Annotated in this window: 55 protein-coding genes (2 of these 55 cut by a window edge); 16 read left to right on the forward strand and 39 right to left on the reverse strand. The window is 44.4% G+C overall.

All coding sequences use genetic code 11. The features are described from left to right. The 6 genes in view from MF542_RS13270 to phoB are tightly spaced (at most 46 nt apart) and all read left to right on the forward strand, a layout consistent with a single transcriptional unit that may run on beyond the window. On the forward strand, positions 1-442 hold the 3' end of the coding sequence (locus MF542_RS13270) for a PstS family phosphate ABC transporter substrate-binding protein (protein ID WP_247020247.1). It extends 638 nt beyond the left edge of the window; only the last 442 of its 1,080 coding nucleotides appear in the window; the start codon falls outside the window, past its left edge; its stop codon occupies positions 440-442. A gap of 46 nt (positions 443-488) precedes the next feature. After that, entirely contained in the window at positions 489-1,868 is a 1,380-nt protein-coding gene (gene pstC, locus MF542_RS13275) for a phosphate ABC transporter permease subunit PstC (protein ID WP_247020248.1), read from the forward strand. Positions 1,869-1,870: 2 nt separating this feature from the next. Beyond that, complete coding sequence (pstA, locus tag MF542_RS13280) at positions 1,871-3,187, forward strand: phosphate ABC transporter permease PstA (protein ID WP_247020251.1); 1,317 nt, start codon at positions 1,871-1,873, stop codon at positions 3,185-3,187. A gap of 13 nt (positions 3,188-3,200) precedes the next feature. After that, on the forward strand, positions 3,201-3,989 hold the full coding sequence (gene pstB, locus MF542_RS13285; protein WP_247020253.1) for a phosphate ABC transporter ATP-binding protein PstB: 789 nt from the start codon (positions 3,201-3,203) through the stop codon (positions 3,987-3,989). A 12-nt stretch (positions 3,990-4,001) separates the two neighbouring features. After that, positions 4,002-4,709 carry a phosphate signaling complex protein PhoU gene (gene phoU, locus MF542_RS13290; RefSeq protein ID WP_247020255.1) on the forward strand — a complete coding sequence of 236 codons (708 nt, stop codon included), beginning with the start codon at positions 4,002-4,004 and terminating at the stop codon, positions 4,707-4,709. Between the two features lie 32 nt (positions 4,710-4,741). Beyond that, complete coding sequence (gene phoB / locus MF542_RS13295) at positions 4,742-5,431, forward strand: phosphate regulon transcriptional regulator PhoB (protein WP_247020258.1); 690 nt, start codon at positions 4,742-4,744, stop codon at positions 5,429-5,431. 2 nt (positions 5,432-5,433) lie between these two features. Here the strand turns inward: phoB and MF542_RS13300 are convergent, their stop codons facing one another. The 16 genes from MF542_RS13300 to MF542_RS13375 all read right to left on the reverse strand — a co-directional run bounded on the left by MF542_RS13300 (position 5,434) and on the right by MF542_RS13375 (position 25,638). Continuing rightward, positions 5,434-7,323 (reverse strand): XrtA/PEP-CTERM system amidotransferase, encoded by a 1,890-nt coding sequence (locus MF542_RS13300; protein ID WP_247020259.1) that lies wholly within the window; start codon positions 7,321-7,323, stop codon positions 5,434-5,436. Beyond that, the gene (gene xrtA / locus MF542_RS13305) at positions 7,311-8,822 is read right to left on the reverse strand and encodes an exosortase A (protein ID WP_247020261.1); all 1,512 of its coding nucleotides are present in this window, start codon (positions 8,820-8,822) and stop codon (positions 7,311-7,313) included. The genes MF542_RS13300 and xrtA overlap by 13 nt, the downstream gene beginning before the upstream one ends. Continuing rightward, positions 8,812-10,011 (reverse strand): TIGR03087 family PEP-CTERM/XrtA system glycosyltransferase, encoded by a 1,200-nt coding sequence (locus MF542_RS13310; protein ID WP_247020263.1) that lies wholly within the window; start codon positions 10,009-10,011, stop codon positions 8,812-8,814. The genes xrtA and MF542_RS13310 overlap by 11 nt, the downstream gene beginning before the upstream one ends. 3 nt (positions 10,012-10,014) lie before the next feature. Then, the gene (locus MF542_RS13315; protein ID WP_247020265.1) at positions 10,015-11,052 is read right to left on the reverse strand and encodes a FemAB family XrtA/PEP-CTERM system-associated protein; all 1,038 of its coding nucleotides are present in this window, start codon (positions 11,050-11,052) and stop codon (positions 10,015-10,017) included. Positions 11,053-11,054: 2 nt separating this feature from the next. Continuing rightward, on the reverse strand, positions 11,055-11,963 hold the full coding sequence (locus MF542_RS13320; RefSeq protein WP_247020266.1) for an XrtA system polysaccharide deacetylase: 909 nt from the start codon (positions 11,961-11,963) through the stop codon (positions 11,055-11,057). Further along, complete coding sequence (locus tag MF542_RS13325) at positions 11,953-13,005, reverse strand: XrtA/PEP-CTERM system-associated ATPase (RefSeq protein ID WP_247020268.1); 1,053 nt, start codon at positions 13,003-13,005, stop codon at positions 11,953-11,955. The genes MF542_RS13320 and MF542_RS13325 overlap by 11 nt, the downstream gene beginning before the upstream one ends. A gap of 6 nt (positions 13,006-13,011) precedes the next feature. Next, on the reverse strand, positions 13,012-14,421 hold the full coding sequence (locus MF542_RS13330; RefSeq protein ID WP_247020270.1) for a TIGR03016 family PEP-CTERM system-associated outer membrane protein: 1,410 nt from the start codon (positions 14,419-14,421) through the stop codon (positions 13,012-13,014). 74 nt (positions 14,422-14,495) lie between these two features. Next, a complete protein-coding gene (locus tag MF542_RS13335; protein WP_247020272.1) occupies positions 14,496-15,599 on the reverse strand; it encodes an XrtA-associated tyrosine autokinase in 1,104 nt (367 codons plus the stop codon). Positions 15,600-15,616: 17 nt separating this feature from the next. Continuing rightward, entirely contained in the window at positions 15,617-17,242 is a 1,626-nt protein-coding gene (locus MF542_RS13340) for an XrtA system polysaccharide chain length determinant (RefSeq protein ID WP_247020274.1), read from the reverse strand. A gap of 45 nt (positions 17,243-17,287) precedes the next feature. Beyond that, positions 17,288-17,920 (reverse strand): XrtA/PEP-CTERM system exopolysaccharide export protein, encoded by a 633-nt coding sequence (locus MF542_RS13345; RefSeq protein ID WP_247020276.1) that lies wholly within the window; start codon positions 17,918-17,920, stop codon positions 17,288-17,290. A gap of 117 nt (positions 17,921-18,037) precedes the next feature. After that, on the reverse strand, positions 18,038-18,193 hold the full coding sequence (locus MF542_RS13350; protein WP_247020278.1) for a hypothetical protein: 156 nt from the start codon (positions 18,191-18,193) through the stop codon (positions 18,038-18,040). Between the two features lie 11 nt (positions 18,194-18,204). Beyond that, on the reverse strand, positions 18,205-19,212 hold the full coding sequence (gene galE / locus MF542_RS13355) for a UDP-glucose 4-epimerase GalE (RefSeq protein ID WP_247020280.1): 1,008 nt from the start codon (positions 19,210-19,212) through the stop codon (positions 18,205-18,207). Then, a complete protein-coding gene (locus MF542_RS13360) occupies positions 19,196-20,449 on the reverse strand; it encodes a glycosyltransferase (RefSeq protein ID WP_247020282.1) in 1,254 nt (417 codons plus the stop codon). Before MF542_RS13360 ends, galE begins: the two co-directional genes overlap by 17 nt. Next, on the reverse strand, positions 20,403-23,213 hold the full coding sequence (gene prsT, locus MF542_RS13365) for an XrtA/PEP-CTERM system TPR-repeat protein PrsT (protein ID WP_247020284.1): 2,811 nt from the start codon (positions 23,211-23,213) through the stop codon (positions 20,403-20,405). Before prsT ends, MF542_RS13360 begins: the two co-directional genes overlap by 47 nt. 19 nt (positions 23,214-23,232) lie before the next feature. After that, positions 23,233-24,621, reverse strand: coding sequence for a TIGR03013 family XrtA/PEP-CTERM system glycosyltransferase (locus tag MF542_RS13370; protein WP_281501697.1), 1,389 nt, complete (start codon positions 24,619-24,621; stop codon positions 23,233-23,235). Between the two features lie 108 nt (positions 24,622-24,729). Then, a complete protein-coding gene (locus tag MF542_RS13375; RefSeq protein ID WP_247020288.1) occupies positions 24,730-25,638 on the reverse strand; it encodes a nicotinate-nucleotide--dimethylbenzimidazole phosphoribosyltransferase in 909 nt (302 codons plus the stop codon). Positions 25,639-25,799: 161 nt separating this feature from the next. Here MF542_RS13375 and MF542_RS13380 point away from each other — a divergent pair, with 161 nt between their 5' ends. After that, positions 25,800-28,094, forward strand: coding sequence for a hypothetical protein (locus MF542_RS13380; RefSeq protein WP_247020290.1), 2,295 nt, complete (start codon positions 25,800-25,802; stop codon positions 28,092-28,094). Between the two features lie 76 nt (positions 28,095-28,170). Here MF542_RS13380 and MF542_RS13385 read toward each other — a convergent pair whose 3' ends face one another. The 15 genes from MF542_RS13385 to MF542_RS13455 form a co-directional block, all read right to left on the reverse strand. Next, positions 28,171-28,572 (reverse strand): helix-turn-helix domain-containing protein, encoded by a 402-nt coding sequence (locus MF542_RS13385; RefSeq protein WP_247020291.1) that lies wholly within the window; start codon positions 28,570-28,572, stop codon positions 28,171-28,173. A gap of 254 nt (positions 28,573-28,826) precedes the next feature. After that, positions 28,827-31,409, reverse strand: coding sequence for an aminopeptidase N (pepN, locus tag MF542_RS13390; protein ID WP_247020293.1), 2,583 nt, complete (start codon positions 31,407-31,409; stop codon positions 28,827-28,829). A 46-nt stretch (positions 31,410-31,455) separates the two neighbouring features. Then, a complete protein-coding gene (locus MF542_RS13395; protein WP_247020295.1) occupies positions 31,456-31,947 on the reverse strand; it encodes an Lrp/AsnC family transcriptional regulator in 492 nt (163 codons plus the stop codon). A gap of 109 nt (positions 31,948-32,056) precedes the next feature. Further along, complete coding sequence (locus tag MF542_RS13400; protein ID WP_247020297.1) at positions 32,057-32,728, reverse strand: DoxX family protein; 672 nt, start codon at positions 32,726-32,728, stop codon at positions 32,057-32,059. Between the two features lie 13 nt (positions 32,729-32,741). Beyond that, on the reverse strand, positions 32,742-33,437 hold the full coding sequence (locus tag MF542_RS13405; protein WP_247020299.1) for an HvfC/BufC N-terminal domain-containing protein: 696 nt from the start codon (positions 33,435-33,437) through the stop codon (positions 32,742-32,744). Further along, positions 33,430-34,311, reverse strand: a complete 882-nt coding sequence (gene bufB, locus MF542_RS13410) for an MNIO family bufferin maturase (RefSeq protein WP_247020301.1) — start codon at positions 34,309-34,311, stop codon at positions 33,430-33,432. Before bufB ends, MF542_RS13405 begins: the two co-directional genes overlap by 8 nt. 33 nt (positions 34,312-34,344) lie before the next feature. Further along, a complete protein-coding gene (locus MF542_RS13415) occupies positions 34,345-34,623 on the reverse strand; it encodes a BufA1 family periplasmic bufferin-type metallophore (RefSeq protein ID WP_247020303.1) in 279 nt (92 codons plus the stop codon). 184 nt (positions 34,624-34,807) lie between these two features. Continuing rightward, positions 34,808-37,831: a tetratricopeptide repeat protein gene (locus MF542_RS13420; RefSeq protein WP_247020306.1), complete on the reverse strand. Its 3,024-nt coding sequence runs from the start codon at positions 37,829-37,831 to the stop codon at positions 34,808-34,810. Beyond that, the gene (locus MF542_RS13425) at positions 37,818-38,522 is read right to left on the reverse strand and encodes an OmpA/MotB family protein (RefSeq protein ID WP_247020307.1); all 705 of its coding nucleotides are present in this window, start codon (positions 38,520-38,522) and stop codon (positions 37,818-37,820) included. The genes MF542_RS13420 and MF542_RS13425 overlap by 14 nt, the downstream gene beginning before the upstream one ends. Further along, on the reverse strand, positions 38,519-39,208 hold the full coding sequence (locus MF542_RS13430) for a hypothetical protein (RefSeq protein ID WP_247020309.1): 690 nt from the start codon (positions 39,206-39,208) through the stop codon (positions 38,519-38,521). The genes MF542_RS13425 and MF542_RS13430 overlap by 4 nt, the downstream gene beginning before the upstream one ends. A gap of 19 nt (positions 39,209-39,227) precedes the next feature. Next, the gene (locus MF542_RS13435) at positions 39,228-39,878 is read right to left on the reverse strand and encodes a protein phosphatase CheZ (RefSeq protein ID WP_247020311.1); all 651 of its coding nucleotides are present in this window, start codon (positions 39,876-39,878) and stop codon (positions 39,228-39,230) included. Between the two features lie 34 nt (positions 39,879-39,912). Then, the gene (locus tag MF542_RS13440) at positions 39,913-40,578 is read right to left on the reverse strand and encodes a MotE family protein (protein WP_247020313.1); all 666 of its coding nucleotides are present in this window, start codon (positions 40,576-40,578) and stop codon (positions 39,913-39,915) included. 21 nt (positions 40,579-40,599) lie between these two features. Then, the gene (locus tag MF542_RS13445) at positions 40,600-41,016 is read right to left on the reverse strand and encodes a DUF6468 domain-containing protein (RefSeq protein WP_247020315.1); all 417 of its coding nucleotides are present in this window, start codon (positions 41,014-41,016) and stop codon (positions 40,600-40,602) included. An 11-nt stretch (positions 41,017-41,027) separates the two neighbouring features. After that, entirely contained in the window at positions 41,028-42,179 is a 1,152-nt protein-coding gene (gene fliM, locus MF542_RS13450) for a flagellar motor switch protein FliM (protein ID WP_247020317.1), read from the reverse strand. A 35-nt stretch (positions 42,180-42,214) separates the two neighbouring features. Then, a complete protein-coding gene (locus MF542_RS13455; protein ID WP_247020319.1) occupies positions 42,215-42,796 on the reverse strand; it encodes a flagellar basal body-associated FliL family protein in 582 nt (193 codons plus the stop codon). A 305-nt stretch (positions 42,797-43,101) separates the two neighbouring features. Between MF542_RS13455 and MF542_RS13460 the strand changes: the two genes are divergently transcribed. The 4 genes from MF542_RS13460 to MF542_RS13475 are packed head-to-tail and all read left to right on the forward strand — an operon-like array spanning position 43,102 to position 46,458. Next, entirely contained in the window at positions 43,102-43,848 is a 747-nt protein-coding gene (locus MF542_RS13460) for a flagellar hook basal-body protein (protein ID WP_247020321.1), read from the forward strand. Positions 43,849-43,879: 31 nt separating this feature from the next. Beyond that, a complete protein-coding gene (flgG, locus tag MF542_RS13465) occupies positions 43,880-44,665 on the forward strand; it encodes a flagellar basal-body rod protein FlgG (protein ID WP_247020323.1) in 786 nt (261 codons plus the stop codon). A gap of 13 nt (positions 44,666-44,678) precedes the next feature. Beyond that, the gene (flgA, locus tag MF542_RS13470; RefSeq protein ID WP_247020326.1) at positions 44,679-45,644 is read left to right on the forward strand and encodes a flagellar basal body P-ring formation chaperone FlgA; all 966 of its coding nucleotides are present in this window, start codon (positions 44,679-44,681) and stop codon (positions 45,642-45,644) included. 10 nt (positions 45,645-45,654) lie between these two features. Then, positions 45,655-46,458: a flagellar basal body L-ring protein FlgH gene (locus tag MF542_RS13475; protein ID WP_247020328.1), complete on the forward strand. Its 804-nt coding sequence runs from the start codon at positions 45,655-45,657 to the stop codon at positions 46,456-46,458. A 151-nt stretch (positions 46,459-46,609) separates the two neighbouring features. Here MF542_RS13475 and dksA read toward each other — a convergent pair whose 3' ends face one another. Further along, entirely contained in the window at positions 46,610-47,029 is a 420-nt protein-coding gene (gene dksA / locus MF542_RS13480; RefSeq protein ID WP_343264891.1) for an RNA polymerase-binding protein DksA, read from the reverse strand. A 173-nt stretch (positions 47,030-47,202) separates the two neighbouring features. Beyond that, positions 47,203-47,622 (reverse strand): flagellar assembly protein FliX, encoded by a 420-nt coding sequence (locus MF542_RS13485; RefSeq protein WP_247020332.1) that lies wholly within the window; start codon positions 47,620-47,622, stop codon positions 47,203-47,205. Positions 47,623-47,825: 203 nt separating this feature from the next. On the opposite strand from MF542_RS13485, the gene MF542_RS13490 reads away from it, so the two are divergent. The 5 genes from MF542_RS13490 (at position 47,826) to MF542_RS13510 (ending at position 51,194) form a co-directional block, all read left to right on the forward strand. Then, positions 47,826-48,950: a flagellar basal body P-ring protein FlgI gene (locus MF542_RS13490; protein WP_247020334.1), complete on the forward strand. Its 1,125-nt coding sequence runs from the start codon at positions 47,826-47,828 to the stop codon at positions 48,948-48,950. Further along, complete coding sequence (locus MF542_RS13495) at positions 48,950-49,291, forward strand: rod-binding protein (protein WP_247020336.1); 342 nt, start codon at positions 48,950-48,952, stop codon at positions 49,289-49,291. The genes MF542_RS13490 and MF542_RS13495 overlap by 1 nt, the downstream gene beginning before the upstream one ends. A 2-nt stretch (positions 49,292-49,293) precedes the next feature. Beyond that, the gene (locus MF542_RS13500; RefSeq protein WP_247020338.1) at positions 49,294-49,776 is read left to right on the forward strand and encodes a hypothetical protein; all 483 of its coding nucleotides are present in this window, start codon (positions 49,294-49,296) and stop codon (positions 49,774-49,776) included. Beyond that, positions 49,776-50,114 carry a hypothetical protein gene (locus MF542_RS13505; RefSeq protein WP_247020340.1) on the forward strand — a complete coding sequence of 113 codons (339 nt, stop codon included), beginning with the start codon at positions 49,776-49,778 and terminating at the stop codon, positions 50,112-50,114. Before MF542_RS13500 ends, MF542_RS13505 begins: the two co-directional genes overlap by 1 nt. Positions 50,115-50,363: 249 nt before the next feature. Then, positions 50,364-51,194 carry a flagellin gene (locus MF542_RS13510; protein ID WP_247020341.1) on the forward strand — a complete coding sequence of 277 codons (831 nt, stop codon included), beginning with the start codon at positions 50,364-50,366 and terminating at the stop codon, positions 51,192-51,194. Between the two features lie 105 nt (positions 51,195-51,299). Here MF542_RS13510 and pseC read toward each other — a convergent pair whose 3' ends face one another. The 6 genes from pseC to MF542_RS13540 all read right to left on the reverse strand — a co-directional run. Then, positions 51,300-52,493: a UDP-4-amino-4,6-dideoxy-N-acetyl-beta-L-altrosamine transaminase gene (pseC, locus tag MF542_RS13515; RefSeq protein ID WP_247020343.1), complete on the reverse strand. Its 1,194-nt coding sequence runs from the start codon at positions 52,491-52,493 to the stop codon at positions 51,300-51,302. Between the two features lie 5 nt (positions 52,494-52,498). Beyond that, positions 52,499-53,533, reverse strand: a complete 1,035-nt coding sequence (gene pseB, locus MF542_RS13520; protein ID WP_247020346.1) for a UDP-N-acetylglucosamine 4,6-dehydratase (inverting) — start codon at positions 53,531-53,533, stop codon at positions 52,499-52,501. A gap of 73 nt (positions 53,534-53,606) precedes the next feature. Further along, a complete protein-coding gene (locus tag MF542_RS13525) occupies positions 53,607-55,583 on the reverse strand; it encodes a hypothetical protein (RefSeq protein WP_247020348.1) in 1,977 nt (658 codons plus the stop codon). A 16-nt stretch (positions 55,584-55,599) separates the two neighbouring features. Beyond that, positions 55,600-56,814: an ATP-grasp domain-containing protein gene (locus tag MF542_RS13530; RefSeq protein ID WP_247020349.1), complete on the reverse strand. Its 1,215-nt coding sequence runs from the start codon at positions 56,812-56,814 to the stop codon at positions 55,600-55,602. Between the two features lie 12 nt (positions 56,815-56,826). Further along, positions 56,827-57,567 (reverse strand): SDR family NAD(P)-dependent oxidoreductase, encoded by a 741-nt coding sequence (locus tag MF542_RS13535; protein ID WP_247020351.1) that lies wholly within the window; start codon positions 57,565-57,567, stop codon positions 56,827-56,829. A 1-nt stretch (position 57,568) separates the two neighbouring features. Then, positions 57,569-57,671, reverse strand: the final stretch of a protein-coding gene (locus tag MF542_RS13540; RefSeq protein ID WP_247020354.1) for a transketolase family protein. 854 nt of this gene lie beyond the right edge of the window; the window shows 103 of its 957 coding nt (coding positions 855-957); the start codon falls outside the window, past its right edge; the stop codon is at positions 57,569-57,571.

Here is a 57,671-nt window from a genome sequence, read left to right on the forward strand (position 1 = left end):
CTTATTCCATGCCCATTGTCAAAGTATTCGGGAAGACGGTGTGTATATTGAAGCTGGCGAAAACGATAATTTAATCGTTCAAAAGCTTTTAACTGACAGTGATACAATCGGTATTTTTGGATACAGCTTTCTCGACCAAAATGCCGATATGGTTGATGCCGTTTCTATAGCAACCAATAATGGCCAGTATCTGGAGCCCACCTTTGAGTCTATCTCTACTGGCGAATATCCAATTTCTCGTTCGCTTTATATATATATCAAAAAAGCTCACATAGGTATTATTCCCGGCATCAAAGACTTTATTGAGGAATTCACCAGTGACAGAGCGGCAGGCGAATTAGGGTATTTAGCAGAAAGAGGATTAGTACCTCTGCTCGACGAAGAACGAGACGCTGCCAGCGCCCAAGCGAAAAACCTTGTTTCGCTGGAGCTTCAGCCATGATCCAAAATCACATAGCTACCTCAGGAACACACAAAGGAGTTGTTAAATGACAACTTCTGCAGTGTTCGTTATTTCAGTAATCATTGCACTTATTGCATTCACAAACGTAAGGCAACGAGCTCTTGTTTCTGTAGAGGGTGATCCATCACATCTGCATTCATTACCTCGTCACTATGGTTATTATGCGGCGACATGCGTGTTCCTGCCCGCCTTCTTTGTTTTTCTAGCTTGGCTGATCTTCGGAAAAAATGTTGTAGAGGGCCTTATTATCTCTGGCCTTCCGGAAGATTTTTTCAATCAATACCAACAGCAAACTCAGCTTTTAATGAACCGTATCCGTTTAGTAGTAGAAAATGGGTCGGCAACAGAAACCAGTAGCGAAATTATTGAAGCCGCTAATCAGTTTCATACTCTTTACACTAAAGGTATCTGGGCCACATTTATACTATCTGTCGCGGTAGGCTGCGCAGGCTGGTATTACGCACTTACAAGAACAAAACCATCTTTTCGCGCCCGAAATATTTTTGAGCAATACCTTAGTATTGCTCTGATTATCAGCTCAGTTATCGCGATCATGGCAACACTGGGCATTGTTCTCTCTCTACTCTTCGAAAGCGTAAGGTTTTTCCAGGAAGTGCCAATTACAGACTTTCTTTTGGGTACTAAATGGAGTCCACAAACAGCCATTAGAGCAGATCAAGTTGCATCCTCTGGTGCCTTTGGCGCATTACCTCTTTTTGCAGGTACCATCCTGATTACGGTTTTAGCAATGCTGGTTGCTGGGCCAATTGGCCTATTTTCAGCTATATACCTTACGCAGTACGCTTCAGTGCGCACTCGTAAAATAGCCAAGCCTACGCTTGAGATATTGGCCGGCATTCCGACCGTAGTGTACGGCTTTTTTGCCGCTCTCACGATCTCTCCCCTCTTTCGGGAAATAGGAGAAGTTTTCGGTTTTGACATAGCAAGTGAAAGTGCACTTGTAGCTGGTTTTGTTATGGGCATTATGATTATCCCATTCGTATCATCACTTTCTGACGATGCTATCACTGCGGTCCCTATCAGTCTCAAGGAAGGTTCAATGGCACTCGGTGCAACTCCTTCAGAAACTATTACAAAGGTCATATTGCCTGCCGCCCTTCCAGGGATCGCTGGTGCGTTTCTTTTAGCGGTTAGTCGAGCTATCGGTGAAACCATGATTGTAGTTATGGCCGCTGGTATGCAGCCTAATCTAACAGCCAACCCATTTGAAGCTGTCACGACAGTTACAGTGCAAATTGTAGCTACCCTCACCGGCGACCAGGAATTCGATAGCACCAAAACTCTTTCTGCTTTTGCGCTTGGCCTGACACTGTTCGTGATGACAATGCTTTTAAACGTAGTTGCTCTCAGAATTGTACGAAAATACCGCGAGGTATATGAATAACCATGTCAGATGATTTGAATATAAAGCCAACAGATTGGCAATCTCCTGAGATGGTAAGGCACACACAAATGCGGAACCGCCGGGAAAAACGTTTTAAACTCTTTGGTTTATCTGCTGTTATTCTAGCAGCTTCTTTCCTGTTTTTGCTCCTTGGCAAAATTACACTCGACGCTGCACCGGGTTTCCTACAAACCTCCATTGAAGTTGATATCAATTTTGATAAAGCGGTCATTGGTGATCCAAGGCAGATGGGCAGAGATGCCTTTATTGAAAATGTACGGCGCACCAATATGCTGAGGCTGGTGCAAGCTTCTATGGATATCTATTTCTCCGAAGTAACTGACCGGCGCGATAGGCGTAGGCTACTCCGGCTCTTCAGTGCTGGCGCAAGAGATCAGTTGAGGAATATGCTACTCGCAGACCCAATGATTGCGGGTACATCAAAACGAGTTTCACTGCTGGCCTCTGATGATATTGATCAGGTTATCAAAGGGCATACCGATATAAGCCTTCCTGAGTTACAGCGAAAGGTGAAAAACAAAGAGCTCTCCTGGCTTCAAAAATTTGAAGACGACGACAGAGTCTCACTGCATTTTCATTCACTGTTTTTCACAAGCGGAGATTCACGTGACCCTGAGCTCTCAGGCATTTGGGGCGCCGCAGTTGGCTCAGCTCTCACTCTGTTTATAACGCTTATTATAGCGTTCCCTGTAGGTGTACTTTCCGCCATTTATCTGGAAGAGTTTGCGCCGAAAAATCGATTTACCGACTTCATTGAAATCAACATCAACAACTTGGCGGCCGTTCCTTCTATCGTATTCGGCTTACTGGGTTTAGCTGTTTTTCTCGGCACGATGGGTTTACCACGCTCAGCCCCACTCGTTGGTGGTATGACACTAGCGCTAATGACACTACCAACAATTATTATTGCATCACGTGCATCGATCAAAGCGGTGCCACCTTCTATTCGCGATGCTGCAATGGGGTTAGGTGCATCGCCTATGCAGGTAGTTTTCCACCATGTGCTACCTCTTGCCTTTCCTGGCATTCTAACTGGCACAATTATTGGCATGGCACAGGCCCTAGGGGAAACCGCACCGCTTTTGATGATTGGTATGGTAGCCTTTATTGTTGATATTCCCGCAAGTTTCACTGATGCAGCAACTGCCCTGCCTGTACAAATTTACCTCTGGGCTGATAGCCCCGAGCGCGCTTTTGTAGAAAAAACGTCAGCAGCCATATTAGTATTACTTACTTTCCTGATTGTTATGAACGCGTTAGCAATTTGGTTACGCCAGAAATTTGAGCAGGACTGGTAAGATGCAGCAAAGCATGACAGAGTTTAAAAACATGACAGAACAAGCAGTCCCTAAAATGTCTGCCCGTGATATTCACGTTCGTTACGGTGACAACCATGCTGTTAAAGGTATTTCACTAGACTTGCACCTTAATGAAATCACTTCGCTGATCGGCCCTTCAGGATGCGGGAAATCAACATTTCTACGCTGTTTAAACCGGATGAATGACTCTGTCGCAGGCTGTAAGGTTACAGGGCAGATTCTACTCGATAATAAAAATATTTATGATCAAAACATCGATGTTGTTCAACTTCGCGCAAGAGTGGGAATGGTATTCCAAAAACCTAACCCGTTCCCTAAATCTATTTACGATAACGTAGCATATGGCCCACGTATTCACGGACTTGCCCACAACAGAACCGATCTTGATGAAATCGTAGAAACATCGCTTGAACGTGCAGGCTTGTGGCAAGAAGTGAAAGACCGCATGGATAGCCCAGGCACTGCTCTATCAGGTGGTCAGCAACAACGCTTGTGTATTGCGAGAGCCATTGCAGTGAACCCAGAAGTAATTTTGATGGATGAGCCATGTTCAGCGCTTGATCCAATTGCAACTGCTAAAGTTGAAACCCTGATGGATGAGCTAAAAAGCGAATATGCCATTGTGATTGTTACTCACAGCATGCAGCAAGCTGCTCGAATTTCACAAAAAACAGCATTCTTCCATTTAGGTGAACTGGTAGAGCAAGGCGATACCACACAAATATTTACGGCCCCACGAAACGAAAAAACCCGAGATTATATAACGGGACGTTTCGGTTAAAGGATACTGCATATGTCAGACCCACACATTCTCTCCGCATATGACGAAGAGCTAAAAGAATTAAGAAGTGTTGTCAGCCGAATGGGTGGTATGGCAATTGATCAGTTGTTGGCGGCAATGCAGGCTCTCCGCGAAGTGAATACCGACGAAGCAGAGACAGTTCTGAAAAACGATCTGCTACTAGATAAACTGGAACTTCATGCAGAAAAGACAGCTATCGGTGTTTTTGCCCGACGTGCGCCCGTTGCAGATGATCTTCGTGAGGTCGTATCCTCGATCAAAATGACAACTATGATTGAGCGCATGGGGGATTATGCAAAAAACATCTCTCGAAGAACGCTTGATATAGCAGAATGTTCACCAGTGGTTATGCCACAAACGCTTGATAACATGGCGGATGTAGCACACCGTATGATTGAAGACATTATGGATGCATACGTGCATCGTAATGCCGATGTTGCCGTGGATGTATGGGAACGCGGCGAAACGCTCGATAATATGCACAATGCTGCATACAGGCAGATTTTGGCACGCATGATGGAAGTGCCAGACCATATCAATGCCTACACACATTATTTGATGATTGCAAAAAATCTGGAACGTATTGGCGACCAAGCCACAAGCATTGCTGAACAGATTTACTACGCAATCACTGGAGAAATTCTAGAGGACATACGTCCAGTGGAAGAAGAACAACCTGCCACAGAAGCAGGCTTTTAACATCTACGACAGGGTTACTAAAGGAACTGGCTGTGAAGACACGAATTTTATTAGTTGAAGATGACGAAAACATCACTGAACTGGTGCGCTATAACCTAGAGCGTGCTGGCTATATTGTTGATTGCGTAGCAGATGGTGAAGAAGGCTTGTACAAAGCCACTGAAGAAACACCAGATGTAATTCTACTGGATTGGATGCTGCCTAACCTTTCAGGTCTGGAGATTTGCCGCCAGTTGCGCCGTAATTCAACAACCGCAAACGTACCTATCATCATGCTAACGGCAAGAGCAGATGAACCTGATCGTATTCGCGGTCTGGAAACAGGTGCCGATGACTATATGGTAAAACCATTCTCGCCAAAAGAGCTGGTCGTACGCATTCAGGCAGTTCTGCGCCGTGTTCGCCCTGCCCTTGCTGGTCACGAATTACGGTTTGAAGATATTGCGCTTGATAATGTGTCACACCGTGTTACGCGCGGTGATAATGTTATTCACCTTGGTCCCACTGAGTACCGCCTACTTCGCCATTTTATGGAAAACCCAGGCCGTGTATTCTCGCGTGAACAGCTGCTTGATAGCGTTTGGGGCCGCGATGTGTATGTGGAGCCTAGAACGGTAGACGTACATATTCGCCGACTTAGAAAAGCGGTAAACGAAGGTGGTGGTGAAGATTATATTCGCACCGTACGTTCAGCAGGTTATGCGCTTGACGCAAAAAAATAGGGCTAAACACTTAGCCCTAAATGTCTTAATGATCGGTCCAGAGTTAAGAGAGACCAGAGCGTTGTATGATGGTCTCTCACCTCTGTGACATGTTCTTCAATCATTTCTTTGACACCGTTCATATCGATAAGACCGGTATCGGCAAGAGTCTCACTTTTTTCCAAATCCCTCAATTCAGGCAATAATTCATCCCTGAGCCAGTTTACTGCGGGTACCATGAAACCCTGTTTGCTTCGGTAAAGTGTTTCATTTGGCACAAAACCTTCTAGTGCCTTCTTAAATACGTGCTTCCCCTCACCTTCAACAATTCTGGAAGCCGGGTTAATACGCATCGCATATTCGACAAATTTATGATCCAGAATTGGTACCCGCACTTCCAAAGAATGCGCCATACTCGCTCGGTCAACTTTTGTAAGGATATCACCGGGCAAATACGTTTTCAGGTCGATATATTGAATGGTGGAAAGCTCATCAGCTCCCTTAACCTCGTCAGCAATCTTAGTAAACAGGTCATGAGGATGGTACCCGGCAAGCTTCTTCTTCATTCTGTCCGTATGAAGACGGTAACGGTCGCGGTCAGGTGTTTTACTAACACTATGACAATAGGCCTCAGCAGATGTTCGTGCTAATGCCTCGAATGTAGATTTAGCGCGAAGAAACTGCGGAGCTCTATCCATCTTTGGATAAAGAGTACCAAGAGGCTTAAAAATAAGCCTTCGAAGGCCAAGTGGTATATGGCCTCTAAGATTTTCTTCCAACATATGAAAACGGTGACGGCGATATCCGGCAAACAATTCATCCCCACCATCACCAGATAACGCAACCTTCACTTTTTCCCTCGCCAAACCACACACTCTGTATGTAGGTAACGCCGATAGATCCGCAAAAGGTTCATCATAAACCTGTGCCATGCGGTCAAGAAGAAAGCCATCATTAGCGGAGGCTAACCGCAGCCTATGATGGGTGCCAAAATGATCAGCAATCGACTGAGCATATCCACTTTCATCGAAATCATCGTCATCAGAACCAATAGCGCATGTTTCAACAGCATCATCGTTATTACGGCTCATCAAACCAACAACGGCAGAACTATCTACGCCACCTGACAGAAACGCACCAAGTGGAACATCAGCAATCATTCTAAGCTTAACAGCCTCTTCCAACCGTTCAACGAGCTCACCTTCGTCGACCACTGAATTCGCGGAAGGAATAATATCGGGAGCCCAGTAACATGACGACTGCATATTACCCGTATTGGCATTTCTAACCAAAGTATATGCTGGCGGTAATGTATGTACACCTTCCACTAAAGATTTTGGATCAGGCACATACCCAAGCATTAAATAGTCTTCGAGAGCATCAATTCGTAATTTACGGCGAACCGCATCATGGGCAAGAAGCGCCTTAAGTTCTGACCCAAACAAAAAAGTGCCATCGCTTAGTTCGGTATAGTAAAAGGGTTTAATGCCCAACCGGTCCCGAGCCATGAATAATTCCTGGCTGCGATTATCCCAGATTGCAAAGGCAAACATACCGCGTAAACGGTTCACACAGTCTTTTCCCCACGCAAGATAACTCTTCAAGAGCACCTCTGTATCGGAATGCGTGGAAAACTGATAACCCTCCGCCTCAAGTTCTCTCCGAAGACTCTGGAAGTTATATACCTCTCCGTTATAGGTAAGGATCACTTGCCGGCTTTCACAAGCCATAGGCTGCTGCCCACCTTCAATATCGATAATACTAAGGCGACGATGGCCTAATCCTACCTTCTGCCCGAAATAGAACCCATCCCCGTCAGGCCCTCTATGTGCAATAGTGGCCGTCATCTTGCGAAGAGTAGATTGATCCACCCCTCCAATTTCAGGGGCCATAATGCCTGTTATTCCACACATTTATTAGGGCCTTCCGCCGAATATTTTAATTCACTCCAAACAAAATCACTTGGAGATAAAGTAGATAAAAATTTACTCAATATTTCTCTAGCATCATCTGAACTATCTACTATCTCGGTAGAAAACACAACAATGCCAACAGCAGATTTTCCGTAAAACAATCGTTCCTCTGCAGTTGCTAATTTCACATCTACGTTTGAAGATAGGAACTTATTATCAACGAAATAGCTGGTCCAAACCAAACGCCTACGGTTGCCAAGTCGATACACTTCCTCCAAAAAGTTATCACCAGCTACATCGAACTGCCTTATACTCTCCGGGGCAAAACTCCAATTTTTTCCACCCGACGATCCTTGATAAGTCCTTAAACGGTGCCCCTTACGCATCACGCAATACATACCAGAGTATGCATAAATATTATCGGCCAATATTCGGTAAGAAGCTGACGCTTCATAATCAACACCAACAAATGTTGGCTGATAGCTATTAGGCCGGGAAGGAAGTTTACGGGCCTTGCACGAAATACAATCCGGCAAATCAAATGATGAAACATCATTTGATTTCAACGCCTCCTTTGGAGCAAACATAAATAAAATGATCGGCAAGATACCAGCGGCAATCACCCAGTCACCTCTACCTGAATATGTGAAAGGCACCGAAGGGTTGGCAGCGAAATCCACCTGCTCAACATCAGAAAATTTGTACGCTAAAGAAATTAGAATAATTAAAATGAAAGACAGAAAGCCCCAGCCATAAACGATATGGTCCACACCTTTTGCGAATTTCTGATCGGTGGCTTCTGAAATCAATAAAATTCCTAAAACACGTAAGGCATTGGCAAAAACGGGCAATATAGCTGATACAAGGACAATAATAACCCTGCCCTTCCAGCTCTTATAGCAGAGGTTAGCAAGCAATACGCCCGTTACCAGGCAGGTGAACAAAAACTTAATTCCAGCGCACGCGCGAGCTACCTCATAGATGCCGCTTGATAATGTGATGAGCACGCCATCTGCTTCATATTCCACCCCTAATACATCCAGCATGAAAATCGCCATCTGTGCAGTCATATTTTGGAGAGGTGGGATCAGTTGCTCACCAAACGGTACCATCAAGAATAAAAACAAAGATGGAAACAAGATATTTCTATATACAACAGGGCCGAAGCACATAAGCGCCAGTGCCTGTATTCCAGCAATGAGGGAAATATGGCCAATAACATATATCTCTAGGACCTGAGAGCCAAGCCAGGCAAGCGATACCAACACAAATACCAACATCCCCGGCACCCAGAAAACAGGTTCAAGCGTACTGAGCGCCTCACGCCTCATCCAAATCAGCCAAGCGGATACGAATGGAATAATCAATCCGTGAGAGAACGTGTCTACATTCCAGATCAGGTTGAAGAAATGGGCGGTTGTCTCTCCCCATGCTAATAGCATGATTGAAACGGCTCCGATAAATACCGCTATATGTTTATAAAACTGATTACCTAGCATCAGCTAATACCTTGGTAATATCTTGGTTGAGCTGCTTGCATGCGCTATCCCAGGAAAATTCTGTCTCAACAAATTGACGTGCCTGTTGACCAACAAGTTCACGCAGTGCAGGCTTTTCAAGCAGGGTCAACAGATGCATTTTGAAGTCTGCCGCTGTATCGCCGACATATATTGCTTTACCGTGTTCAGCCTCAATCCCCTCATTCGCGGCGGTTGACGCCACAACAGGTAATGCACACGCCATAGCCTCAAGTACTTTATTCTGAATACCTCGGGCCGTAAGAAGAGGAGCAACGGCAATATCAGCGCTTTGAAGCATCTCGGGCATTGAGTCCACATATCCTGTAACCTCAACCCCTTCATAGCCTTCAAGTTTTCTCACAACAGGATTTTCTGGGCCCCCAGCAACAACAAACTTCGCCGATGGTTCAGCTATTCTTACCCCTTCCCAAACTTTCTCCACGAACCAGGTCACAGCCTCTACATTTGGTCTATAATCCATCGCTCCAGTGAAAATGATAATTTTCTGAGCATCTCGGTTTTGAGCTGGGGAAAATAACTCAATATCAACACCATTCTTTAATCCACGAACAGCTGTGATAGAACGCTTGAAATCTTTCTTAAAAACCGCAACTTCCTGATCGCTTACCAGATATGCCACTTTACTTCGATCCGCTAAATTGCGTTCGTAATGGGCTAATAACTTTCCTTCCCGTGCATATACCCAAGACATTGGAAAAGATGCATTTTCGGCGTATGCACCCCACTTCGCTGAATCTACATCTACAAGATCTGTGATTACTGGGATCTCAATATCATTTGGGACAATTGGTCCTGTTGCCGCTGAGAACAGAAAAATGAGATCAATCTCTTTCTTTTCAATAAGCGACCTAACATACTTTTGAAGCTTACCGTATGGGTAAGCCCCGACCGTTAAGGCGTCATTGGTCAGGAATGAACGCAAACATAGTAGTTTCTGTTTAAAGGGCGTAACAGTTTCAAAACAAAGCGATGCAGTATGGTTTTCAAGGAAAGAGACATGAACTTCATCATCTGGGTTATCTATAAAAAAACCTAAGTGAACAGTATGCTCTTTGGCCAATTCTTTGAGGAAATTCCATGAACGGATTTTATCCCCCTTGTTTGGAGGATAAGGAATTCGGTGAGCAAGAAATAGAATATTCGCCATACCTTACCCCAGATGCCTGGCAATTGGGGGCCCAAGAATATTTGCCACAGGAAGAGGCAACTTCTTCCAAACCTTTACCATCAGCTCAAACTTTTTGTTCTGAGGGCTGATTTCTTTCCGTTCCTCCCCCTCTTTTAAGCGGAATTGATAATTCAGTGGAATTGGCTCGAATCCCCAATTCTTTTTGAACTTATAAGGCCCGGTTCCTACCTTACTGCGCCCGAAATCGTAGACCTTAAAACCATTCTTTGCAGAACGCACCATTAACTCATAATACATGAAATCATGGGCACCGTATAAACGTGCTTTTGCGTTTCCACCTGCATAATAAGGAAGAATATGGTCGTTATGATAAAAAGTCATCAAGCTGGCAATTGCCTCACCTTCAGGAGAGTAGACAATCTGAATATCTGTTTCTTTTTCAAATACTTCCAGAAATTCCCTAAACAACTTCTTCGGAAAAACAGGCGTCCCCAAATTACGAACACTTTCTGCGTATAGCGCATAAAAGGTATCTAAATCTTTTTCCCAGGAGCAGTGCAAACCATGCTTCAAAGACTTCCGAACAACTGCACGCTGTTTTCTTGGGATATCCAACAGAATATCTTCAGCTGTTTCTTTCAGTTCCTTCTGAAAACTGGCGGCAACGCCTGTTTCAGTAACCCAACCTTCAAAAGATGAAGACTGGATTGTCCGATATTCGAGGCTATTTGCACCGCTTTCGCGGGTAATTTTCCATGCTTTTTCATTAAGTAGTGATAGCGCTTTTTCACTTACAGACAACGGCCCGCCATAAACCGCAAACATGCTTGAAATTGCGGCCTTACCAAAAAGAAAACTATCACGAATACTTAGAGGAAGAGTACCAACTACCTGTCCACCAGATAACGCGACCAAATACGGGCATTTTTGCCCTGTCCCCGCTTCTAGAACTGCTTTCCAGCCATAACGATGGCAAAAAGTGCCATCTGGATGATCACTAACAAAGGCATCCCACGAGGCACTATCCTCATCGGTAGCCTCTCTGATGATGATATCCATACCTAGTCCTCTTGAAGCAGATCAGCATATATGTTTTCCATGCTATCCCACTGAAACGCATTAAACAATTTTATTAATTTTAGAGGGAGTTGTGCTTGCCCCTGATAATGGCGGAACCGCGAAAGCCACGGAGCTTCAGCTACATAAGGCTGGCCCAGATCCATTTCCCAGGGGTGCATATAAAAAATACCCGGCGAAGATGCCTGCTCAGCCCCCTTAGATAATAAATACTTCGATAGAAAATAAGGAAGCAGCCGAAAATAACCGCCGCCTGAGGCTGGCAGCCTCTTGAATGGCATATCACATACCGTGAGAGGGATTTCCAGTATTCCGTCTCGGCCTGCGGGATAAAATGGTTGCCGGGGCGCAGTAGCTAAACCGTAATGGTCAGTTTTCACAGGATAAAGACTAGAAGAATATCTAAAACCAGCTTCTTTTAGTTCATCGTACGCCCACCATACATTTGGGGTCAGAGAAAAACTTGGTGCTCGGTAACCTAAAACAGGTTGTCCACTTGCTCGTTCAAGCAATTCTTTGGAAGCCCGTACTTCACTTCTGAACTCTTCACGGGACATAGTAAAAAGACGCTGATGTGCCATTCCATGGCACCCCACTTCATGACCTGCATCCGCAATTTCCTTAATTAAAGATGGAACACGCTCAGCTACCCATCCTAAACAAAAGAAAGTACCTGTAATCTCATACTTTTTCAGAAGCTTAAGAATATTACGTGTTTGCAATTCAACACGACTTTCAAGTTCAGGCCAATTTTCAGTGGAAAAGGTATTTTCAAAAGCCCCGACCTGAAACCACTCCTCGACATCCACAGTAAAAGACTGCCTCTGAAGAGGTGCCAAAGAAGACAAGTCCGCTTTCATAAACTTGTCTTCGGAAAATTTGTTAGCTGTCATCGCCTTTACTACCGCCAGCCGCTAGTTGAGCCATAATACTGGTAAGCTTTTGCAGGGTTTCATCCTGCGATTTCATCATGTTCTCAAGCTTATCCATGCGGTTTTCCATTTCCTCAGCACTTTTACCGCCAGACGCTTCAAGAGGAATGGTTGCATCATTCTGACGATTTACTGGTGGAGGCATTTGAGACTGAACAGGACGAGCAGATGAAACAGCTTGAACCGGACGTTGATCAGTCGCCATATCCGACACAACTGCCCTGATAACATCAGCATCAATCTCGTGGATTTCCTCAAGGGCACCATAAAGCAGAACCCGAGAGCACAAAGTATTCAGACGACGCGGTACGCCCTGACATTGATTATAAATTTCTTCTACAGCATCTACTGTAAAGCAGGGATCATTATCCCAACCAACGAGGCGCAGGCGGTGCTCAATATAATAAGCAAGTTCTTCCTGTTCCATTGGCTCAAGATGGTGTGTCGCGATCACTCGCTGGCGAAGCTGCTCAAGCTCAGGAGCCGCAAAAATACGCTCACGGAACTCAGGCTGCCCAACAAGGAAGCTTTGGATAAGCGCTTTATCACCTTCCTGAAAATTAGAAAGCATACGCATTTCTTCCAGCGCAGCGTTCGATAGGTTTTGTGCTTCATCAACTACAAGAAGTGCCCTGCGCCCCATGGCATATTGTTCACGTAAATGACGTTCAAGGCGGGACAGCAGCTGCCCTTTATCATCCGCCTGCGCATCAAGCCCAAAGGCCGCTACAACGCTACGCAATAGATCTTCCGCGCTAAGCTGCGTACTCACGATCATTGCGGCAATAAATTCATTACGGTCAAGGGTGTCAAACAGGTGGCGAACTAGCGTTGTTTTACCAGTACCAATATCACCCGTTACAATGATGAATCCTTCCCCTTGATTCAAACCATAGCTCAGATACGCCATCGCTTTTTTATGTGTGCGTGAACTGAAATAAAATCGCGGGTCCGGCGTTAACTGGAAAGGGCGTCCCTGAAGATTATAAAAGCTTTCATACATAACTAATCAGAATGTCCCTCTTAAATACAACGTTAGAGCATTTTCTTCCAAATCTGCTCCTTGTTCACTCGACTGTCTTTCACTATGAGTGAAATTTATAGATGCCCGAAAATATTCCGAGATAGTTTTCGACCAATCTAGACTACCAACTATGAAGTCGTCTACCCTTGTTTGACCTTCAAAGCGACTTCTACGATAACTTAATCCTGTTTCGAGTGTAGTTTTTCTATCAATTTCATGTATCCATCGCCCTGAAACACCATATGATTTAGCTGTACCTGAATCATTGTCAAATGTTCGCCATTCAGCATCGGCAGAGATAAATGCCCTGTCTCGCTTGTGCCGCCATGTTAAGGTCCCTCTCAGGCTCCTGCGGCGGAAATCAATATCAGAGAATGAAAATCGAGGATCAGTTTCATCAACAGGAATTCCCTGCGGATCAACCAAACCAAGCTCTTGATCAAATCGAAACCCCTGTAAGTCATTGTTCGTCAAAAGCGTATTGGCAGTGATGGTATCAGAGTAAGTGCCCAAGAAATCCAAACGTTTGGTGAAGAAATACTGAAGATTTCCGCTCCAGGTCGTACGGTCTCCAGTTTTACCACCCGTTAATGTAAGGTCCAATTTACGGCCAGGTGTCCAGCGGAAACCTGTTTCCCAACCGAAACCCTGCTGGTTAAGTACTGCATTTTGGAAATCATTATTTGAGTAGCTAAGATTACCAATTAGCTGAAAATGACGATTAAACTTGTAGATCAACTCTGCGAAGGCGTTCTGATCTTTAAAGTCATTCGACTGCTCAAGATTACGAAGCACCTGACGGTGAGAAACACCAACACGCCATGAAAAATTATTAAATCTGTTACCCGACCCAACAGTTGCGTTCAATTCGTGGGACTTGGTATCTGAGAAGTTAATCGTCAGTGTTTCATCTTCGAGGTTATCTGCTGGAGAGAACTGCAAACCAAAGCGGTAATTGATGCGCCAATCAGCGAAGTTGCCCAAACCACCTCGCAGCAGAGCTGAAGTAGTATAGGTTTGCAGTGCACGTCTGTTATTTGTTCTATTTGCAAAATTACTAGATAAACTTCCGCGTTGATTGAGGAAACGCTGTTCGATGCTACCTCTAGCGCCAATAAACAGATGATCTTCAATTACTTCAGCATCAAGGGAACCAAATAATTCTTGCCTAAAATCTGTTTCACCATCAGATAGGAAATAAAGATAATCGATTGAATAATCGATAGCAGCCTGCACTCTATTACCTTCATAGCGAGAGTTTAATCCCCCACCAAGGTTCAACACAACATCACCAGTGCGATTAGATTCCGTTAGGTTTACGTTATCGGTAAGTGTAATTCTGCCTTCAACGCGAGGGTCAAGCCATCTGTGCTGTGCCTGAGCTTCTTGGCTCATACTCAGAAACAGTCCGCCCCCTATAAGCAGATATAAAGGAAATGTTGGCTTTAAAACCGCCACAATAAATACCTTTAACGACCCCCATAGCCATAATAAGAAGCAAACTTCTTATTACTACCGCTATATCTGGTTTGGTTTAGTAACAAATTAATATTATCGCAAGCACTGATCATATTCAGGCTTTCTTTAATTTGTGGCTCTGTTGTTTGCTCAGCTTCGATAACAAAGACACACTGCCCCATATAAAGCGCAAGCACTGACGCCGCAGAACTTGCAAGGACTGGTGGGCTATCAAAAATAATTAAGCGGTCTGGGTATCTATTTGCCAACTCTTCAACAATCGTTTGCATACGTTCAGACGCAAGTAACTCTGTTGTAAGGTTGTGTTGCCGGCCAGCAGGCAGCAGAACCAAATTGGGTATATTTGTTCTGATTAGACAATCACCCAATTCAAGGTCTTCGTCTGCCACAACATCCATCAAGCCTCTACCGCCTGCAACACCCAGACGGTTTAGGACTTCAGGCTTCGAGAAGTCAGCGTCGATAAGAAGAACCGTTGTATCTTGCTCAGTTGCAATTGATAGAGCCAGGTTGATAGTACAAAATGTCTTACCTTCGCCTGGATTAGAGCTGGTAACCAAGATAACGTTACTATTTTTATCTCTCTGAACACCTTTGGAAAAAGCGTTTAGAAGAATGGAACGTTTGATAATCCTGAATTCTTCCGACATTAAGTTTGGCGGCATATCCGGAGTAATGTATCCACCTTCACGCAAAGCAACCAAATCAACTTCTTCCTCTCGCCTTTTTTGTCTGCGAGGTGCCGATAAATTCGACTGCTGGGGCTGTTCCTCTTTCCCTGCTGCAGGCTTCTCATCAGATAAAGAGGTTTCGTCAGCCCTCTCTTCTTTAGAGGCAATGCGGGGTTGCTTTACCGCATCAGGGTCATAAGCCCCGATCCCCTTAAACACTTTAGGTTCAGCGTTGTTTTCGTCACCGGCCAAAGCAGGATTTAAAGAAGAAGGATCTCTTTTATCGGAAGGTTCCAGCTTACTTTTTGGTACGCCCAAACCAGGCGCTACAGGCGCACCTGATAATTCAGCTGCACGCTCTACAAGCGAAACACCTTTTTTCTTTTTTTCTTCTTTCTTATTGGCTCGTTCAATCAAGTCCATAAATACTACTCTTTACCTTAGCCAACCGATGGCGCACCGAAGATATCGAAAGCGACAAACACCGCAAATACCACGAATAACAATAAGAACGCCCCTGCAAAGCCCAGAAGCTCCACACTCCGTTTCTTACTTTCATCTTCTGAAATCGTTTTTGATACGTTGCCTAGAACTGGTAGATCAAAATGGCTACGTAGTTGCTCAACTGTAACGATGACAGGGCGAAGCTGTGACAAAATAATTGCTGTAGCCAAGCCAGAAACTAAACCACCTACCAGTATAAAACTTAAGAACAACAGACGTGGAGGCCCGACAGGGCTTTGAGGAACAACTGGTTCCTCGAGGATATTAAAGGAGAGGCTTTCATCTGCCCCTTCGATTTCTACCTGTAAATCAAGATCCTGTTTCTGGCTCAATAATTCTTCATACTGACGATTGATAGTAGAATAATCACGCTCTAACTGTGCAAGTTCAGCTTCCAATTCCGGAACTCGAAGCGCTTTTTCCTCCATCTCCTTAACGAGCGAGGTTTGATCAACTTCACGCTGCTCTAAGCTTCTGATCTGCGTGAGGTAATTAATGTTTTGCACAGTTAAGTCTTCATACAAACGGTTAGGTACTTCAGTACGGTTTGTTGATTTTTTCCCGGCCTTACCAGATGCTTTGATTTCACTTTCAATGGCTTCTAGCTCTTTGCGAGCCTCTTCTTTAACAGCATTAATCTGCCGTGTAAGGTTCACCACATCAGGGTGACGATCCTTAAGGCCCAAGCTCTTTAACTGGTCAAGCTTCTTACGAAGATCTGCAAGCCGCTCTTCATGCTCACTTTTATCAGAGCCTCCCCTCAGCCCTCTAGAAGCTGCTTGTGATAAAGTGGGAGGTACGTTTTTCAATTGCTCAAGAATTGTTTGTTGAGCAACTCTTAGTTCTGATATTTGACGACGTGTGTCCCGAAGGCCAAGCTGAGCTTGTTCAAGTCTTTCTACAAAGTTACCCTGTCCAAGGTACTCGAGATTATCCTGCCTGAATTTCGCTCTAATTCTATCGGCTTCGGATAAGCGTTCTTCATAATCCCTCAAGCTCTGCTGTAAAAGATCACGGGCTGAATCAATGTTATCAACGCTTGTTTCATCTCTGCTTTGAATAAATGCGTTTAACAGTTCATTTACAACATTACGTACGACTTCGGCGCGCTGTCTGTCGCTGAGGCGTTTATCGCTATTTTCATACTGAATTCGGTAAATACCGCCATCTAAAGAAACGATACGAATACTCTGCATCATATCGGAAATAAGAGCATTCCGATCAGCATCATTATTTACCAAACGGTCCAGATAATCTGACCTTCTGACGATACCTTCAAGATTTGGGCGTGTTACGAGTGTACGCCGAATAATATCTACACGGCGTGCCACATCAATTTTAATACCCAAACGATCGGCAATGGCAGGAAGAACCGTTTCAGAATTCACAAATACACGTGCATTAGCTTCGTAATTATATGGAAGCGTAGAAACACCACCCCAACCTAAAAGGCTTATAACCCACGCAGTAACCAACATATACCATCGCTTACGCCAAACACCGTAAGCAACGGTTTTAATCTGTTGATAAACATCGTGTAACCCAAGGCCTTGAGCAGCCATATTCGTTTCTCCTGAAGCAAAAAGCTTCGTTACGCCAACATCATACTACAAAATACTCTCAGGGATGATCAAAACATCACCCGGCAGGATTTTTACGTTTGCGTCAATTTCACCGTCTTTGATCAAATCTTCAATATGAACACTATATTCTTTTTGAACGCCATCTTCAAATCTAACGAGTGTAGCTCTATTACCAGCAGCAAATTCTGTCAGGCCACCAACTTGTATCATAACGTCCAAAAGTGTCATATTTGCGCGGTATGGAATAGATTGTGGGCTTGCTGCCTCACCAACAACACGTACCTGTTGCGAAAAAGGCCCAACAAAGTTCTGAACGACAACTGTTACGATAGGCTGTTGAATGAAAGCATCAAGAGCTTCTTCAATGGTGCGGGCCAACTCACTCGGAGTTTTGCCTGTCGCAGGCAGGTCATCAATAAGCGGCATAGATAAGCGGCCATCAGGACGAACTGTAACCGTTGTAGATAGCTCAGGATTACGCCAAACAAAGATATTCAAGCCATCTAAAGGGCCAATCAGGTAATTTGGCCCAGGACCTTCATTTGGCGGTACAAAAGGAGCTGGTGGCAGTTCCGGATGATCCGAGCAAGCAGATACAATTAAAACACCAAGAGACAAAACTGCCAATTTAATTGAACCAAAAAGTGTAGTTCGCACGTCTACGCCCTTCCCATCAAAGCTGCATAACTATTTACATCTAAGTAAATTTTATAAAATTAGACTTATCTAATACATAAATTTAATACTATCAACACTTGCAACTGAATTAATCAGTTAAGACTTGTCCATTTCAGTCTTTTCTTTCTTTACAGGTGTGAAGCGTTTATCTCGTTTCTGACCTTCATACTCGTCTTTATCATCATACCGAAAACACCAGAAAATAATGAAAGCATTCACCAGGCAAAAGAACATAAAATATAATGCTAACATTAACTTACCTTCTAATTTTGTTCTGTCTTACTGAGCCAATCAAGCGATGATCTGATTATTTTGTCTATACTATCATATTTAGGTGCCCAACCCAATTCGTCTACAAGGCTTGTATTATCAGCTACCACCTCCGGCGCCTCCCCTTCACGAGGAGCACCAAACACGTGTGGCACCTTTTCTCCAGACACTTGTTCTAAAGTATCAATCACTTCAAGAACACTAAGCCCTCTTCCGTAGCCAAGGTTATACAACGCACTTTTTGTTTTTTCCCTCAAATAGCTAAGCAAACCCACATGCGCTGAGGCCAAGTCTTGTACATGAATATAATCACGCACACCGGTGCCATCTCTGGTTGGTAAGTTATTTCCGAAAACAGTTAATGGAGGTACCACACCACGCATGGCATCAATAGCGCGACCAATCAAATGCACAGGCTTTTCCAGATACTGCCCATGTCGCCCTGACATATCTGCGCCTGCTACATTAAAGTATCTCAAAATACCATATTGCAGACCATGTGCTCTGTTAACGTCTATCAGTTGCCGTTCGGTAAATAATTTAGACCAGCCATAAGGATTGAGAGGCTCAGTATTAGCCTTTTCAGTTACCTTTTGTCCCTGCGGAACCTGACCGTAAACCGCGGCAGTAGAGGAGAAGATAAAACGCTCCACCCCTTTATTCACAGCCGCTTCAATTAAGAGTCTGCTACCCTCTGTATTATTATTGTAATACTTCAAGGGGTTAGAGATAGATTCATCGACCTTAATGGAACCTGCAAAATGCATAATGGAACGGACATGGTGGCGCTCGATAATCTGCTCCACCAACACTTGGTCGTGAACTTTACCTTCATAAAAAACGGTTAGTTCATGGAAAGGACAGATACGACCGGTAGATAAATCATCTAAAACTACAACATTATAACCAGCATCAAGTAAACATAAAACAGTCTGTCCGCCAATATATCCAGCGCCGCCAGTTACCAACACTGTTTCCGCAGTTTTATTTTTCTGTTCCATTATAGTCCCGAATAGCTTTTTCGAAAATCTGCATCTGCCCATCAGATGTAGCATGCCAATCAAAATTCTGCGCAAAGTCTCTCACGGCCTTACGCTCAGGTAAATTATTCAACAAGTCCTTCACCGCTTCTGCGATGTCTGAAGGTGTTTCACTGTCCACAACACGTCCCGCTACATCATCTGTTACAAGATCAGGGGCTCCCCCAATGGCCCTAGTAACAACGGGCGTGCCACATGCCATAGCCTCAAGCAATACATTGGCCCAACCTTCTCTATCAGATGGAAGTAACAAAACATCGCCGGAACTATATACTTCCGGCATCTGCTCTGGCGTTTGTTGTCCAACAAAAAATACCCGATCCGCAATACCGAGGCTGTCAGCCCTGCTTTCCATTTCAGCTCTTAGTGGTCCATCTCCAGCAATAATTGTCTGTAAATCAGGTATCAGATTTGTAACTTCTAATACCAAATCAATGCGCTTTCTAGGGATTAACCAACCGGCAAATACCATTGTAGGCTTACTGCCGTAGCGCGCACGTACCTCAGAGCGTCCCTTTTCCTGAAATCGCGTTAAGTCAACTCCATTTCTCAACGTCGTTATCTTATTGCCATCAACACCCATTTCCATGAGGTCGCGCTTAAGATTGTTACTCACTGTGATAACATGTTGTGCATTGTCAGCGGCTTCACAAATCATAGCTGCTGGTTTATTCATCAATCCAATCTCAGTTACGTCGCTACCACGCGCAGTCATTACAAATGGTAGATTAAACTCTCTGGCTAAATTTGATCCGGCAATTCCGTCTGGATACAAATAATGAGCATCAATAATATCAAACTTCATCCCCTTCTTTAACAGCTTGGATATCAAGCGCTTGGCGGAACGAAATAGAAGCCATGGAGTGAAAAGCATCCCGACCTTAGGGATAACAAGATATCGAGGGTGATAAACCGTAACGCCTTTTCTGACCTCCACCTTAGGCGCTGAAGCAGAACGACCATAGCTTCCAAAAACTTTCCCTTTAAAAGGAAACCAGGGAACTGGCGCAACCACTGTAACCTGAACACCCTTATGTGCTAGAAGATGTTGCATTCGATTTTCAACAAATATCCCTAGTGTCGGCTCCGCCCCATGAGGGAAAAGTGTTGAAAAAAGAAGAATATTCAATGGCTTGCCTGACAAAGTAAATCTAATATTCCAAGAGTTGAACTTGGCGTTTAGCTTCTTCAACGCCAACAAAACTATCATCTAGGTTGATAGCCTGCGTTAGATATCTACGAGCATTAGAGCGACTACCTTGTGCAAGATAGGCCATTCCTAAATGATATTTATAAAGTGCATTAGAAGGCGCTTTACGAACAGCTTTACTCAGCGCATCAATCGCCTTCTTTGTATCCCTATCCGCTTGAAGAAGTACCCAACCATAAACATCCAAAATATAAGGATCATCCGGCAGCACCAAATAAGCCCGTTCGGCTAATCTCGAACTTAGTTTATTTCCTCTACGCAGATATACCATAGCTAACCGAGCCGCTATTTCTGCATCCACAAGGCCAGTATTCAATATAATTTCATATTGGTGCCCGGCGCTTTCATCATCACCGATCTCTTCATAGTATCGCCCAAGAAGTGAGCGCACTATCCTACTATTTGGGTAGGCCGTGACGTACGTACGCAATTCAGAAACGGCTTCTTCTTGCTTACCTTGTTCCTTTAATGCACTAGCTAAGCCAATAATCACATCATCAGCTGGATATTTTCCAAGGACTTCACGATATGCCTTTTCTGCAGCAACAACCTCACCTGAGGCAAATAATAGTTTCCCGACAATACCAGCCAAGACATCATCAGGTCTTTTCTCATCTACAAGCGTGGAGAGCATTTTTTTTGCTACAGAGAATTGCTGCCCTTCCGCAAGACTTGCGAAAATATACCAGTTTACAACATCCTGATCGGGCTTATCTTCCGAAGCCTTTGCTGCTCGTTCAAAAGACATTCGAGCGCCAGTATATAGCCCCACTTGTAGCATGGCCCTACCATGCAGCATATGAGCTTCTCCTGAGGAAAAATTAAAGGCGGCATGTCTCGACAAAGGCCTTTCTGCTGCTTTAGGTTGCCCAAGGTCTAACAGCAGTTCTCCCATACGCTTTAATATTTCAGGTTTTTCTTCCGCCAAGATACTTGTAAAGCGAGCCTGTTCTATAGCTTTGGTCGTTATCCCCGCTTCACTCAGTGCTTGTGCATAATCAGCTGACAACTGTGCAGACCTAGGATATGCCCTGATTGCTTCCCGGAAGTAATCTACAGCTTCCCTTGCTTCACCCAGAGCTAACAAAGTACGCCCTAGAACAGCCTTCGAACGGCTATCATTAGGCTGGAAATCAAGTAATCTTTTTAAATCTCGCTCAGCTTCCGCATATTGCTGCAAACGGTAGTGTGCAAGAGCTCTGTTTCTATATGCAGCATAATAATCGCCATTTCGATCAATAGCGCCAGTATAAGATTTCACCGCGTCAGAAAACTTACCTAATCTATAAAACAAAGTGCCCTGAATATTGTATCCCAGAGCTCTATCTGGAGCATTATCAAGAATACGTTCGACAGTGGCTTTAGCACCTTCATAATCCTTATTTTTAAGCTGCATGCTTCCCAAAACACCAAGTTCTCTCAGCTCAGCTTCTCTGCCAGCAACGACATTAGAAAAAGAAGCTAATGCTTGTTCTGGCGCACCGTCTATATATGTAGCTAACGCAATACGGGCATCAAAATTACTTACTATATTCCCAGAAGCATCCCCTCCAAGTTCCGCAATCTTGTTGAGATATTGCTTACTTAGCTCAAGATCACCCGCAGAAGCTGCTGCTGTGGCCGCCATAGACCATAGCGAAACATCTGCCTTTCCACCTTCAGTCGCCAACATAGGCTCAAGAATATCAAGTGCAGCTCGAGACTGCCCTATCTTCATGTAAGCACCAGAAAGGGCTACACGAGTGGTGGTATTCCCAGGGCGTATTTCATAAACGCGTTTTAAATATCTTGCTGCTTCTTCAAAGCGTTCCAACTGATAGGAAACAAGACCACGCACGTACATAGCAGGCAAGTAATTATCAACAATCTGACGTGAACGGTTCAGATATGCATCTGCATCTTCATACTGCTTTTTCTGTGCGGAAATTACCCCAGACAGATATATAGCCATAGGCTGTCGAGGTGCCACCGAATATACTGTATCCAAATACTCTTCAGCTGCTGGTAAATCTCCTTTACCAATCATTAGCGAAGCCAACTCAAGGTTAGACATCAAATTACCAGAGAACAGATTCAGGGATTCTCTAAATCGCTGTTCTGCAAGCTCCAGATTGCCTTGATATTTAGCAATTAACCCACGCGTAAACTGCACCATGGTATTTTCCGGCGCTCGCTTAAAAGCCTCTTCTACAAGCGTGGCTGCGCCAGCTAAATTATCCTTTCTGAGTTCAAGACGAGATAAACCAAGATATGGTTCAAATGCAGTGTCATTCAGCTTTCTGGCTTGCTCATAATCCGCTTCAGCATTTTCATATCTCCGAAGTGCAAAACTAGCATCCCCAGACACAATAAAAGAATCTGCCAGAAATGTCTGAGGGATTGTTACACCTCTAAGTGCCTCCAAGGCAGCATTGTATTTGGATTGCAAAAGCAGGGATTTAGCGTAAAGAACCGAAGTCGCTGCATAATCTGCTCCAAACCTGCGAGCACGCTCCACAGCAGCTTCCGCAGGAATGCCAGCACCTGACCGCAGGTAGGTATCTGCCAATAGTAAGTACTTTTGAACTGCTACTTCACCGACTGCATCGATACCATTCAATAATGTTATTGCTCGTTCATAATCACGAGCAGCAACAGCATCCCTAACTTCTGAAAAACCATCCGCCTGTGCAAATGCCACGGAAGAAGTACTTAGCAACAAGGCGAGCATCAAACCCTTGGTTACAGAAAACTTTTTTCTTCTCTCAGGCAAGATACTCTCCATCAAATTCTTATCTAACACCGACAGGAAACAATACCACTCGTAATGTTTGCAGGATAATCAGTAAATCAAGAAAAATAGAATAATTTTTAATATAGTATAAATCGTATTCTAGCTTACGCTTGCTATCTTCAATTGAGGCACCGTAAGGATACTGGATTTGAGCCCAACCGGTAATACCTGGTTTCAAGCAATGACGCTCTTTATAGAACGGGATTTCCTTCTCAAGCTGATCAACGAAGAAAGGCCTCTCTGGTCTAGGCCCAACAAAGCTCATATCACCTCGGAACACATTGATAAGTTGAGGTAATTCGTCGATACGTGTGCGGCGCAGAAAGCCACCAATTTTCGTAATACGCGGGTCAGCTTCCTTAGCCCATTCTGGCCGCCCTTCTTTTTCCGCGTCCACTGTCATACTTCTGAATTTAAGCAGATTGAAGGTTTCGCCGTTAAGACCAACTCGTTCCTGCCGATAAAAAATTGGCCCTTTACTGGTGAGAGCAACGCCGATTGCTGCAAAAATCATCAATGGGATAGTCAAGAAAAGAACAAGCGAACTCACAGCAATATCAAGGACACGTTTCAACGCCCTCTCAAAATAGTTTCCACCTTTAAAGCCATCAGAAAAGATGATCCACTCTGCTTTAACGGATTCCAAATCCACATAGCCCCGAACCTGCTCGAAGAAGCTTAAACGGTCTTTCACCTCAATTCCTGATAACTTGCAGGAAATTAAAGCATCCACTGGCAACTCCTGTTTACCAGAACTGGCAATCAGAATTAATTCTGCATCGGAATTTCGCGCGAATTCATCAAACGCACCTATATCTTCAATGCTTTTAGCACCTGGAACTTCTACCTCTTGCCCAGGTAATGCAATCGTATCAATAATATTAAGGCCAGCTTCTTTTGCTTTAGAAGCATACTCCTTAAGTTCTACGCCGGCCTTACCAGCCCCAAGAACGATCACTTGGCGGTTTAAAAAGTTGGTATTCGAAAACTTTAAAAACAGCGCATGAACCAACATAACCAAAGCAAACGAAAGCGAGAGAGCTAACACCAAAATAGAACGCCAAAGCGGTAGCATAGGAAGGAAGTATAATAATGCTGATACCGCTACACTTACAGCAACAACAGAAACAACCAACCGTATAATGAAAACTCTTAAATCCCTTACGGCATCGGATTGATAACCACCAACTCCCAACAATACGGGTACCATAAATACTGGCACCAACACCTTAGCTACAACAGCTTGCAGACCTAATTCAAAAGGAAAATCAATTACGTAAAACCTAAGCCATTCAGCAAAGAACACACATGCTGTTATCACAACAAAGTCGGTGATAGCCAAAGCCAATTTAATGGGTGAAACATAATGGCGAAATATTCGAACCATGAACCTCTATGTCCTAATAGATCTACTCTCACGCCCCACAACCAAGTTAGGGTTAATAAAACGTTAGGGCAAGTATTTGTTCAGAATTACTTTTTTAGCAACAAAGAATTAATCCAATAGATCAAGACTGGCCTTCATAACCCCCTGCGCTATCGCAACAGAACAACCTGCATCAACGGGTGTAGTAAGATTCAGCAGTGGTTGTTTATGAATTTGCTCCATAATTGCTTCTTGTAAGTGATCTTGTGCTGCTGCTATTTTCACATGATCACAAGCCCCAACTTTAAGCGTTTCCAATAAAACAATAGCAGCCAGAGCGGCCCAGCCTTCGGCAATTACAGGCAAGCGGCGACTTCTGGCCGCGATAATCGCACCTACAGACGCAGCAATTTCACGTCCGCCGTACTTACGTAATACATCAAGAGGGCCTTCATCACTCTCTATGCCAGCAAGGTAGGTTTGCGATTTTCCAATCCACTCCTCATTTTGCCACAACCGTGCTTCCTGCAATGTTTGGCCTAAACATGACGCAATAAGTGTATATGAGCTTGCTTCAACACCAGGAGCGAGGCTCCCCAACCCCAATAAATGGCCCCCCGCGGCAGTTGCTTCCATGCCAAACGCTATCGCGGCCATACATTCCGATTCTGTCCAGTCTGAGTTAACTTCATGTGGAATTTCAGGCGCCATTTCGAGAACTCGAAGACCTATTCCGTTACCCACACACAATTTATTCACCGGAGCCTGCCCTTTTGAGGCGGCTGCAATAAACGTAGTTGCAGCTTCTGCATCATACCCGGAATATGAAGACGCCAGAACGCAAATATGCGTTTCGTTTACTGAAGGCTTTTTTGTCCCTTGCCACCCGGCCAACCAAGAAGAAAGTTCTTCAAGTTCAGATAGTTGAGAACCTTTCACATTTTGAAGTTCTTTAACTTTCCTCTCACCACAAGCATCAACAGCTGGTAATTGCTCAAGCAGGCTTTTCAAATCTTCAAAAGGTGTTTTTGTTTTCATGAGGAAGATCTTTTCTTTAATTCACGACAAATATTCAGGGTCAAATGGGCTTGTAACCCGCCTAAACTGTTTAGTTCAATGAATAAATAGCTAGAATTATTTTAAATACCAATGTAAATTAGAATGATTTCTCATTTAGGTGGCATGGAGTATGTTTACTAATGTTCGCAAGTAATAAATCTCTAGTGATCGCGACGTTGCTTACTGGCACAGCCGTAGCAACGGGCACTATCCTATACGGCATTCATAGCAGTGAAACACCGGAACTTGTTATTCTGGATGATACGCTCCCCCCGGTGATTGGAAATGGCTTGCTGCCGCCACCGGCAACATATGCTATGACCACGCCACCACCAAAAGAAATTCCGGGCATTCGACGTCTTAAAATCTCCCGACCAACCTTGCAGGGGGGAGAAAGCACTAATGAAGCTGATTTTTACCTGACTGGAACACGCAGCGCGGACCTAATCCGGAAACCAGTGGAAGCCCGTATTGAAACATTCCCATCCGTAACGCTTGAAGAGGCTGTGGAAGGTGCTCTCGCTGTTGATGAATGGGGTTTTCAGGTTGTTCAATCATATCTAAACCAAGCTATGGGCGATGCGGACGAGCTCAAGCGGCGAATGGATGCTCTACTTGCGAAGATCGAAGAAGTAGCTGGCGATTATGACCTGACCACAATTTCTGATGCTGCAAACCTAATTATTGAAGCAGGTGGCAGAACACACTGGACTGCCTTTATGTCTCCATTTGTTCTGGATCGTTCCTTCAAACTACAAGACGATGCTATCGGATGGGATTTAGGCCCGTCAAATTACGAACCTTATGACAAGTTTATCAGGGTGGGCTCTGAAAGTAAGATGCTCATTGGTGATAACATTAATGATGAAGGTGATACCGCGGGCCCTTCTATCTTGCGTAATGGTGTGCGTAATGTGGAGCAATTTGTAGCCTCTGGCCTGAAAAATGGCAGGTACCGCGTTGTTATCCTAACAGCACCTCGTCAAAATGGTTCAGCACCACTGTATCCATTCGGGGTAGATGTGAAAAGGAACGACGGTAAGATCAATATGGTTGATACGCGCGCCACCGACGATATCGTACCATTGATGAAGCTTTCCACAGAAGGCCCCGGTCGACTGACAGACGCTGGTGGTGAAGCAGCCTCATATCAGAATGGTGAAGTGAAATTTAGCCTTTCGGGCTCAAGTTCAGCTCCATTAATTGCTTCAGCGGACCCTTACATTACCCAAGGACGCTTAAGCAATACATACGGCAGCGCATCTTTAAGACTTCTTGAGCCTATGGCACAAGCAGGCCCTAACCTACTTCAGTCTGGTGGTGATAATTATAGACCATCTACAGGTCATATGCTTGTTACACGTGCAGAAGTAGTTGATGGCACACTTCGAATAAGTTTTCGTCAATTAGGTGGGCAAGACACATATGTAACTGCTGTAATTATCTATCCTGAAGCAGACACCAATATTGATGAAGAATTGGCAGAACAGGTTGTTGAGTTTATTCAGCGCATCGCTCCTGCGGCGGGTGAAAACTTAACGGCTGAGAATATTCTCAAAACTGATTTGCCTATCGTTGATGCGCGTGTCGTTTTCTCTGATGCGTCTGGCGGTCTACCAACGCCAGAAGCAGACGCTGCCACTCCTGAAGCTCCGGTAACAGGTGGTGGAGGAACACCGCCGACGGAAGAGGATGATACCCCGGAACCAGAACCAGATGGAACACCAGACATCGGTGCACCAAACGAGCCTGAGCCTGAGCCAACACCGGACCCTGAACCAGACCCTGAGCCGCCAACTACGCCGGACCCTGAACCAGAGCCACCAACTACACCGGACCCTGAGCCAGAGCCGCCAACTACGCCGGACCCTGAGCCAGAGCCACCAACTACGCCGGATCCTGAGCCAGAGCCGCCAACTACGCCGGACCCTGAGCCAGCCCCAGAACCAGACCCAGAACCACTGAGACTTGTTTTAGATGCTGGTGGTGGTGACGATGAGGTTTACGACCCGGTTACACTAGGTGAAGACTTTTTACTTGATGGTTGTGGATCTACATTTGAGAGTGAATTGGTTTGTAGCCTAACCGACAGTTCTGACTTCGAAATGGTATGGATTCTTGATGGTCAGGAGATTGGCACAGGTAGCCAATTAACTGTACAAACCGGCGAAGGAACGCTCTTTGATGAAACTGGTAATGTGAATATTACCATCCAAGTACGTTATGATGGCCGTCTACTAGATGATGGTGAAGTTCTAAATATTATCACAGGGGGCTCAGTATTCCTTCCGGGTGATATTATCTTCACGAGCCTGGATACTGCTATTATTAGCATTGTGGCAGCCGTACCTGAGCCGGGTGCCCTCTTCCTGTTGGCCCCTGCGCTCGCTTATGGTGTTCGTCGTCAACGTAAGAAAAAGAAAACACCAGCCTAAACCTGGCAATAGAGTTTTACTTAAAAAAAAGGCGCGAATAATATTCGCGCCTTTTCTTATTCTTTATTGGTATATTTTACATGCCGTATTCATCAACGCCGCTAGAAAGCAAACGAGCCAAGCCAAGTACCTTCTTGCGGATGCGTGGGTCTGCAATACGGTAATAAGCTTCTACAAGCTCTTGTGTTTCCTGCTTTTCAAAAGTTTCCTCGGTTAGTGCCTCTACAGATTCACTATAACCAGGAAGTTTTGTTTCAGCGCCTTCAAAGAAATATGCCACAGGTACATCAAGGGTAGTAGACATTCTAAATAGTCTGCTAGACCCGATACGGTTTGTACCACGTTCATATTTTTGAACTTGTTGGAAAGTCACACCCAATTCTTTACCAAGTTGAGTTTGCGACAAGCCAAGCATCTTACGGCGGGCGCGAACCCTTTGACCAACATGCACATCGATTGGATCAGGGTTTTTAATCATTCCACTCTCTCTCCGGTGATTGGCAATTTAATTATAAGCGTCAACCTGTATTAATGCTAGTTTTATTACAACCAGTCGTTTGATTACAGGCTACGATACAACACTTACAAACATGCCATTTTGTTATTAAACAAGATTGTTCATTGCCCCCACGCCGAGGCGCAAATTACATCTTTTTGTAATAAGAAGCAATATTTTCTATTACTCCTTTCATCTAAGCAATAACTATACTGTTATCTCTCAGAGTTTGCCCTTTAAGCTACTGATTTTTCACAAAGTTCCCGAACGTCATCACTCAATGAAGATGTATTCAACAAAGAGCTCAAACACTTTTTCATTAAATCAGCATTGTTTTTTGGTTGTTTTTGCCACCGTCCAAGCGGAGCAACTAGCTTAGCAGCTGTTTGCGGATTCTTTTTGTCCACTTCGGCAATAACATTAGCCAAAAACTTGTACCCTGCCCCATCTGCTGCATGAAACCCTCTCTGGTTTAAAAGGGAAAAGCTCATCACAAGCGAACGCAACCGGTTAGGGTTTGTATATGAAAAATCACTATGATTCGACAATTCTTTTACTAAGGACAATGTATCAATACGTTTACTTTGTGCCTGAACAGCGAACCATTTATCTATAACCAACTCATTTTCACACCACTGCTTATAGAAATCATCAAATATTTCCTGACGATAATCAAAATTGCTGTGCGATACCTCAATCAGCGCTGCTATTTGATCTGTCATGTTATCAGCATCATGATAATGCGTTTTTACAATCTGATCACCACCATCTACCAATGACAGGTAGGAAAGCACGCGATTTCTTAATCTGCGCTTACCTTTGGCTTGCTCAGATAATTCATAATCTGATTGCTTCAACTCGCTATAAATATCAATAAAGCGGTGTTTATTTCCTTCAGCAATTTCAACAAGCAAAGCCTCTCGCGCTATATGCAAACGCTCCACATCAAGCTCTGAAATTTTTTGCCCCACTTCCAACTCACTTGGAACGGAGATCAACTCAGCGAGCAGCGCAACATCCTGTAAATCCTGAGACAAACAGCCAGAAATAGCCTCTAAGTAAACCGGTCTACTTGTACTATCCACGCCTTCATATGCCGCGATTAAAACATCAGCCGCTAAAGTCTGCGCTGCTTCATAGCGAGCAAAAGCATCTGTGTCGCATTTAATCAAATGCGCCAATTCTCTTTCGTTATAATCTGATTTCACCAACACGGGAGCCGAAAAGCCTCGAAGAAAACTTAGAACAGCACCTTCGGGTACGTCTCTAAATACAAATTCTTGCATGGTTTCCGTTAACTGCAATAAACAGCTGGTACCGTTCCAGTTCCCCGGGCCTTCAACAGCAGGGGTAATTTCTTTACCACTGGCATCCAACCATCCAATAACAATCGGCATATGATTAGCTTTTTTAGTGGCTTGGCCAGGTGTTGCGGGACAGGCTTGTTCTAGCCTAAGAGAAACATCATTACCTTTTCTACGGCGCTCAAATGAAACTGTCGGTGTGCCTGCTTGAGAGTACCAAAGACGGAATTGTCTGAGATCCATCCCGCTAGCACTTTCCATAGCTTTGACAAAATCCTCACATGTCACAGCTTGTCCATCATGACGTTCAAAATAAAGATCCATACCATCACGGAAGGCTGATGCACCAATAAGGGTATGCATCATTCGAATAACTTCAGCACCTTTATTATAGACGGTTGCCGTGTAGAAATTATTGATCTCTACATATTTCTCGGGACGTACTGGATGCGCGAGCGGGCTTCCATCTTCCGGAAATTGAGAAAACCTAAGAGCCTTAACATCTTCGATCCGTTTTAAAGAACGAGATCCTAGATCAGCAGAAAACTCCTGATCCCGAAATACTGTAAGTCCTTCTTTAAGGCTTAACTGGAACCAGTCCCGGCACGTAACCCTGTTCCCAGTCCAATTATGAAAATACTCATGACCGATAACACCTTCAACATGTCCAAAATCAGCGTCTGTAGCTGTATACTGATCAGCAAGCACATATTTAGTATTGAAGATATTTAGCCCTTTATTTTCCATCGCTCCCATATTGAAATCTGATACTGCAACGATGTTATAGATATCTAGATCATACTCCAGACCATAAACATCTTCATCCCACTTCATCGAGCGCTGAAGCGCCCCCATAGCATATTCGCTACGTTCCATATCTTCGGGGCGTACATATATGTTCAGCTCAACAGTTTTACCGCTCATGGTAACAAAAGAGCTTTTGCGTTCTGCCAAATCGCCAGCGACTAAAGCAAATAGATAACTCGGTTTTGGATGAGGATCATGCCATTCAGCAAAATGGCGCCCACTCTCAAGGTCGCCATTTTCGCCCCTATTACCGTTTGCCAGTAGAACTGGATACCGGGCTTTATCTGCCTCTATTCGCACATCATAGCTCGCAAGCACATCTGGCCTGTCGAGAAAATAGGTAATATGTCTAAAGCCTTCGGCCTCACACTGGGTACAAAAATTACCCCCGGAATAATAAAGGCCCTCAAGACGTGTGTTTTCTTTCGGCTTTAGCTTTGTTTTTACGGTGAGTTCGAATACTTCAGGTACACTATGGATAACGAGAGCAGTATCTGTAAGAGAATAATCATTTGGAGAAAGTTGGCGCCCATCAAGCTCTATTGCTAGGAGCTCCATATATTGGCCGCCATCAAGCGTTAGTGTAGTTTCGCTTGGTATTGTTCTTCGAAACACCGATTTCGCTGTCACTATTGCGCTTTCATCAAACAGCTCAAATAACAGCGAAATTTTTTCAATTGAAAAAGTTGGTGTAGAATAATCCTTCAAAAAAATCTCTTTTTTTGAAGCAGGTGATACCAAGCTTGCGTCCAAGTTACCCTCTCTTGCGGCGATTTTTCGTATTTTCAACAGCATAGTCCAAAGGAAGCGCTGTTGTATATTTAATACGTTCCATCGCGAAGGAAGAACTCACGTCAGTAAGCTGAACTTTCTTGATCAGACTTTTATAAAATACGTCATAAGCTGCCATATCTGGCACAACTACACGCATCAAATAATCAATTTCGCCGCTCATGCGGTATAGTTCAACGACCTCAGGGAAATCACAAACCATTTCCGCGAATTCATCTAGCCACTCAAAATTATGCTCATTTGTTCGAATAGCGACAAAAACATCAAGAGGAACATTAACTTTGTTACGGTCAACAAGAGCGACACGGCGAGTGATATAGCCTTCTTGCTCAAGTATCTGAATACGACGCCAACAAGGTGTTGTAGAAAGACCTACAGCTTCAGCAATCTCTGCTGTGCTCATAGTTGCATCTTTTTGCAACAAATTTAATATCTTGCGATCAATTTCATCCATAAAACACCTCAACTTCGGCTTGTCAGCCGGTACTGGAAACAGATAGCTGCTTTTTAATATAATAATCCTTCACAGCTTCGCAAGAAGCCATGAAGGAACTTCATTTAAGCTATTTTTCGCCTTTGATCAAAAGGTTATCGAAAGATAGTTTTCCTGCACCAAGTAATGCAATTGGAAGAAGAGCTGCAAACCATGTTGCGTGATCAGCAAACATACCTGGATATACCAGTATTTGGATAAAGAGCGTCATTCCTAAAAGACCAAAAGCACCCAAACGAGCACCAATGCCAAACAAAATCATTAGCGGTAAAAATGTCTCTGCATAAAGTGCAAGCTGCCCCATAAATTCTGGGTCGATATAATCAATACCATACTCATCTTCAAACAATGATGTTGTGCTATCATTGATAGAGAAAAATGCACTTACATGGTCACCGAAAGATGGTTCGAACTGCTGCTGGAATTTTTCAGCAACACCAGCATCAGGAAACAGTTCAGAAGCTGTATCTACGATATCAGAAACATAGTATGTTTCTTCTTCATCCAAGTTTTCCTGAATAGTCGCTACAACGCTGTCATCCAGTGAAGCACCTTTTAGCGCCTCGATTACCTGATCGACCTCAAGTTCCGGATCAGTATCAATTGCGGCCGCTTTTGTCCGACCAGATTGATAAAAAATCTTTGCAGCCCATGCCCGCAAAAATAACAGGAAATAATCTTGTGTAGAAAAACGATTACCAAATTCAGTTAACTTGGCAAACAAAGATCTAATTTGTTCCACTTTCTTTGACCTTTCATGGCTCGCTAGCGAGCACAACTCCTTTAAGTGTCAAAGCATCTAACCCTACCATAGAAGCATTAACAGTCACATCTTCGAGATCATCCTCAAGAGTTTGAAGTAAAGCCTTCTCTTCCGTAGTCAGCGGATATAGCTTTATTTCACCACCATCAAGAACAACACATACAGTCTGTCCACCTTGTTCTAAATGAACAGCCTCCGGCATTAACTGCCCCTGCCCAACCATCCACAGGTTTAAAAGCGGATAATCACTTTCAATAATCCTGACATGAGGGTTAAGCATTAATTTATCTGCAATAGCAGAAATAGGACTTACATACTGTAACCGATGTATAGCCCATTCGATACGGATGATATCTGCTATATAGACAACATCTTCCGCATGCTCATAGTTTTCAAAAAAACCAGCAAATTCAGCGCCATATTCATCCAAAGCAGCTTCTCTGGGCGGATGTGCACGAATAAATTGCTTAATAGCTTCCCTCAGGAAAGCCTCCCCCACAAAATTTTCTGCGAGAGGGAAAACAGCCTGAAGGTTATCAGCAAGCGTTAGCAGAAAGTTATTCTGATACACCTGAAGACGTTGCTCTGGAGCAATTGCCCCGTCATTAACAACCGCAGGAAGAATGCCGGTTGAGGCATCACCCTGCTGAATAGCCAATCTGAAATTTTTCTGTAGTTCCTCAAGCATAGCGAGCAAGCTCCTGCTCTCCAGCTTGACGTTCCAAAATAGATTTTGCTTTTTCTGCCTCTGTCATCAACACCTGAAAGCTAGGGATATTGCTATCCCATTCAACAAGTGTCGGCACAGCGCCCGCTTCTGCGATGACGCGGCGATAAATATCCCAAACATCATCACACACAATACTGCCGTGATCATCAATAAGCAGAGGTGTTCCTTCCACATCTCGGATTGCATGACCTGCTAAATGAATTTCCTTTACTCTATCAAGAGGGAAATCATCTAAATAGCTATCCGTGTTCCAGTGCATGTTAGTGCCTGAAACATAAACATTATTTACATCAAGCAACAAACCGCAGTCTGTTTTCTCAGCAATAGTCGCCAAGAATTCAGGCTCTGGTATCTCGCTTTGTTCAAATGCCAAATAAGCGGAAGGGTTTTCTACCAAAATCTGCCGGCCTAAAGTCTGCTGCATAGTATCGACATTGTTTATAACAATCTGCAAACTTTCTTTATTCAAAGGAAGTGGTAACAGATCGCTAAGATAATACCCATCATGAACAGACCAAGCCAGATGTTCAGACACTAAAGCCGGATTATAGCGCTCAACAAGAGCACTAAATCGCTTTAAATGATCAGCATCCAAACCTTGAGCTGAGCCAAGAGACATGCCCACGCCATGAATAGAGAGGGCATAATTTTCCAGAACAGCCTCAAGGTACCGATGGTGAGCACCACCATCAGACATATAGTTTTCAGCATGCACTTCAAAGAAAGCCAAATCTGGTTGAGAATGTAAAACATCCTCGAAATGTTGGCTTTTCAAGCTCACGCCAACAGGCAAATTGCTGCTGGATAGTAAGTGAATGGGCTGTTTAACCATAATAAATAACCACTACCCAGCAACTAATTCAGCTTAGGCTTTTTTAGGCTTTTTAGTGCTGCCTGCGATACGCTTACATAGGCCTTTTGTTACATAAATCCACTCTTCTGGGTGGTTATCAACTTTTGCCTGACCTGCACAGCTGTGTGTAGAAGTACCGCAATCGTTCATGCCTTTAGCAACGATACCGTAGCACTTCTCTTTTTTAGCTTTCTTATCTGCAGCAACAGCAGAAGTAGAAGCAGCCGCCATTGCGAAAGCTACAACACCAGTAGTAGCAACAGCCGTTTTAGCAATACGATTGATTTTCATCGTTCATTTCCTTCAATAAGTTGCGTAAACCTAAGCGATATCCTGCGTCGCTTACGTCCAATATATTGCCTCTTTTTCATGAAAATAAAAATAATATAACTTTCACGAGTTAGTGAGGCTAATGTTAACCATAAGAAAAACAGAAAACACAAGCATTTCCGGGGCTTGTACCGATATAAAAAATTTACCTGCCAGAAAAATCACTGCGATATTCACGCATAAATGTCTGAAGTTTCTCTACACTCGCGATTTGACTGGCGATAGCGCCAAGCTCTCTACCACTAAGTTCTTGATCATTAGTCAACAGCTCAAAGGCATTGGCAAAATCACCACTACGCATCTGATTGCCATATCGGCGACGCATTTCAATAAGCCCTGCCCGGTCATCCATGAAAGTCATACCAATAGTAAGTCTGATCAAATTCAAACGCTGAAGGCTATTAAGCGCCTGATTTCTGCGCCAGCCATCACCAAGGATACGTTGCACCGTGTTAATCAATTTCGGCCATTCTTTACTACCCCAGAAGATATCAGTGCGCAGAACTTCCGCGTCAGCACTACTGTCATCTTCCAGCATCACCTCCGCTTCTTCATAACGCCCCTGCTCCACAAGAGCGCGCGCTTCAACATGTCGGCGATTGGAAACAATATCATTGGGCAGGCGAGGTTCACGGGTGGCACGTAGTATCTCAATCGCCTGCTCAGGCCTCGAATCCATAATATAGATTTTAGCAAGTTGCGCAGCAATCTGTGCTCTTGCAGCACCTTCTGTACGCTGAGACACCTGATACTCAAGAAGACTTGCAGCATTATCTAATAGATCAACAGAAACCATTCGTGCAGCTAGTCGGCGCACCATAAAATCACCTTCAGGTCCCAGCGGTGTAAGATCCTGGAACTGGTAAAACAGGCTGATAGCTGCCACAGGTGTCATTTCATCTGCGCCGTTATTAACAAATAGATCCTTAAAGACCTGCCCCATACGAAGAAGCATTTTCAGTTCACTTGCTTCCTCAGGATAGTAAGAAACACCAGCACGAAGCGCCGAAAGTCCTGCGGTATACTGTTTTGTTGCAAAATAATACTCAGCAAGATCGTTCAAAAGCGTAATTTCAAACTTATCGCCTCGCCATGCGTACCGGAGCCGTTCCAACTGATCGATCGCATCAGTGTAATTAAGGTCACCATTCCTAAGCCCATAACGAATACGGGCATATCTCGCACGTGCCGAAATCCAACGATTTGATGCACCCGTTAATTCGTCATATTGGGCAAATGCCGTATCAAAATCACCTTGCATCTCTGAAATACGAGCAGCTTGGAAAAGCGTTTCCAACAATTGGTCTTCATTAAGGTCAACGCCATTTAAAAGAGCCAATTCTTGTTGAGCTAGTTCGATGTCGCCAGTTTCAATTGCAGAACGGACCGCCGCCAGAGAGATTTCAGCACGATCATTCGTGTCATAAGTCCCCATAACATCTTTACCACGGCGGTAATGTTCCAATGCCTTTTCGTAATGGCCTTTCTTTTCCTCAACGAGTAACAGCCAAAGCTCTGCATCCTGTTCAGCTTCCAGTTCTCTTGCTGAAAGATCAGCGAGAGCAGCATCCAATCTGCCTTGCTTGAAGTTTGCTACACCTCGAACAGCAAGAAATTCCGTATTCTGCGACAATAACGGATCTTCTTCTAGCATCCTTTCAAGAATACCGAGTGCTTCAGCAGCCCTACCATGAGCCAGGTAATAACGAGCTAGCTTCCAGCGCACTTCGTTGCGATCATCTAACTGACGCAGCGAAAGCTCATACAATAAACGGGTTTTATTTTTCCGGTATTCCCAAGAAGGACCAATGCGCCAATTGGCGAAATCAATCAATCGCGCGAAGCCCGTTTGTAAATCACTACCGATCCCCGTAGCACGAGAAAGCCTTGAAGAAGATAGAAAATCATTTCCTGAGGAGCTGATGGCCACACCATCAGTGTAACGCTCAACATTTACAAAATCTGTCAATGGCGTGATCACTATACCCTGCGCAGTTTCAGCAAGTTCCGCGGACGCATAACTAAAGTCCTGTGCTAAACCACTTCCCTGTCGAGCAAGCGGCATAACAACAAAATAATCGCCAATGTCCGGGTCTTCCACCTCAATTTTACGCCCAACGTCAGATGCCGCCACAAATATCTGCTGCCCATTTGCACCTTCGTTACGGCGTTCTGGTATGATAGGAAAACGAGGTTTTGCAGGTGTATCTTTTAGATAAACAATCCAGCGCCGAGCATCCTTTTCAACCACGTAATTTTGATTAGTTCTCACAGACATTCTAAGAACCAAGGCATCAAGGTGTTCTAATTGTTCAACGGTATGAATACGGTCGGAAACCAATGATCCGGCATCAATCATACCTTTTGGGTCGAAAGCATATGTTTGGTCAAATACGACCCAAAGGTATTCACCACGTTCAAATACGGCTGCTGCTGCGTCTATCGGCCAATTGAAGGAAAGTGAAATACCATTCTCAACCTCGGTAACAGCAACATCGACAGCCTCCTGATCAGGATTAGTAACCTCCGGCAACCCTAAGAGCCTTATAGGTCCACTTTGTTCCTGCCTGCTAACAGTACTGATATCGGTCGTGCTTCCAAGTTCATCATCGTTTTGAAGATTATTTTCCGCTGGTACACCCTCTCCGCCACTTGTATCAGTATTTTCTTCAATCGGTTCACCTGTTTCAGGTTCATCTCCTGTTGCAGGAGGTGGCGTAAAGGCTCCTGAATCAACAAATGCAGGCAAAGAAGCTGTCTGGTCTCCGCCATAAACATCAACAATCAAAAAGTTGCCAGAGCGGAAGTCACGTGGCGACACCCCCGGCAACACATCAAAATCAATGAGTGTTCTACCGCCAATATAGCTCACTCGGGGATTGCCAATTTGCCTTAAGTTTGCAGCTCCAAAGGCACTAAAGTCCGGAGAAAAAACACTATCAAGTGTAATTCGCAAAACCCGATCATTCACTGTAATTGAGTATGTCGCATCACCAGGGATATCTACAGCAATCCGGGCATGATTTGCTAACTGTCCACTCTGGAAGGTGATAGCAGGCCCACTAACCTGAGCCAGAGATTCTGGCGCAAATAAAGTGGGCGCCACAAGAAATGTGGCGGTAAGCGCTGTTGTCATACACAGCTTTTTCACCCACTTAGAAGAGGTCATATGGTCCCTTACTTGATTCTTCAGCTCTAATGACAATATCAACTCGCTCAGAGTTTGCCAAATCTTTGCGATAACTCAGGTTTTCCTGCGTATCAGCATATCCCAATACCGTTATAGGCTTACTATATCCATACTCAGTCAAGGCCCCTGCGACGATACGAGCACGCGCCATTGACAGTTCCCAATTTGATCGAAATTTACCTGAACTAACAGGAACGGCATCGGTATGCCCTGCCACGCGAATGCTATTGCGAATTTGAACCAATGTGCCCGCTAATGCTCTTAAACTTCTTTCTGCATCAGGCACTAGTTCTATATCTTTACGCTGAAAGAACATTTCGGCTGGAAATGAAACCAACACTTCATCTCCGTGGCGAATAACTTCGGTGCCTTCAAACCCTGGGAAGTTCTCAAGCATTTGCTCCATTGATTCCCTTAAATAGGTTAAATTCAATCCTGCTGTTGGATTTCTCTGTAATTCTTTAGCAGCCTCATTCGGTGTCACCCGGCTTACATTACGCTCGGGATTAAACTGCCTTGCCATAGAATCAATTACGTTTTGCCAAGTTTCCTGCCGAACACTGCTCACTGAAAACATTAAAACAAAAAAAGTAAGTAGCAGAGATAAAAGGTCAGCAAATGTTACCATCCATGAAGCGCTTGAAACTTCATCTTGTACATTCTTTTTCATGGGATTTCGCCCCCATTTTCAAAACGTACCGGCGGAACATTCCTGAATGCTGCCAATATCTTACCTTCAGGTATCTGTATAAAGCCAGTATGAAACATACCGTCAGGTACCCCCTGAAGTTTCATAAAGCGAGCAATGGCCCCTGCTCTTCTAACTGCGAATTCCTGACTACGGGTTAAATCGCGAGACACTAATCCTTCACCAGAACCAAACATAAAAGCAACATTCCGTGTTTCATTGTTTTCACGGTCCAAGACAAGTTTCGCTATGCGGTCAAGAAATGGCTCCATATCAGGACGAATTCTAAAAGAACCTTTTTCGAAGAAGCTATCAGCTGGCAATTCCACCTCATATACCAAACCTTTATTGATGGAAAACTTGCCATTAACATCAAATTCACCTCCAAAAGAACGACTTAATTCGATTAGAAGTGGGTCGTTTTCAGGTTTTACTTCATCGTTAGGGAGTGTTGTTTGCTCGCCAGGTTGACGGCTTTGATCATCACTTTCCTTAGAAAACGCAGCATTCACTCCCTTCATGACTTCTTGTGCTTTTGATGTTTTTTGTTCAGAAACAGCATTAAGCATTATGAAAAAAGCCAGCAAAATCATATACAAGGCAACAAAAAGCCCCATGGTAGTATCCGTACCAAAGAGCCTTTTCGTATGCTGATCTTCGTTAAACATCTAGGGAGCGCCGTGCACCTTAATCAAAACTAGCAAGAAGGGCGTCAATTTCATCTTGAGTATTCCCTTCACCTTCCAGTTGAGGACCGTGAAGAAGATCTGTGTCATTCACAGCAACCCCTTCAGCATCGGTTTCAATTTCATCTTCTGATTCCGCAATAAAATCATCGCCAATTGCGTCTGCGAGCGAATTGAGACGTGTTTCCAATTCTACCAACGTGCGGTTTACTTTAGTAATTCGTTGTCCGGTGATATCTTGGAAGCTAGAAGCCTGAAATAGGTTTAGGGACAGTTCAGAGAGCTTGTCCGATTGTTCTCCTTCAGTATCTTCAGACATTTTTTCAAGCTGTTCAGCCGCATCCATAATAGTATTTGCAGCCTCATCAGTTGCTGTCACTACAGCATCCAATTGAACATTAGCATCAGGAATATCGCGATTAGATAAAGACTTAGCTTGAACACCAAAGAGTTCATCTTTCGCTGCGCCAATAAACGAGAGTAACTCTCGAAGTTCCTCCGCTACTTGCCCCAACTCATTGTCGTGATGGCTACCTTTGACAAGAGATTCCACAACACTGGCAATATCAGAAACAGGTACATTATCGCCTAAATCCTGTTTAAGTGCCGCCGTTCGCTCTTCTAAACTGATTGTATTTGCCTGATTTAACATTTCTTACTCCGTGCCTGCTAGATGCAGGTTATTGTTATTGATTTAGCGGCTGCAAATCAGAGATATCTGGCGGGGCAGCACGTGTCGCCAATTCTGTCGTTAACCTCGAAGCCTTTGCTGCGGTCATTTTCCCCATAAGCGCAGCAACCTTAGGCGCCTTCATTCGTGTAACCAGATCGACCTGAGTTTGAAGGCTAAGTTGTTCGAAGCGAGGAGCGGCATCTTTCGGCTTCATCTTTTCATACACATCAACGATGGCTTTTAATTTTTCATTTTCACGTTCATCGTAAATGCGAAGCTGTTCTTTGATGCTTTTTTCAAGAAGCTCAAGCTGCGTAATTTTCTTTTCTATGCGCTGTTCGGTGGAAGACAACAGTTGCTCTTGCAACTCAAGTTGTTTTTCACGCTGTTCCAGCTCAAGGCGGCGTTGTCTGAGCTGTGTTAAAAGCTTTTCTTCTTCATTAGCTCTTAACCCAACAATCTTAGGCATTTGTGGCGCGGGCTCAGCCTGTTCAGCAGCTGGTTTTTGGTCTTCCTGAGGTTGGTTATCATTCTGTTCAGTTTCCTGAGCAGCCTGAACTGGTGCACCTAACAATTCTACGCCCGTGTATATATCCACTGCCCGCATGGTTAGCGCCACAGCTGCACAACCGATCAGCATTGGAAATAATCTAACTCGGCTTAATGAAACACCACTCATTGCCTTATCCTCATCTATCCCTTAGCGCGCCTCGCGAAGCGCTGCTAAAATTTCTTCCTGCTGCTTTTTACTCGCGCTTGTTTCAGCAGGAGCTTGCTGTTTTTTTGCAGCGGTAGCGCCAGAAAGGCCGCGCTCAATCCGATCTGCTAAATTGTTACCGGCCTCAGTTATCAATCCAAGCTCATCCGCAATAGCAGAAGCTTTCTTACCCTCGATTTGAAGCCTGCCTTCTATTTCAGTCGCAGATGTCTTCAAATTAGCTACACTCCTCTGCGCATCCACCACTGCAGTATTCAGTTGATCTACCAGTGCACGTAATTCTGCCTGACCAGATTTAATAGTTCCTAAACGTCGGTAAACAATTGTGCATACAACGATCACCGAAACTAGAAGAACGGCTAAAATGCCATCAACAATCAGTGTTGATATCTCTGTCACACCAAAGCCCTCTATTCTATTTCCAGATTCTGCAAACGTTCAGCCTGTTGACGAACCTGTACCGCAACATGCTGCCCTGAACGGCCAATGGCACCGCTCAACATGGCAACTTCACCACATTTTAGCACAACATCATCTTTAGGTGTCTTATTAAATACGATGGTTTGGCCGACTTCCATATTCATCACTTCACGAAGCGACATACTGGTTTCATCCATAATCGCACGAAGTTCCACATTTGCGCGCCATAACTCTGTCGCCAAGTGTGTTTCCCAGATGGTATCTCGTCCAAACTTCTCCCCCATAAAGCGCTGTAGAAGAAGCTCACGAACTGGTTCAAGCGTAGCGTATGGGAATAGAATTTCGCAGCGGCCACCACGATCTTCCATATCAACACGCAGCTTGATCAGAACCGCAGCGTTAGGTGGCCGTGCAATAGTTGCAAACCTCGGGTTTGTCTCCAGTCTATCAAACGTGAAGTTAACCGGGCTAAGCGGTTCAAACGCACCACACATATCCCTGAGGATTACAGAAATCATCCGCTCAACAAGTGTTTGCTCGATCGTTGTATAAGGACGTCCTTCAATCCGCATTGCAGCCGTACCACGACGCCCACCAAGAAGCACGTCCACAATGGAATAGATCAAACTGGAATCAATAGTCATCAGACCATAGTTATCCCACTCTTCCGCTCGAAATACCGCCAACATAGCTGGTAAGGGAATAGAGTTCAGATAATCACCAAAACGAACCGATGTAATGTTATCAAGAGAAACTTCAATATTGTCCGAAGTGAAATTCCGAAGAGAGGTAGACATCATACGGACCATACGGTCAAAGATGATATCAAGCATCGGCAAGCGTTCGTAGGAAACCAGCGCGCTATTAATTAGCGCATGGATACCAGTCATCTCACCATCGGCGCCATCGCCGTCAAACCCTAGAAGGCTATCGATTTCATCCTGATCAAGCACCCGGCCCGGTGAAGGACCACTACCATCATCATCTTCAGCAGCATCCCCGTCGCCGTCACCACCGGCCATGGCTTCCCATTCCGCAGCCATTTCATCCTGATCGACTTCATCTTCATCATCGCCGCCAGCCATAGCTGCCCACTCGGCTGCTACCGCTTCATCATCAATTGGTTCGTCATCTTCAGCCATACATAACCCTCAAGCAGCGCCAACACGCCAACTTATTACCCCTGAATCAGAAACTCTTGAAAGAGCACATCTTTAACACGCGTAGGAGCAACCGCCTGATTAATTCTCATCAATAATTCTTCTTTGAGCCTGAATACACCAGCAGCGCCTTCAAGGTCACTCGGACGCAACTCTCTCATATAAGTATTAAACTCATCTAAAATGCGTGGAAGCTTCACTTCAAGATCAGCTCTGTAGCTTTCTCGATCAATCTCGAGAGAAATTTGTGTCTTAAGAAAGCTTGTACCATCACCACCGGTATTCAGGTTATATAATTGCGGCGGCAATTCATAAAACAACAAGGCGAGTTCTTCTTGTGGTTTATCCTGCTCAAGCTTTTCTGCATCTCGCTTATCAGCGGCTTCTTGTGCCAACTGTTCCAGTTCAGCATCATCAGAAGGTTCATCCGCGACATCATCACCGCCCAAAAGGGACATCACAATAAATCCGACAGCAAGCAACACTACAGCCCCACCACCAAGCATGATGATTTTCTTGCCGCTAAACTTCTTCTTTTCCAAACCTTCGACTAGCTCTGCTTCACCTAAGGTTTCTTCTGCCTGATTGTCGTCTGCCATTTGAGCCTCTCATACAAAAGCAAAATACTTTTACCGTATTCTCCCAACTTTATCTTGAATTACACATGGTTAACAACCCGTGAAGGGAAAAAAACTTATTCGTGAAACTCCTCACACATTTTTTGCCCGCTAACAGGCAATTTTTGTGGGTATTTTTTGCTCCTCACGCTCAAACTCGCTCCCTGAATTATAATTAAACACTTGATATATATAGATTTTATAAACTGGCACGCTTCCTGCTAGTTAATGGTCCAAACAATAAATTCTGTGACAAACAGTAAAAACTGTGACTACAGGAGAGAAAAATGGATACGGCTTTATTCGTAGGCATGGCCCATAGAGAGGCCCTCAAAAGAAGAATGGATGTTGTGGCACACAACATCGCTAACATGTCTACCACCGCCTTTAACAAGGAACGCGTGGTATTTCGTCAGTTGTTGATTGACGCACCCGGTGCTGATGCAACAAAAGGCGGCAAGATTTCCTATGTGCAGGATCACGGCATTGTCCGTAACCTGGATATTGGCACACCTATTCCTTCAAATAATCCTCTTGATGTATTTATTAATGGCCGCGGGTATCTATCCGTTCAGGGTAGTGACGGAGAGACCGTCTATACACGTAATGGCCGGATGACCATTGATATTGACCGCAACTTAGCGCTTCTTTCTGGAGAAAAAGTGCTCGATGAAAATGGCCAAACAATCGATTTTGATGATGATGATGTGAATATTACCATTGCCGATGATGGCACCATTTCCACAAATAATGGCGAAAAAGGTAAAATTACCATTGTTCAATTCCAAAACGAACAGGCCATGAAACGCCGCGGCGCATCATTATACGAAACTGATCAAACTCCTATCGAACCTGAAAATGTTACGGATGTTATGATCAAAAGCAAAGCTTATGAAAGCTCCAACGTGAACGCCGTTGAATCTATGGTTGAGATGATTGACGTCCTTCGCGCTTATCAAAAAGCCGATAAAACCAGCAACGATTATCAAGAGATGCGTGAAGACGCCCTCAGAAGATTGGCACGCGTTCAATAACGCCAATCATAATTGAGGAAAGGAAAGACCAATGAAAGCACTTAGTACAGCAGCAACAGGCATGTTAGCGCAGCAACTGAATATTGATGTTGTTTCAAACAATATCGCCAACCTGAACACCACCGGCTTCAAGCGCCAGCGCGCGGAGTTTCAGGATCTACTCTACCAGAATATTGAACGTGTTGGTGCCAACTCCTCTAACGCAGGCACAGTTGTTCCAAGCGGTATTCAAGTGGGCGTAGGTGTTCGCACAGCAGGTGTCTACAGAATTACAGATCAAGGTGCTCTCCAAAACACTGGCAACATCTATGATATAGCCATTAACGGCAAAGGCTTTTTCCAGATCCAGCTTCCTGACAACACTGAATCTTATACACGTGCAGGGTCATTCCAGATCGACAACCAAGGCCGTTTGGTAACACCTCAAGGTTACCCTGTTCAGCCAGGCATTAACATTCCTCAAGGTGCTGTTGACGTAACTATCAACGAGCAAGGCGAAGTGTTTGCTATTCAGGATGGTCAGGTTGCACCAACACAGATTGGACAGCTTGACCTTGCGATCTTCCCGAACGAAGTTGGCCTTGAAGCGATCGGTAACAACATGTTCCTCGAATCTCAGGCGTCAGGTGCACCAATCATCTCCAATCCGGGAGAGATCGGATACGGAAGTGTTGTTCAGGGTTTCCTTGAAAATGCAAACGTGAACGCCGTGAACGAGATTACAGCGATGATCTCCGCGCAGCGTGCATACGAGCTAAACTCCAAGGTGATCCAGACAGCTGATGAGATGCTTTCTGCTGCCAACAACCTTCGTTAATTAGGAGGCACTGATGCGGTTCCATAAGACTATAAGTAACTTCCTACTTAGTTCAGCGCTTATCGCGGCAGCCACAACAACAACATGGGCAGCCGACCTTCAGGAGCGACTAGTTGTAGACGAAGGAGTTATTCGCCTTTCTGACATCTTCACAGATACTGGTATTCACGGTGATGAAATTATTATGGAGGCCCCTGCTCCGGGCAAACGCACACAGCTAAGCAATTACCAGCTCACCCAGCTTGCAGAAAAGTATGAACTTGACTGGAACCGGCCAGCTTATCTGAAACGCATCTACATTGAGCGAGGAGGCATCCCTTTTAAAGGTAAAGACTTACAACAACTGGTAATGAACGCAATTCGAAACCAAGGGGTTGAAAGTGAACTTAATGTAAGAATTCATGGTCGCGTAAGAGGTATGTATCTGCCAACGGATGCCACATTTGATGACGTGTATTTCGAGGAGTTCGAGATCAATGATCAACGTACCCGTTTTACAGCAAACATGATTTTGCCAACTGGTACAAAAGAACGTTCTGAACTCAGGATTTCTGGTGCGATTGAAGAAGTACGCCTTATCCCAATGTTGAACAGTGTTGTTGGCCCAGGTGAAATCATAACCGCAGATCACATCAGCTGGGTTCGGTATCCTGTTAAACGGATTAACAGAAATACAATCCAATCCAGTAAAGAACTTATTGGTCATACTGTTCGTCGAGCACAGCAATCTGGCAAAGCCCTGATTAAAAATGACATTCGAGTACCAGTAACAGTGACACGAGGCTCAACGGTTACCATGCAGATCAGAGCTGGAAAGATGCTCCTTACTGCCGAAGGCCGTGCACTGGAAGAAGGCGGCAAAGGCGATGTAATTCGCGTCATGAATGAGAAATCTCATACCAGTGTAAACGCAAAAATCATCCATGCCGGATTAGTAGAAGTTCAATCAAACAGCACAAAGCTTGTTGCATCTCGCTAGGAGAATGAAAATGCTAAAGAATACCTTAAAGAAAACAGGGTTGCTTATTGCGGTTACTTCTCTGGCGGCATGCGGCGCTGGTGATAGAATAGCCAACATTGGTAAAGCACCAGATTTAACACCAATTAAAGATGTAAAAGCCCCACCGGCACAGCGATCTATCAGTCTTCCAATGCCTGATACAAGAGCAACGCGCCCGAATGCAAACTCCCTCTGGCGCACCGGAGCTAAGGCATTTTTTAAAGATCAACGCGCATCAAAGATAGGCGATATCCTTACAGTAAATATCGCCATTCAAGATAATGCACAAATTGGTAACACCTCTACCAGAGGCCGAACCACAACAGAGGGTGCAGGCCTGCCTAATTTCTTGGGGTTAGAACAGGCTATCCCAAATGTGCTTTACGGTAACAACAGCCGCACAGCTGGCAATAACAACACTTCCAGTAATGCAGCTGCGAACGCATTTGATGCTGATAGCATCGTAAGTGCAAATTCATCTTCATCCTATAACGGCACAGGTTCAGTAAACCGCAGTGAAGCGATTAACTTAACCCTTGCCGCTATCGTAACTGACGTTCTTCCAAACGGTAATTTGGTAATTCAGGCACGTCAGGAAGTACGCGTAAACTTTGAGAAACGTGAAATGCTGCTAGCTGGCATCATCCGGCCGGAAGACATTTCGTCCAGCAACCAGATTTCGCACACTCAAATTGCTGAAGCCCGTATCTCTTACGGAGGTAAAGGCCAAATTACCGATGTGCAGCAACCGCGCTATGGCCAACAGCTGTACGACATAGTTTTCCCATTCTAATCAAACAAGGAGGTTTGAACCGAACAGTTACATTTATCGAATAAAAGCCAACTTTATAGCCGGTCCTATGGATCGGCTTTTTTCTATCTGCATATTGCAGGCATAAAAAAAGGGAGCCAAAGCTCCCATTTTCATACTCAAAAAAGATCGCTTAATCGTCGCGATGAACTTTTTCTGCCCGTTCATGCGCTTCTTGCGCTTCAAGGGTCATAGTCGCAATCGGACGAGCATCCAGACGACGAAGACTGATTGGGTCACCAGTTACTTCACAATAACCATATTCGCCCTCTTCTATCCGGCGGAGCGCAGAATCAATTTTTGATACCAGTTTCCGCTGACGATCTCTCGTCCGCAACTCAACTGACCAATCTGTTTCTGACGAAGCACGATCAGCAATATCTGGTTCACGTAAATTATCTTGCTGCAAATTTTGCAAAGTTTCCGCAGAATCACGAAGTAGATCGTCCTTCCAATCATTTAGTTTACGATGGAAGTAAGCGAGCTGACGCTCATTCATGAATTCTTCTTCTTGAGATGGAATATAATCTTCTGGCAATTCTATCATTGTCATTGTTTCGGACATTGTCACTCCCCAACAAACACTCAAACAAAGCCCTTGCCGTTAATTCCCCCAAAGGCTTCGACGTCTATATAATGATTTCAACGCCTCGGCACAAGACGTAATAAAATTGTCAATTTTAAAGAGAAGTTTTTAAAGAAAATTTAAGGTGCAAATAGTTGTATTTACACACCAAATTTAGCAAGTTCCACTTCAGCACGCAATTCAATCTCAGCAAGAATTTCATTGAGGCGGCTGTCATCAGTGCTGTTTTTGTGATTCCTTGCCATGTCAGCAAGGCTTCTAAGATTGGGCATTGAAATCGCACCTAACAATATCCCTTTTCTAACCTCATCCAGAAGATCGAGCATCTCTTCCGCGCGAGCTAGACCTTTAGAACGACCATTCGTACTATCGGGCACCCCTTGCAATGCCAGAAGGGAATCTAAAGACGCAATGGGACCAGAGCCACTAACCGACGCCGTTTGTGAAGATGTTTCAGTATCTGAAATTTCCGCACTAAAGCTTGCGCCAGATGATCTGCCTTTTGAAGCAGTCTTCTTAATGCCGCTGGATTGAATCTGTCCTGGACCTGAAATTTTCATACTCTAAATTTAATCCCTAGAAGCTATAGAGGCAACTATTGCTACAACGGCTCGGCAACAAATTCCACTTTCTTCCTCAGTTTCGCATAAAAGCCCATATTTTTCAATTAGTTAAAGACGAATAAAAACTGGCACAAATATAGCATTAATCACTGCAAACATGGAAACAGGCAAAAATGCCGACCAAATGCGGATGAAATGCAATGAAAAAGACAATGCGATTCTTGAAAGCAGCAGCAAGCGCTATTCTTCTTACAGTTCTGGCGATCCCAGCAACTGCAGCGCCTTCCCGCATCAAGGATATTGTTTCCATTGAAGGTATCCGGGAAAACCAATTGGTTGGATATGGCTTGGTTGTCGGCCTTAACGGCACAGGTGATACACTTCGTAACTCACCTTTTACCGAACAGAGTTTAACCGCAATGCTTGAACGCCTTGGGGTTAACGCTAAAGGCACAAACATGCGAGCGGAAAATGTTGCCGCAGTCATGATTACCGCAGAGCTACCTGCCTTCGCTCGTAACGGTACTCGCATTGATGTAAATGTAAGTTCACTAGGTGATGCATCTGATCTTAAAGGTGGAACGCTAGTCGCAACCGCCCTACTCGCTGCTGATGGTAATGTTTATGCTATGGCACAAGGCGCAGTAGCTGTGGCCGGTTTTAACGTTCAAGGTGAAGCAGCATCTGTTGTGCAAGGCGTTCCAACAAATGGCCGCATCGCTAACGGTGCTATCGTTGAGCGCGAAATTGATTTTGAAATGTCTGATCTGAAATCAGTGAAACTCTCACTGCACAATCCTGATCTTACAACTGCGCGCCGTATTGCTGCAGCTATCAACAACCATCTTCAAGTTGGTATCGCACGCCCACTGGATCCATCAACTGTTCTTTTGGACCGTCCGATCGGCTTCCGTCTTACGACCGTTGATCTTCTTACAAATATTGAAAACCTTACAGTTGAGCCTGAACAACGCGCTCGTGTTCTTATTGATGAACGTACTGGTATTATCGTAATCGGTTCTGAGGTTCGCATTAATCCATTAGCGATTGCTCAAGGTAACCTGACTATCAGCATCACGGAAGAACCTCAGGTATCACAGCCTGGCGCATTTGCAGAAGGCGGTACAACAGAAACTGTTCCGCGTACTGGTATTGAGGTAACTGAATCTGGGACTGAAAAGTTAACTCTGCTTCCACCTACAGTAACTCTCAAAGAATTAGTGGATGGCCTGAATGCCCTTGGTGTTGGTCCTCGCGATATGATTTCAATCCTGCAGGCGATTAAAGCCGCTGGTGCGATGCAAGCTGATATCGAGGTGATGTAATGCAAGTTCAAGCTTTTGATATTGGTCAGACCCAAGCTCAGATATTTGGCGCTCAATCTAAAGCAGCGACAGATAAGCTAAACGCGCTGGCGAACAACGTTCCTGCAAACGAAAAGCAGCTACGTAAAACAGCAGAAGATTTTGAAGCCGTCTTTCTTGGGCAAATGCTAAAGCCGATGTTTGAGACCATTGAGTCAGATGGCTTCTTTAGCGGAGGCCATGCAGAAGAAGTTTACCGCGGTATGATGGTTGAAGAAGTAGGTAAATCTATTTCAAAAGCTGGCGGTGTCGGTATTGCTGAATCTGTTTATCAAGAACTCTTAAAACTACAACAGGTGTAAGTATGCCTCTTGATACGTTGCCAATGGAAACTAATTCTGAAGCAAATACACCAATGCTAACAGGGCATGGGGCCAAGCTAGTAAAAATAACTATCGCCCTAACAGATTTGATTAGGCAGGAAACCGAATTGCTTAAGCAACGGTTCGCACGCGAAGCTCAAAAACTTCACGGTCAAAAAAACCGATTAATGGCTGAGTACCGAGAAACTCTCAATCATCTTCAGGTGAATGAAAAATTACTTGGCCCTAAAAATTCGCCAGCACGCCAGTATATCCGGAAAATCACTGATAAATTCAGGGAAGTTCTCCGAGATCATGCACGAATCGTCCTAAGGCTGAAATCCGTTGCTGAAGGCATTATCAAAAGTGTTGGCGAGGAAGTTGTTAAGAAAAACAGACCTGTTGTCGGATACGGCAAAAATGCCGCATTTAAAACGCCTGCACAAATGCAGCCCACCTCCTTGCAGCTTAACCAGGTAATTTAATGGTTGTCCCACCCATAACTGTTGAACAAGCCGTTCAGCAGTTTTTGGACAACTCCACCAAGCCTTCCCCCAACATCCCTCAACAACCACAACCAGCACGTACCTTTGGGGAAGAAGTTATGCGCCATATGGGCGGAAGCAGTGGCGGCACTGTAACTGCACAGCAGACTCTTATTTTATCGCAAGCTAGCAGGCCACAGACTTTTATACCCTTCACAGGTGATAGCTCAGCAATGGGTGGTTCCACCAATTCAACCCCTGCACGCAAGCCTAGTAAACACAGGAAGGCAGCCACTGCCTATTCTTCCGCACCGCAAGGCCTTTCAAGTAAAAAATAATCATGCAACTGGCTTTTATTGCCGCCTCACAGACACCTCTGCTCGGCATAAAGTGCATTTTTTTCCAAGAAGCAATATTAAAGCGGAATGAATCTTTTTCCTGATTTAATAGGTACATTTTTCAAACTTTACAAAATATCTATTATTTTCAATTACTTACATAAAATAAAAAGTTGGCACACCCTTTGCTTATTAATGATCGAAAGCCGAGAACGGCATGTAGAAACGTCATGAATAAGGAGAGGTTAAATGGCCTTTTCAATTAATGTAAACGCCGGTGCACTAAGCGCCCTTCGTAATCTTTCAGACACTAACACTGAGCTGAATACCACACAGACACGCATTAACACCGGCTTGGAAGTTTCTTCCGCCAGAGATAATGCTGCTGTCTTTTCTATCGCGCAAAAGTTGCGTGGAGATCTTCGTGGCTTAAGCGCCGTAGATCAATCTCTAGACCGTGGTATTTCAGCAACTGACGTAGCGCTTGCCGCTGCGACAGCAATTTCTGACCTGCTTCTTGAACTTAAAGAAAAAGCTGTAGCTGCTTCTGACCAAGGTCTTGATACATCAAGCCGTAATGCTCTCGCTGAGGACTTTCAGGCTCTCAGGGATCAAATTACCTCTATTACAGCGAATGCAGAGTTCAACGGTACAAACCTTATTGATAGTGGTACTGATGCCATTGTCGCTATTACCAACTCTGATGCTACACAAACGCTTTCTGTATTACATGAAAACCTGACACTAGGTTCATCTAATATCGTTATCACTGCAACGCAGGGCATTTCTACACAAACAACAGCTGCAAATGCCGTGACAGACATCAATCAGGCTATTGATAACCTGAATGCTGTTCTTACTCGTCTTGGCTCTGGCGCAACCGCTCTCGAGCAAAGCCGCGACTTTAACGCACGTCTTTCTGATGTGATTGAAGTCGGTATTGGTAACTTGGTTGATGCCGATCTTGCGACTGAAAGTGCTAACTTGCAGGCCCTACAGGTACGCCAGCAGCTTGGTATTCAGGCGCTATCTATCGCCAACCAGTCTCCTCAGCAGATCCTATCTCTCTTCCAGGGATAATAGGCAACTATTTCATGACGTTTTCCTTAAGCACCTCAGCCAAAAATTGGCTGAGGTGTTTTTGTTACAAACGTGTTTCGAGGAAATTGTCGCCCGTTGATACCGTTAAACTGTCAACACTTTATGCAACGTATCAACAACTCTTTTTACATCTGCTTCTTCCATTTGCGGGAACAATGGCAAACTTAAAGTCTTAGAATAATACTCTTCTGCCCCCGGCAAATTCTGCATACCATATCTTTCTCTGTAATATGGCTGACTGGAAACAGGGATATAATGCACCTGCGTACCAATACTCTGTTCAGATAACTTTCTCATCACAGTTGCACGCGACTTACCAACCACCTCAAAATCAATCTGCACAGCATATAAATGCCAAGCAGATAAACAATCTTTTGACCGGTCATTTGGCTTTACAAAATTCCCAATAGAACTAAGCGCATCATCGTAAAAATCAGCAAGTTTCCGGCGCTTTTCCACAAAAGACTCAAGCTTCTTTAATTGAGAAATCCCTAAGGCACACTGCATATCAGTCGCTCGGTAATTATAACCAAGCTTATGCATTTCATAGTACCAGGGGTTAGCTTGCCCTGAAACATCCAATGCCATATCGCTATGCTGGAAGCTTTCTTCATCTCTGTGCATGTCATGGCTACGGATCAACCGCATCATCTGAGCAGCCTTTAGGTCATTAGTTGTAACGACACCGCCTTCACCCATGGCAATTGATTTTACTGGATGCAAGGAATAGCAGGCAAAGTCTTCATACTTGCCGTCTCCGGGTTTTCCCCGATCTGAATATTCAGCCCCTAACGCATGACAACAATCAGTGATAATTTTTATGCCCTGCTCTTTCGCATAAGCATAAATTTCAGCCATCCCTTCAGAGTGCCCCGTAAGATGTACAGGCATCACAGCTTTCACCGATCCGTCGACGCGTGCGATAGCATCTTTGAGGTTATCCAAGGTCATCAACCCCGTCTCCGGATTAACATCGGCGAAAACGACTTTACCCCCAACCATTTCCACAACATTCGCCGTTGAAAGAAACGTGACAGCAGGCACAACAACTATGTCATCCCTCTCTATACCAGCTACAATAACCGCTAAATGCAGAGCCGTTGTACCGTTTGATACAACCACCGCCTCCTTTGCTCCAACTTGTGAAGCAAACGCTTTTTCAAATTCCGCTGCTTTCGGACCTGCCGTTAACAAGCCGTTCCGCATCACATCCACAACGGCCTCGATATCATCTTCTTCGATGGTGTGCCGTCCATAAGGAAGAAAATCTCTGGTCATTATTACTATCCGTCAGACGAGAGAGTTTTAAGGATATCCCTTAATTCTTCGACACTTAGCCACGTATCATTTTTATCACTGGAATATTCAAAACCTTCAGGCATTGCAGGGTGCCCCTCATCTGCAAAACTATCGCGATCCCAAAAATTCCATTCCGGCTCAATAATATAGCGGTCACCATAATCGACGGTATTTGGCGCATTATGCTCTGTAATCATGATTTCATGAAGCTTCTCTCCAGGCCGAATGCCAACATGTTTAGTTGGCATACCAGGAGCCATTGCTTCTATGAGATCCGGTAAACGCATAGACGGGATTTTAGGGACAAAAATTTCACCACCCCGCATCACATTGGCGCAGGATAACGTGAAAGAAACAGCCTGTTCGAGTGTTACCCAAAAACGTGTCATCCGCTCATCAGTTACAGGAAGCTCTGTCGCGCCGTTTTTAATCAAGTCCTTAAAAAACGGTATCACGCTACCTCGAGACCCTAGTACATTCCCGTACCGCACCACTGAAAAACGAGTACCAGTTCCAGAAGCCAGGGCGTTGGCTGCAACAAATATCTTATCTGAAGCTAACTTGCTTGCACCATAAAGATTGATCGGGTTCACCGCTTTATCTGTAGACAGAGCAACAACTTTTTCAACACCAGCTTCAATGGAGGCTTGTACGATATTTTCTGCACCAATAACATTCGTACGAATACACTCGAATGGATTATATTCTGCCAATGGCACCTGCTTTTGGGCGGCAGCATGAATAACTAAATTCACGCCCCGCAGTGCCATTTTCAAACGGTCGCGGTCACGCACATCACCAATAAAGAAACGAACACGCTTTCTGTGTTCTTCAGGGAGGCTGTTTTGCGTCACAAAGTGATTATATTCACCTCGAGCAAAAATGATCACTCGTCTTGGTTTATAATCAGCAAGTAGCCTGTTCAGTAACATTGTACCAAATGAACCAGTACCGCCGGTTATAAGAATAGATTTATTGTTTAAATCCAACTCGGAGCAATCAAAATCGGTCAGCGCCACAATCGCCTCTCCCCAAAATCACTTTTCTTGGCGCCAGCCTAGCATTTGTAAGAGAAGCTTAAAAGCCTTCTTTTTATAGAGGCTTACTGTGTTTTATAAGTGATATGGAATAGGTGTAATTTAAAGGTGAAACATATGAAACGATATCCCCTGCACTTCTACCAGAGGTCTCATCATTTTCCTGAGCACTCAACATAACCCGTGCAAAATAGTTTGTAGCTACCTCTTGGGTATGCATCATAGCAAGAGCTGCAATATCAGTCCTACGGCATTCCAGTTTCACAGCATGGGATGCGTCCCCCAGTTCCAGAACACCATCAGTTAAACCAAGTGCTGTAGAAGAAGAAACTAATCTAGAGACCGACTTCCCCTGATCTACAGGAAAATCCATCGGGAATCTCTCTCGTTGTTCGCCACCGTTATTCACTTCATAATATAATGTGTCTTTATCAAAGGCCTGAGGTATGAGGGTGAGGTTTCCAAACCGAAAGCTCCCTTCAATCCGGTCAAACCATTCAGCGTCATAAAACACTTCCAACCTAGAGTTATTTGAATCAAGAACGAGGCGTTTGAATAACGGCCCCCACCTGGTCTGTATCGTGCCTTCGATCACCAAAAAACCGTCCGAACCATATATTTCTGGTTCTAGATTGCTTAGATCAGTCACCTTATGACTATTTCCGGGTTCACACACCATATGACCGCTATAAAAATCGGCTCCAAAAGAGATATCATCGTAATAACCGTGCGCTAAAGTCCCGATAAGCGAGTTGGCGGCAGGTGCTCCGCCTTCAGAACCTGCATAATCACCAAACCCAAACGCCTGAATTGCCATACCACGATATAGGTTCAGAACCAGATGTAGGTCTCCGCATTCTACCGTTAAAAACCTGCGATCGCGAGAAACCTTATAAATATCCTGAATATGCCCCTGTTTTAAAACAGCCCTATTAGCTTTGATTTCCGGTAGTTTCTTAAGGAGGTTATCCCAACGTTTTTCAGTGATATGAGTACGAAAGTCGCTGGCCCAAATACCGCATAATTCACGCCAACCCATGGCTGTACTGTCTTCACTGTTTTTAAGCTTTTCAAACTGTCGCCAACAATGCGTATTCAATTGCAAATCTGCGCGCCCGGTCACCCCCCAACGGGTGATATTATATTTACGTTGCTTCTTTACGGGAACTGGAACTGCAGATGTTTCAAGTCTAATACTGGTTTCAGCATTATCCAGCAGAGAGAGAGCTTTCGAAGGTAAAACAATTTCCATTTCATTTTGTGCCTCTAAGGTTTTGAAAAGCATTTCTATACGAGCATGCTCAACTGCACCCGAAAGCTTACTTTCAGCTTCAAACCTACCTGGCCGGTAATCAAACACTTCACCGTCACTGGTATACAGAGGAAATGCCTGCACACCTTTTGCCAGTTGAAGATTGATAAATTCCAAATATTCATCAGCTTCTATCTCACCATGGGCATAGCGTTGAAACTTCTGAAAAGAAATAGCATCAGACCATAAAACAGGCAGCAGAACATTATCCTGACCTTCAAGTATGGCCGGACGGTGCATAATAGAGGCTGGCCATTCCGGATGATGGCTTGCGGGTTCTGCCCAATCCATCATCACGGCCTTAAAGCCGGCTTCTTCATAAAGAGGTAATACCCCAGATGAATATGCCTGTTCATTCACCAAGGCGATTTCAGGCGTAACACCTAATATTTCTTGATAATCTTCAAGGCCCAGTTTCAAGTTCCACCTTGTCACTTCCGCAGGCACAAGCGGAGCAATCATTTGGGTGAAACCACTACCAATGAGTTCCGCCTTACCTTCGTTCAGCAATTGCTTAAAGGTAGCGATCCACTTCGGGTCAACACTCAAAATAGCTTGTAGTGTATAACTTGTTGCCTCAATACCAATTGGTATTCCATTTTCAGCGAGCTTGAGTAAAGGCCAATAGCATTTCTGAATAACCGTATAGTGATCTTTTTCCTCAATAGAAGAGAAAGCCAAGTTCAGATGAAATGCTGTATAAAAATATGGGCTGCTCATATAGCTGGATAAGCCGTTATTGTTTCTGAATAATCGGATTAAACTCTAATAACGCGTTTTCTGCATTTTTAACAGCTTCAGAATATGAAGCACCTGTTGCTTGTACCATAGCAATAGAAGCCGCTGCGTTTTGAGGCCTATCAATATAAGAACCAGGGCTTACCCAAGTTTCAAAAGCTAACACATTTTTCATTGCTCGAATTTTTTCTGGTTCTTCGAAACTCAGAAGAGTTCCCTCATCAACCATACACCACCGCGTACTAACCGGACACTTTGGTTCATTATTCCACTCAGAAGGATCTAAATCTTCGCCAAGAGCCGTTCTTGCAGCTGCTTCAACCAAATGAATTCCCGTAGAAAACGGAATTTGATGAGTACAGAAGTACCCACCCGATAACCTGGCAGCCAATTCAATAACGTAAGGCTCATTTTCATGAACAACGATATCACCTTTCACAATACCGTTTTCCACACCCAAACTTATTGCAGCATGCGAAACCAAGGTTTCTATTTTTTCAGTTATAGCTTCAGGCAAAGCTGAAGGCATCGTGCCGCCGTTTTCCACAATAAACGGATGATATTTATCGAGAAACTCATAACTTCTGTCGGATAGCGCAGGCGTAATAGCCTTGCCTTTAATAACAACAGATTCCGTACTAACCTGTGGCCCTTCCAAGTAACGCTCAGCCATTACTCGGCCAGATGGAGAGTTTTGTCTCGCGTTCTCAAATGCCCAATCAGCATCACCATTTTGGTCTAAAACAGAAACCCCTTTTGACCCTCGGCTATCCACCGGCTTGACAACAAGCCCCTGCCATTCAGAACGTAAACTTCGAAGTTCGCTTGTGCTTTCAACCTGCCTGTACTCAGGCACAGGCACACCGTCTGCAACAAATTTGTCCTTCATCGCAAGTTTATCCACAGCGCGGTGAGCTGTTTCCAGAGAGTTACCGGGTAAATCAAGTTTTTCAGCGATTGCAGCAACAATATGCGGCACATCACATGCCAGGCACATAACACCACTTATCGGTTTTTCAGCGTGATAAGCTAACACCGCCGGTAAACATACTTCCAAGTGGTAAACACTTGCGATAATTTTATCTTCCGCAAAAGCAAACCCGGGAGCATTTTCATCCATATCACAAACAACAAGATGAAAGCCCTTTTGCTGTAAGTCTTTCAATCCTTCCGCAGCCTGACGACCACCGCCTAAAACCAGTAAACGTTTCACGTCATTCGTCATCTAAAAATACAGACCACCGTTAACGTTAATTGTCTGAGCTGTTATATAACTTGATTTGTCACTTCCAAGAAAAACGGCGGTTTTGGCCACTTCTTCCGTAGTTGCAAAACGCTTCATAACCACCTGCTCCGCAGCTGCTTTAACAGCCGGGCTATTCATAGCATTCTCAGCCATTTCCGATGCCACAAGTCCGGCAGCCAATGTATTGCTACGAATGCCATCGTCAGCAAGGAATCTTGCAATCACCTGCCCGAGCGAAATCAAACCCGCTTTACTTGCAGCATAATGTGCGGTGCGTGGCCCACCATACTGGCCAGAAACAGAACCAATATGCACAACACTTGCGTTACCGGATTTACGAAGCAGGCCAAGCGCTTCTTGCGTTACAACAAATGGGCCCTTCAGATTAACGCCAAGAATTTCATCCCAATCTTCATCAGTGATCTGGTCAAAATCTGTTGGGTTATTAATCCCAGCATTATTTACCAAAACATCAAGTTGCCCATGTGCAGCTTCAATCGTGTTGAACACATTTTTAAGCGCCTCACGGTCACGTACATCTGCTTTAAACGCTCGCCCTTCACCAAGGCCAATTTCTGAACATGTTTCTTTGGCGGCTGCATCATTCGATGAATAGGTAAAATATACCTCAGCGCCTTCTTTAACATACTCAGTAACGATTGCTTTCCCGATACCACGACTACCACCAGTTATCAGGGCAATTTTACCTTTGAGGTCCATTTTATTTACCTGCTAATTCGCGGCATGCTGCTGCAACACTATCTGCATCAATGCCAAACATTGTTGGAAGTTCATCATGTTCACCAGATTTACCAAATACATCT

The organism is Kordiimonas laminariae (genome assembly GCF_023008165.1).
Lineage (GTDB): Bacteria > Pseudomonadota > Alphaproteobacteria > Sphingomonadales > Kordiimonadaceae > Kordiimonas > Kordiimonas laminariae.

Coding starts and splice junctions, on each gene's coding strand:
- MF542_RS13490 (WP_247020334.1), top strand. CDS start 47,826: ATGAAAAAGACAATGCGATTCTTGAAAGCAGCAGCAAGCGCTATTCTT.
- MF542_RS13395 (WP_247020295.1), bottom strand. CDS start 31,947: ATGGATGAAATTGATCGCAAGATATTAAATTTGTTGCAAAAAGATGCA.
- MF542_RS13370 (WP_281501697.1), bottom strand. CDS start 24,621: ATGGTTCGAATATTTCGCCATTATGTTTCACCCATTAAATTGGCTTTG.
- MF542_RS13495 (WP_247020336.1), top strand. CDS start 48,950: ATGCAAGTTCAAGCTTTTGATATTGGTCAGACCCAAGCTCAGATATTT.
- pstA (WP_247020251.1), top strand. CDS start 1,871: ATGTCAGATGATTTGAATATAAAGCCAACAGATTGGCAATCTCCTGAG.
- xrtA (WP_247020261.1), bottom strand. CDS start 8,822: ATGCTAGGTAATCAGTTTTATAAACATATAGCGGTATTTATCGGAGCC.
- MF542_RS13440 (WP_247020313.1), bottom strand. CDS start 40,578: ATGAGTGGTGTTTCATTAAGCCGAGTTAGATTATTTCCAATGCTGATC.
- MF542_RS13420 (WP_247020306.1), bottom strand. CDS start 37,831: ATGACCTCTTCTAAGTGGGTGAAAAAGCTGTGTATGACAACAGCGCTT.
- MF542_RS13325 (WP_247020268.1), bottom strand. CDS start 13,005: ATGTATGAAAGCTTTTATAATCTTCAGGGACGCCCTTTCCAGTTAACG.
- MF542_RS13505 (WP_247020340.1), top strand. CDS start 49,776: ATGGTTGTCCCACCCATAACTGTTGAACAAGCCGTTCAGCAGTTTTTG.
- MF542_RS13500 (WP_247020338.1), top strand. CDS start 49,294: ATGCCTCTTGATACGTTGCCAATGGAAACTAATTCTGAAGCAAATACA.
- MF542_RS13485 (WP_247020332.1), bottom strand. CDS start 47,622: ATGAAAATTTCAGGTCCAGGACAGATTCAATCCAGCGGCATTAAGAAG.
- MF542_RS13475 (WP_247020328.1), top strand. CDS start 45,655: ATGCTAAAGAATACCTTAAAGAAAACAGGGTTGCTTATTGCGGTTACT.
- MF542_RS13525 (WP_247020348.1), bottom strand. CDS start 55,583: ATGAGCAGCCCATATTTTTATACAGCATTTCATCTGAACTTGGCTTTC.
- MF542_RS13430 (WP_247020309.1), bottom strand. CDS start 39,208: ATGTTTAACGAAGATCAGCATACGAAAAGGCTCTTTGGTACGGATACT.
- pseC (WP_247020343.1), bottom strand. CDS start 52,493: ATGACCAGAGATTTTCTTCCTTATGGACGGCACACCATCGAAGAAGAT.
- dksA (WP_343264891.1), bottom strand. CDS start 47,029: ATGACAATGATAGAATTGCCAGAAGATTATATTCCATCTCAAGAAGAA.
- fliM (WP_247020317.1), bottom strand. CDS start 42,179: ATGGCTGAAGATGACGAACCAATTGATGATGAAGCGGTAGCAGCCGAG.
- galE (WP_247020280.1), bottom strand. CDS start 19,212: ATGGAACAGAAAAATAAAACTGCGGAAACAGTGTTGGTAACTGGCGGC.
- MF542_RS13415 (WP_247020303.1), bottom strand. CDS start 34,623: ATGAAAATCAATCGTATTGCTAAAACGGCTGTTGCTACTACTGGTGTT.
- flgA (WP_247020326.1), top strand. CDS start 44,679: ATGCGGTTCCATAAGACTATAAGTAACTTCCTACTTAGTTCAGCGCTT.
- bufB (WP_247020301.1), bottom strand. CDS start 34,311: ATGGTTAAACAGCCCATTCACTTACTATCCAGCAGCAATTTGCCTGTT.
- MF542_RS13460 (WP_247020321.1), top strand. CDS start 43,102: ATGGATACGGCTTTATTCGTAGGCATGGCCCATAGAGAGGCCCTCAAA.
- MF542_RS13300 (WP_247020259.1), bottom strand. CDS start 7,323: ATGTGTGGAATAACAGGCATTATGGCCCCTGAAATTGGAGGGGTGGAT.
- pstB (WP_247020253.1), top strand. CDS start 3,201: ATGACAGAGTTTAAAAACATGACAGAACAAGCAGTCCCTAAAATGTCT.
- MF542_RS13435 (WP_247020311.1), bottom strand. CDS start 39,878: ATGTTAAATCAGGCAAATACAATCAGTTTAGAAGAGCGAACGGCGGCA.
- MF542_RS13315 (WP_247020265.1), bottom strand. CDS start 11,052: ATGGATATCATCATCAGAGAGGCTACCGATGAGGATAGTGCCTCGTGG.
- MF542_RS13405 (WP_247020299.1), bottom strand. CDS start 33,437: ATGCTTGAGGAACTACAGAAAAATTTCAGATTGGCTATTCAGCAGGGT.
- MF542_RS13340 (WP_247020274.1), bottom strand. CDS start 17,242: ATGGCTGCTCAAGGCCTTGGGTTACACGATGTTTATCAACAGATTAAA.
- MF542_RS13385 (WP_247020291.1), bottom strand. CDS start 28,572: ATGATTAAAAACCCTGATCCAATCGATGTGCATGTTGGTCAAAGGGTT.
- MF542_RS13375 (WP_247020288.1), bottom strand. CDS start 25,638: ATGAAAACAAAAACACCTTTTGAAGATTTGAAAAGCCTGCTTGAGCAA.
- MF542_RS13320 (WP_247020266.1), bottom strand. CDS start 11,963: ATGACAGCTAACAAATTTTCCGAAGACAAGTTTATGAAAGCGGACTTG.
- MF542_RS13335 (WP_247020272.1), bottom strand. CDS start 15,599: ATGGACTTGATTGAACGAGCCAATAAGAAAGAAGAAAAAAAGAAAAAA.
- MF542_RS13310 (WP_247020263.1), bottom strand. CDS start 10,011: ATGGCGAATATTCTATTTCTTGCTCACCGAATTCCTTATCCTCCAAAC.
- MF542_RS13380 (WP_247020290.1), top strand. CDS start 25,800: ATGTTCGCAAGTAATAAATCTCTAGTGATCGCGACGTTGCTTACTGGC.
- MF542_RS13510 (WP_247020341.1), top strand. CDS start 50,364: ATGGCCTTTTCAATTAATGTAAACGCCGGTGCACTAAGCGCCCTTCGT.
- pstC (WP_247020248.1), top strand. CDS start 489: ATGACAACTTCTGCAGTGTTCGTTATTTCAGTAATCATTGCACTTATT.
- MF542_RS13535 (WP_247020351.1), bottom strand. CDS start 57,567: ATGGACCTCAAAGGTAAAATTGCCCTGATAACTGGTGGTAGTCGTGGT.
- phoU (WP_247020255.1), top strand. CDS start 4,002: ATGTCAGACCCACACATTCTCTCCGCATATGACGAAGAGCTAAAAGAA.
- MF542_RS13455 (WP_247020319.1), bottom strand. CDS start 42,796: ATGGCAGACGACAATCAGGCAGAAGAAACCTTAGGTGAAGCAGAGCTA.
- MF542_RS13425 (WP_247020307.1), bottom strand. CDS start 38,522: ATGAAAAAGAATGTACAAGATGAAGTTTCAAGCGCTTCATGGATGGTA.
- MF542_RS13350 (WP_247020278.1), bottom strand. CDS start 18,193: ATGTTAGCATTATATTTTATGTTCTTTTGCCTGGTGAATGCTTTCATT.
- MF542_RS13330 (WP_247020270.1), bottom strand. CDS start 14,421: ATGAGCCAAGAAGCTCAGGCACAGCACAGATGGCTTGACCCTCGCGTT.
- flgG (WP_247020323.1), top strand. CDS start 43,880: ATGAAAGCACTTAGTACAGCAGCAACAGGCATGTTAGCGCAGCAACTG.